The sequence below is a fragment of the Streptomyces thermocarboxydovorans genome, assembly GCF_039524635.1.
GTDB classification, from domain to species: domain Bacteria; phylum Actinomycetota; class Actinomycetes; order Streptomycetales; family Streptomycetaceae; genus Streptomyces; species Streptomyces thermocarboxydovorans.
The window spans coordinates 1-57,671 of record NZ_BAAAGU010000001.1; the positions used below are offsets into that span (position 1 = coordinate 1).

General features: G+C 71.4%; 46 protein-coding genes and 3 pseudogenes (1 of these 49 running past the window's edge). 26 read left to right on the plus strand and 23 right to left on the minus strand.

Features of this window, described 5'->3' with window-relative positions:
- Positions 1-95: 95 nt before the first annotated feature.
- The 3 genes from ABD198_RS00005 to ABD198_RS00015 all read left to right on the plus strand — a co-directional run bounded on the left by ABD198_RS00005 (position 96) and on the right by ABD198_RS00015 (position 5,628).
- Positions 96-1,484 carry a GmrSD restriction endonuclease domain-containing protein gene (locus tag ABD198_RS00005; protein WP_343997156.1) on the plus strand — a complete coding sequence of 463 codons (1,389 nt, stop codon included), beginning with the start codon at positions 96-98 and terminating at the stop codon, positions 1,482-1,484.
- 37 nt (positions 1,485-1,521) lie between these two features.
- On the plus strand, positions 1,522-2,079 hold the full coding sequence (locus tag ABD198_RS00010; RefSeq protein ID WP_343997157.1) for a hypothetical protein: 558 nt from the start codon (positions 1,522-1,524) through the stop codon (positions 2,077-2,079).
- 363 nt (positions 2,080-2,442) lie between these two features.
- Positions 2,443-5,628, plus strand: coding sequence for a type ISP restriction/modification enzyme (locus tag ABD198_RS00015; RefSeq protein ID WP_343997158.1), 3,186 nt, complete (start codon positions 2,443-2,445; stop codon positions 5,626-5,628).
- On the opposite strand, the gene ABD198_RS00020 is transcribed toward ABD198_RS00015, so the two are convergent.
- Positions 5,623-6,045, minus strand: a complete 423-nt coding sequence (locus ABD198_RS00020) for a hypothetical protein (protein ID WP_343997159.1) — start codon at positions 6,043-6,045, stop codon at positions 5,623-5,625. The genes ABD198_RS00015 and ABD198_RS00020 overlap by 6 nt on opposite strands.
- Positions 6,046-6,166: 121 nt before the next feature.
- Positions 6,167-6,616, minus strand: a complete 450-nt coding sequence (locus tag ABD198_RS00025) for an EcsC family protein (protein WP_343997161.1) — start codon at positions 6,614-6,616, stop codon at positions 6,167-6,169.
- Positions 6,617-6,907: 291 nt separating this feature from the next.
- Between ABD198_RS00025 and ABD198_RS00030 the strand changes: the two genes are divergently transcribed.
- A complete protein-coding gene (locus ABD198_RS00030) occupies positions 6,908-7,063 on the plus strand; it encodes a hypothetical protein (RefSeq protein WP_343997162.1) in 156 nt (51 codons plus the stop codon).
- A gap of 20 nt (positions 7,064-7,083) precedes the next feature.
- Here the strand turns inward: ABD198_RS00030 and ABD198_RS00035 are convergent, their stop codons facing one another.
- Complete coding sequence (locus ABD198_RS00035) at positions 7,084-7,524, minus strand: ATP-binding protein (RefSeq protein ID WP_343997333.1); 441 nt, start codon at positions 7,522-7,524, stop codon at positions 7,084-7,086.
- A gap of 259 nt (positions 7,525-7,783) precedes the next feature.
- On the opposite strand from ABD198_RS00035, the gene ABD198_RS00040 reads away from it, so the two are divergent.
- Positions 7,784-8,641 carry a helix-turn-helix domain-containing protein gene (locus ABD198_RS00040; protein ID WP_343997334.1) on the plus strand — a complete coding sequence of 286 codons (858 nt, stop codon included), beginning with the start codon at positions 7,784-7,786 and terminating at the stop codon, positions 8,639-8,641.
- A complete protein-coding gene (locus ABD198_RS00045; RefSeq protein WP_343997163.1) occupies positions 8,638-8,844 on the plus strand; it encodes a DUF397 domain-containing protein in 207 nt (68 codons plus the stop codon). The genes ABD198_RS00040 and ABD198_RS00045 overlap by 4 nt, the downstream gene beginning before the upstream one ends.
- An 83-nt stretch (positions 8,845-8,927) precedes the next feature.
- On the opposite strand, the gene ABD198_RS00050 is transcribed toward ABD198_RS00045, so the two are convergent.
- From ABD198_RS00050 to ABD198_RS00065, 4 genes are all read right to left on the minus strand, one after another.
- Positions 8,928-13,199, minus strand: a complete 4,272-nt coding sequence (locus ABD198_RS00050; RefSeq protein WP_343997164.1) for an Eco57I restriction-modification methylase domain-containing protein — start codon at positions 13,197-13,199, stop codon at positions 8,928-8,930.
- A complete protein-coding gene (drmD, locus tag ABD198_RS00055) occupies positions 13,196-16,438 on the minus strand; it encodes a DISARM system SNF2-like helicase DrmD (RefSeq protein WP_343997165.1) in 3,243 nt (1,080 codons plus the stop codon). The genes ABD198_RS00050 and drmD overlap by 4 nt, the downstream gene beginning before the upstream one ends.
- A 136-nt stretch (positions 16,439-16,574) precedes the next feature.
- Positions 16,575-17,837: a serine/threonine-protein kinase gene (locus tag ABD198_RS00060; RefSeq protein ID WP_343997166.1), complete on the minus strand. Its 1,263-nt coding sequence runs from the start codon at positions 17,835-17,837 to the stop codon at positions 16,575-16,577.
- A gap of 180 nt (positions 17,838-18,017) precedes the next feature.
- Complete coding sequence (locus tag ABD198_RS00065; protein WP_343997167.1) at positions 18,018-18,959, minus strand: serine/threonine-protein kinase; 942 nt, start codon at positions 18,957-18,959, stop codon at positions 18,018-18,020.
- Positions 18,960-19,101: 142 nt separating this feature from the next.
- On the opposite strand from ABD198_RS00065, the gene ABD198_RS00070 reads away from it, so the two are divergent.
- The 4 genes and pseudogenes from ABD198_RS00070 to ABD198_RS00085 form a co-directional block, all read left to right on the plus strand.
- Positions 19,102-21,087, plus strand: a complete 1,986-nt coding sequence (locus ABD198_RS00070; protein ID WP_343997168.1) for an N-6 DNA methylase — start codon at positions 19,102-19,104, stop codon at positions 21,085-21,087.
- Positions 21,088-21,270: 183 nt separating this feature from the next.
- Positions 21,271-22,632 (plus strand): MFS transporter, encoded by a 1,362-nt coding sequence (locus ABD198_RS00075; protein WP_343997169.1) that lies wholly within the window; start codon positions 21,271-21,273, stop codon positions 22,630-22,632.
- Positions 22,633-23,171: 539 nt separating this feature from the next.
- On the plus strand, positions 23,172-23,366 hold the full coding sequence (locus ABD198_RS00080) for a hypothetical protein (protein WP_343997343.1): 195 nt from the start codon (positions 23,172-23,174) through the stop codon (positions 23,364-23,366).
- Positions 23,327-23,497 (plus strand): annotated as a pseudogene (locus ABD198_RS00085) (DUF1929 domain-containing protein); the annotation flags it as partial. The gene ABD198_RS00080 and the pseudogene ABD198_RS00085, both read left to right, overlap by 40 nt.
- Before the next feature lie 226 nt (positions 23,498-23,723).
- Here the strand turns inward: ABD198_RS00085 and ABD198_RS00090 are convergent.
- Both ABD198_RS00090 and ctaD read right to left on the minus strand, forming a co-directional pair.
- Complete coding sequence (locus ABD198_RS00090) at positions 23,724-24,284, minus strand: hypothetical protein (RefSeq protein WP_343997170.1); 561 nt, start codon at positions 24,282-24,284, stop codon at positions 23,724-23,726.
- 3 nt (positions 24,285-24,287) lie between these two features.
- Positions 24,288-26,015 carry an aa3-type cytochrome oxidase subunit I gene (gene ctaD / locus ABD198_RS00095; RefSeq protein WP_343997171.1) on the minus strand — a complete coding sequence of 576 codons (1,728 nt, stop codon included), beginning with the start codon at positions 26,013-26,015 and terminating at the stop codon, positions 24,288-24,290.
- Positions 26,016-26,256: 241 nt separating this feature from the next.
- Here ctaD and ABD198_RS00100 point away from each other — a divergent pair, with 241 nt between their 5' ends.
- Positions 26,257-26,613 (plus strand): hypothetical protein, encoded by a 357-nt coding sequence (locus tag ABD198_RS00100; protein WP_343997172.1) that lies wholly within the window; start codon positions 26,257-26,259, stop codon positions 26,611-26,613.
- Between the two features lie 93 nt (positions 26,614-26,706).
- Here the strand turns inward: ABD198_RS00100 and ABD198_RS00105 are convergent.
- The 3 genes and pseudogenes from ABD198_RS00105 to ABD198_RS00115 all read right to left on the minus strand — a co-directional run.
- A pseudogene (locus tag ABD198_RS00105) lies at positions 26,707-27,165 on the minus strand (ATP-binding cassette domain-containing protein); the annotation flags it as partial.
- 104 nt (positions 27,166-27,269) lie between these two features.
- Positions 27,270-30,836 carry a sodium/proline symporter PutP gene (gene putP / locus ABD198_RS00110; protein ID WP_343997173.1) on the minus strand — a complete coding sequence of 1,189 codons (3,567 nt, stop codon included), beginning with the start codon at positions 30,834-30,836 and terminating at the stop codon, positions 27,270-27,272.
- A 574-nt stretch (positions 30,837-31,410) separates the two neighbouring features.
- Positions 31,411-33,312, minus strand: coding sequence for an NAD-binding protein (locus tag ABD198_RS00115; RefSeq protein ID WP_343997335.1), 1,902 nt, complete (start codon positions 33,310-33,312; stop codon positions 31,411-31,413).
- 505 nt (positions 33,313-33,817) lie between these two features.
- On the opposite strand from ABD198_RS00115, the gene ABD198_RS00120 reads away from it, so the two are divergent.
- Together ABD198_RS00120 and ABD198_RS00125 are read left to right on the plus strand one after the other, a co-directional pair.
- The gene (locus ABD198_RS00120; protein ID WP_343997175.1) at positions 33,818-33,973 is read left to right on the plus strand and encodes a hypothetical protein; all 156 of its coding nucleotides are present in this window, start codon (positions 33,818-33,820) and stop codon (positions 33,971-33,973) included.
- 222 nt (positions 33,974-34,195) lie between these two features.
- A pseudogene (locus ABD198_RS00125) lies at positions 34,196-34,504 on the plus strand (hypothetical protein); the annotation flags it as partial.
- An 81-nt stretch (positions 34,505-34,585) separates the two neighbouring features.
- Here the strand turns inward: ABD198_RS00125 and ABD198_RS00130 are convergent.
- Positions 34,586-35,680 (minus strand): SPFH domain-containing protein, encoded by a 1,095-nt coding sequence (locus tag ABD198_RS00130; RefSeq protein WP_343997176.1) that lies wholly within the window; start codon positions 35,678-35,680, stop codon positions 34,586-34,588.
- 29 nt (positions 35,681-35,709) lie between these two features.
- A complete protein-coding gene (locus ABD198_RS00135) occupies positions 35,710-36,147 on the minus strand; it encodes an NfeD family protein (protein ID WP_343997177.1) in 438 nt (145 codons plus the stop codon).
- Between the two features lie 352 nt (positions 36,148-36,499).
- Between ABD198_RS00135 and dhaK the strand changes: the two genes are divergently transcribed.
- The 3 genes from dhaK to dhaM are packed head-to-tail and all read left to right on the plus strand — an operon-like array spanning position 36,500 to position 38,560.
- The gene (dhaK, locus tag ABD198_RS00140) at positions 36,500-37,492 is read left to right on the plus strand and encodes a dihydroxyacetone kinase subunit DhaK (RefSeq protein WP_343997178.1); all 993 of its coding nucleotides are present in this window, start codon (positions 36,500-36,502) and stop codon (positions 37,490-37,492) included.
- Positions 37,493-37,548: 56 nt separating this feature from the next.
- Positions 37,549-38,157, plus strand: coding sequence for a dihydroxyacetone kinase subunit DhaL (dhaL, locus tag ABD198_RS00145; RefSeq protein WP_343997179.1), 609 nt, complete (start codon positions 37,549-37,551; stop codon positions 38,155-38,157).
- Positions 38,150-38,560, plus strand: coding sequence for a dihydroxyacetone kinase phosphoryl donor subunit DhaM (gene dhaM, locus ABD198_RS00150; RefSeq protein WP_343997181.1), 411 nt, complete (start codon positions 38,150-38,152; stop codon positions 38,558-38,560). Before dhaL ends, dhaM begins: the two co-directional genes overlap by 8 nt.
- Positions 38,561-38,650: 90 nt before the next feature.
- On the opposite strand, the gene ABD198_RS00155 is transcribed toward dhaM, so the two are convergent.
- Complete coding sequence (locus ABD198_RS00155; RefSeq protein ID WP_343997182.1) at positions 38,651-39,358, minus strand: glycoside hydrolase family 75 protein; 708 nt, start codon at positions 39,356-39,358, stop codon at positions 38,651-38,653.
- A 374-nt stretch (positions 39,359-39,732) separates the two neighbouring features.
- Here ABD198_RS00155 and ABD198_RS00160 point away from each other — a divergent pair, with 374 nt between their 5' ends.
- On the plus strand, positions 39,733-40,734 hold the full coding sequence (locus tag ABD198_RS00160; protein WP_343997183.1) for a fibronectin type III domain-containing protein: 1,002 nt from the start codon (positions 39,733-39,735) through the stop codon (positions 40,732-40,734).
- A gap of 376 nt (positions 40,735-41,110) precedes the next feature.
- On the plus strand, positions 41,111-41,641 hold the full coding sequence (locus ABD198_RS00165) for a hypothetical protein (RefSeq protein WP_343997184.1): 531 nt from the start codon (positions 41,111-41,113) through the stop codon (positions 41,639-41,641).
- A gap of 51 nt (positions 41,642-41,692) precedes the next feature.
- On the opposite strand, the gene ABD198_RS00170 is transcribed toward ABD198_RS00165, so the two are convergent.
- The 3 genes from ABD198_RS00170 to ABD198_RS00180 form a co-directional block, all read right to left on the minus strand.
- Positions 41,693-42,298 (minus strand): PadR family transcriptional regulator, encoded by a 606-nt coding sequence (locus ABD198_RS00170; protein ID WP_343997185.1) that lies wholly within the window; start codon positions 42,296-42,298, stop codon positions 41,693-41,695.
- 87 nt (positions 42,299-42,385) lie between these two features.
- Positions 42,386-44,401: an FAD-dependent oxidoreductase gene (locus tag ABD198_RS00175; protein ID WP_343997186.1), complete on the minus strand. Its 2,016-nt coding sequence runs from the start codon at positions 44,399-44,401 to the stop codon at positions 42,386-42,388.
- Between the two features lie 125 nt (positions 44,402-44,526).
- Entirely contained in the window at positions 44,527-44,901 is a 375-nt protein-coding gene (locus ABD198_RS00180) for a hypothetical protein (RefSeq protein WP_343997187.1), read from the minus strand.
- A gap of 287 nt (positions 44,902-45,188) precedes the next feature.
- On the opposite strand from ABD198_RS00180, the gene ABD198_RS00185 reads away from it, so the two are divergent.
- On the plus strand, positions 45,189-47,267 hold the full coding sequence (locus ABD198_RS00185; RefSeq protein WP_343997188.1) for a SpoIIE family protein phosphatase: 2,079 nt from the start codon (positions 45,189-45,191) through the stop codon (positions 47,265-47,267).
- 84 nt (positions 47,268-47,351) lie between these two features.
- Here ABD198_RS00185 and ABD198_RS00190 read toward each other — a convergent pair whose 3' ends face one another.
- Complete coding sequence (locus ABD198_RS00190; protein WP_343997189.1) at positions 47,352-48,149, minus strand: putative protein N(5)-glutamine methyltransferase; 798 nt, start codon at positions 48,147-48,149, stop codon at positions 47,352-47,354.
- A gap of 342 nt (positions 48,150-48,491) precedes the next feature.
- Between ABD198_RS00190 and ABD198_RS00195 the strand changes: the two genes are divergently transcribed.
- From ABD198_RS00195 to ABD198_RS00215, 5 genes are all read left to right on the plus strand, one after another.
- The gene (locus ABD198_RS00195; protein ID WP_343997190.1) at positions 48,492-49,097 is read left to right on the plus strand and encodes a sulfite oxidase-like oxidoreductase; all 606 of its coding nucleotides are present in this window, start codon (positions 48,492-48,494) and stop codon (positions 49,095-49,097) included.
- A gap of 73 nt (positions 49,098-49,170) precedes the next feature.
- Entirely contained in the window at positions 49,171-49,890 is a 720-nt protein-coding gene (locus tag ABD198_RS00200; protein ID WP_343997336.1) for a ferredoxin reductase, read from the plus strand.
- 186 nt (positions 49,891-50,076) lie between these two features.
- Positions 50,077-50,655 carry an Rv1733c family protein gene (locus ABD198_RS00205; RefSeq protein WP_343997191.1) on the plus strand — a complete coding sequence of 193 codons (579 nt, stop codon included), beginning with the start codon at positions 50,077-50,079 and terminating at the stop codon, positions 50,653-50,655.
- 81 nt (positions 50,656-50,736) lie between these two features.
- Positions 50,737-51,705 carry an acetylxylan esterase gene (locus tag ABD198_RS00210; RefSeq protein ID WP_343997192.1) on the plus strand — a complete coding sequence of 323 codons (969 nt, stop codon included), beginning with the start codon at positions 50,737-50,739 and terminating at the stop codon, positions 51,703-51,705.
- Positions 51,706-51,852: 147 nt separating this feature from the next.
- The gene (locus ABD198_RS00215; RefSeq protein WP_343997193.1) at positions 51,853-52,596 is read left to right on the plus strand and encodes a GntR family transcriptional regulator; all 744 of its coding nucleotides are present in this window, start codon (positions 51,853-51,855) and stop codon (positions 52,594-52,596) included.
- 51 nt (positions 52,597-52,647) lie between these two features.
- On the opposite strand, the gene ABD198_RS00220 is transcribed toward ABD198_RS00215, so the two are convergent.
- Both ABD198_RS00220 and ABD198_RS00225 read right to left on the minus strand, forming a co-directional pair.
- A complete protein-coding gene (locus ABD198_RS00220) occupies positions 52,648-53,379 on the minus strand; it encodes a class I SAM-dependent methyltransferase (protein WP_343997194.1) in 732 nt (243 codons plus the stop codon).
- Between the two features lie 4 nt (positions 53,380-53,383).
- A complete protein-coding gene (locus ABD198_RS00225; RefSeq protein WP_343997195.1) occupies positions 53,384-53,947 on the minus strand; it encodes a PadR family transcriptional regulator in 564 nt (187 codons plus the stop codon).
- A 69-nt stretch (positions 53,948-54,016) separates the two neighbouring features.
- On the opposite strand from ABD198_RS00225, the gene ABD198_RS00230 reads away from it, so the two are divergent.
- On the plus strand, positions 54,017-54,415 hold the full coding sequence (locus ABD198_RS00230) for a nuclear transport factor 2 family protein (RefSeq protein WP_343997196.1): 399 nt from the start codon (positions 54,017-54,019) through the stop codon (positions 54,413-54,415).
- Between the two features lie 100 nt (positions 54,416-54,515).
- A complete protein-coding gene (locus ABD198_RS00235; RefSeq protein ID WP_343997197.1) occupies positions 54,516-55,697 on the plus strand; it encodes a D-alanyl-D-alanine carboxypeptidase family protein in 1,182 nt (393 codons plus the stop codon).
- Between the two features lie 37 nt (positions 55,698-55,734).
- Here ABD198_RS00235 and ABD198_RS00240 read toward each other — a convergent pair whose 3' ends face one another.
- A complete protein-coding gene (locus ABD198_RS00240) occupies positions 55,735-56,661 on the minus strand; it encodes a glutaminase (RefSeq protein ID WP_425580387.1) in 927 nt (308 codons plus the stop codon).
- Between the two features lie 88 nt (positions 56,662-56,749).
- Positions 56,750-57,671, minus strand: the 3' portion of a protein-coding gene (locus ABD198_RS00245; protein ID WP_343997198.1) for an asparaginase. The gene runs 95 nt beyond the window's last position; 922 of the gene's 1,017 nt are visible here — the last part of the coding sequence; its start codon lies beyond the right edge, outside the window; its stop codon occupies positions 56,750-56,752.

Consider the following 57,671-nt stretch of genomic DNA (forward strand, 5'->3'; position numbering starts at 1 on the left):
CACCGACAACGGCGGAATCTTCGGACCCGGACGACTCATACCGAACCAACGACGAATCTCCGACTCAGGTCACTAGCAACCTCAACCGGATCTTCATGGAGGCTCCGAAGGAGCTTGAGACCGACCGGCCCGCCGCCGAGGCGGTGCGGCGGTTCCTCTCCGGCAGGCGTCGTCGCTGGCCGAGCGACGAGGAGCTGCGCGAGGCGATCCGCTCCAAGCCCTTCTACTGGAGCGGCCGTCCTCCGCAGCGCGCCTTCATCCTGCGCCGTCTGGAGGAGAGTTACGACGCCTCCGAGCCCGTCGACTTCGCCAAGGCGGCCCTCACTGTGGAGCACATCCTCCCGCAGCGCCCCGCTCCCGAGTGGTTCGCCCTCCTCGCTGAGGAGACGGAGGAAAACCAGACGCCGCAGGAGCTGCACGACCTGCTGGTGCACACACTGGGCAATCTGACACTGACGGGTGACAACGCCAAGTTGTCCAATCACCCCTTCGAGCGCAAGCAACAGATCTTCGACTCCAGTGCCCTGCGCATGAACCTGGAGATCGCCTCGGCGCAGCGCTGGGGCAAGGCGGAGATCCTGGCGCGGGCCGACCGGCTGGCCGAACGCGCGATCAAGCTGTGGCCCGGACCTATCGGCGGGGTCAAGCCGGCCGGTGAGGACTCTCCGGGCTGGGCCGAACTGCGTGCCGCGCTCGTCGCGATGCCGAGCGGGACGTGGACCACGTACGGCGATGTCGCCGAGCTGATCGGCAGCCACCCCGTGGCCGTGGGCGCCTACCTGGGCTCCAACCCGACGGTGTTCGGCGCTTACCGGGTCCTCACGGCGGAGGGCAGGATCTCGCCCTCCTTCCGCTGGGCGGAGGGCGAGGACCGGCCGGCACCGCAGGACCTGCTGACGAGCGAGGGAGTGCGCTTCGACTCCTGGGGCCGGGCACATCGTTCACAACGCCTGAACGCCGCCGAGCTCGCCACCTTGCTGGGCAAGGACGTCGCACAGCAGGTGTCGTACGACCCTCTCCCCGAGGGTGAGGACTCGGCGGCGGCCGAACGCTTCCGATCGCAATTGAAACAGCACTGGCCGGAGGCGTACCCCGGCGTCCTCGCGGCCCTCGACTTCTGGCGCCGCCAGGGCGGTTACGTCACCTACGGCCGTTACGAGGAGACCAGCTGCTTCCCGATGCTGGACACCGGGACGAGCCGCAGCCCGCAGGTGCTCTGGCCGTTCGGGATCTACCCGGTGAGCGGTTCGGTCGAGGTGGTCTTCCAGTACCTGAAGTCCCGCACGCCCTTCGACGACACGGAACAGCGCCGGGAGCTGCTGAACCGTCTGAACAAGATCGACGGCATCGACCTGCCCGAGGCGAAGCTGGAGCTGCGCCCGTCCTTCCCGGTCACCGTTTTCGCCCAGCACAGTGAGCGGATCTGCGAGGTGCTGGACTGGTTCGTGGGTGCGGCGGCGCTGGAGCTGGCACGACGGGCCTGAACGCGGCCGGACATGCCGGAACTGGGGGGAGATGAACATGGAACTCTTGACCGACCTTGTACTGGTTCGCAACGACGGGATCCGCAGAGACAAGACAGGGACCACGTGCTCCGGCGAAATCTCCCGGGCCAGCACCGTCGAGTGGGAACTAAGGATCCCCGGCCGCCCCACGCTGACGATCCACGACAGCCGTTGGCTGAACGGCGAGCGGGATCTGGTGCTCTACAAGCCCACGGTGGTCCCCGAAATGCCCGCCACCCTCTCGAATCTGCACAACAGGCTGCGTTCGGGCATCTCCGGCACCGAAAAGCGCGGGGAACTGCGGATCATGGTGTTCCCCACCTACGTGGACAAGCAGGGCAGGCCACGGATCTGGAAGTCGCTGACGACAGCCGGCCTGGCGAACCATGTGGGACTGCGCCATCTCAGAACGCTGACCGCCCGAAAGGGAGTCTGGCTGGACAGAGCGTACGACCGGCCCGGTCTGCCTCCGGTCAACCTGAAGAACCCACAGGACGTGAAGCCTCTTCACGTCTGCTTCCGAGTGGCGCCTGTGCTGCGGCACATCCGCTGGCTGTCTCCGGACGATGACTGAGGGATGGGGGAGACCCTCCGCAGGGCGGTGACCAGGGCCAGGACGACAGCGCCGCCCATCGGCGCTTCCTCCTGGACGGCTGCCGAGGGCCCGCCACGACATGGCGGGCCCTGTCGGCGCTCATGGCCGTGCCACGGACGCGCCCCCTTGAACTCCTGCGTGCGCCCTCCCGTTTGACATGTCTCCGTCCCATACTGCGCGCAGTGGGCACGGCCCTTTCGTCGCAGGGCCGGGGGGCTTGGGGGGATGGCCATGGGTGACGCACGTCTTCAGTGGCTGCGGGAAGCCATTTCCGCCTTCGGCGCCGCATGCAAGCGGAACCTCACGGGCCCCGGTGACCGCGAGGCGGCCATCCGTGGCCCTATGGAGCAACTGTTCCACAGCATCGCCGCGCACCACGCGATGGTCGAGGTCACGTGGCACCCGGAGACCCGCATCGCCCACCTCGGGGTGCGCCCCGACTACGCCGTACGCATCGACGAGAACGTGACGGGCTACATCGAGGTCAAGCGGCCCGGCAAGAGCATCGACCCCGAGACCTTCACCGGTCACGACAAAAGACAGTGGGAACGGCTGCGCGACCTTCCGAACCTTCTCTACACCAACGGCACCCACTGGCGGCTCTTTCAGTACGGCACGCCGGTCGGCGAGGAGGTCGTGCTGTCGGGTGTCCTGAAGAGCGCCGGGGAGAAGCTGAGAGCCGGTGACGTCGCCGCCTTCGACGCTCTCGCCCAGGCCGTCCTCTGCTGGAAACCGCCGAAGATCAGGCGCGTCCCGGTGCTCGTCCAGCACATCGCCCCGCTGTGCCGCCTGTTGCGGGAAGCCGTACGGGAACAGCTGCGGGCCGAGGCCGGGTTCGACGCGGACCACGCCGAGCGCCCCTTCACCGGCCTCAGAAGCGACTGGCGCCGGCTCCTGTTCCCCACCGCCGACGACGCCACCTTCGCCGACGGCTACGCCCAGACGGTCACCTTCGCCCTGCTGCTGGCCCGTACGGAGAACATCCCGGTCACCGGCACCAGCTTCCACGAGATCGGCCGCCGCCTCAACGCCGGCCACGCCCTGATGGGCAAGGCCCTCCAGCTCCTCACCGACAACGTCAACGAACGGTTCGAGGTGACCTTGAACCTCCTCGCCCATACCGTCGACGCGGTCGAGTGGGACATCATCCGCCAGGACAACCGGGACGCCTACCTCCACCTGTACGAATCGTTCCTCTCCGTCTACGACGACACACTCCGGCAGCGCAGCGGTTCCTACTACACCCCGCACCAGGTGGTGGAGGAGATGGTCCGCCTGGCCGAGGAGGTGCTCCGCACCCGCCTGGGCAAGGCGCGCGGCTATGGCGACGAGACCGTGCACATCGTCGATCCCGCCATGGGCACCGGAACGTACCTTCACACCATCATCGACCGGGTGGCCCGGCAGGCGGCCGAGCGCTACGGCGAGGCCATGGCACCGGACGCCATCGGTGGGCTCACCGAGCGCCTGTATGGCTTCGAACTCCAGATGGGCCCCTTCGCCGTCGCCGAACTCCGCACGGCCGACCTGCTGAAGAAGTACGGGGCCGAGCTCCCGCCCGGCGGCCTCAACCTGCACGTCACGGACACGCTCGACGACCCGTACGTCCAGGAGGAGCAGCTCGCCTCGACCTACGCGGCGCTGTCGGTGTCACGTGCCCGCGCCAACCACGTCAAGGCCAACGTGCCCGTCACCGTGGTCATCTCGAACCCTCCGTACGACGACAAGGCGGAGAACCGGGGAGGTTGGATCGAGAAGCGGGTGAAGGGCCAGGGCCGCCCGCCCCTGGACGACTTCCGGTACCCGGGCAACGGCCGCTATGAGCACGCGCTGAAGAACATGTACGTCTATTTCTGGCGCTGGGCCACGTGGAAGGTGTTCGACGCCCACGCGGACGAGCGGCACGGCGTCGTCTGCTTCATCACCCCGTCAGCATTCGCCACCGGGCCCGCCGGGCGGGGTATGCGGGACTACCTGCGCCGCACCTGCGACGAGGGCTGGGTCATCAACCTCTCGCCGGAGGGACATCGTTCGGACGTGGCCACCCGGGTGTTCCCGCACGTCGCCCAGCCGTTGTCCATCGGCGTCTTCGTACGGCGCGCGGATCACAACCCCGACGTGCCCGCGCGCATCCATTACCGGGCGCTGCACGGGAGGCGGGCGGAGAAATTCGAGCAGCTTCGGCAGGTGCGGCTGGATGACGGGGGGTGGAAGGATGGGCACACCCAGGGGGCGCGGCCTTTCACGCCGGCGACTTTGTCGGGGTGGGATGAGTATCCGGCGCTGCAGGACTTGTTTCCCTGGGGCAGTCTTGGCATCACGACCAACCGGTCGTGGGTGGCTTCCCCTTCGGCGGGCGTGCTGCGGCGCCGGTGGGCAAGGCTGGTCGGTGAGCCGGGCCTCGAGGAAAAGGCCATCCTCTTCAAAGAGACCGACAGCCGCAGTCTTGGATCACGGCCTCCAAGTCTTCCCGGATTCCCACACCCCGACCGGGACATGCACAACGAGCCGCACAGCAGCCCACCGTTATTGCGGATCGGCCTGCGCAGCTTCGACCGCCAATGGCTCATCGCGGACAACCGGGTCATCGACCGACCGCGCACAGATCTGTGGGAAGCGCTACAGCCCGGGCAGTTATTCCTCAACCAGCAGAGCAGCCACGAGATCAGCAGCGGTCCCGCTCTGGTCGCGACCGCGTTGCTGCCCGACACCCACCACTTCAACGGCCGTGGCGGACGAGTGCACCCCGTTCTCCATCCGGACGGCAGCGCCAATGTCCCCAGCGGATTGCTCAGCTATCTAGCCGGCGTCCTGGATCTGTCCGGGGTGACCGTGCACGACCTCGCGGCCTACGCGGTGGCCGTCGCCGGGCACGGCGCCTTCACGGAGCACTTCGCCGAGGATCTCCTCACCCCGGGAGTCCGGCTCCCCCTCACCCGCGACCCGGACCTCTGGAAGGAGGCAGTCCGCCTCGGGCACGAGTTCTTGTGGGCGGCGACCTACGGTGAGCACAGCCCGCCCGGCGGAGCGCCGGCTCCTGAAGAGGACGGCGTCCGCTTTCCCCAGGGCGATCCACGGCAGGTGCGCTACGTGACCGGGATAGGCACCGAGATGCCCGACACCTTGGCGTACGAGGAGGCGACGACCACGCTGCGGGTGGGCCGGGGCGCCTTCACGGGCGTGCCGCCGACCGTGTGGACCTACGACGTCGGTGGCATGCCCGTCGTGAGGAAGTGGTTCGGCTACCGGAAGGCCTCCCCCACCAGCAGGAGGACCAGCCCGCTCGACGACATGCACGAACCGTCCTGGCCCCGGGAGTGGACGGAGGAGCTGATCGACCTGTTGTCCGTCCTCCGCTGGCTGGTCGACCTGGCACCCGCGCAGCAGGCCCTCACCGCGAAGATCGTGAGTTCTCCGGTCGTCACCGTCCAGGACCTCACCTCAGCGGGCGTTCTTCCTCCTCAGCCCGGGGCGAGCCGTGCACGGCGTCGTGTCGTCCTCGACTTCGGCCAGTCGGACGAGTCATGACGGGCCGGTGCCACCCGCTTCCCCTGTGCGGACGTAGGACTGCGCCTGCTCCAAGGTCCACGTTCCTTCGGCGAGCCTTTTCAGCGCGTGCCCGGCCAGCCGTGGCGCCGCGCCCCGGGACACAGTGTCGGCGAAGGAGGCCACCGCGCTCAGACGGGCCGTCAGCTCGTCGCACTCCGCCTCGCGCAGGACCGCGGCGCCGAGGGGCGTGAGCCGGAGGGCGCCGCGGTCGCCCCCGCGTTGTTCGACCAGCCCGGCCCACAGCAGCGTCGGCAAGGCGTCGCGGACCTCGGCCGTGTCGAGGTCCCGGGCGGCGTAGGACTCGGGTGACCTCTCGGGAGCCGGGAGGTCACACAGATCCAGTTCCCGCAACAGGTGTTGCTGAAGCGGCGACAGCTGGATGGTGGGGACGAGCATGACCCCAGTATGGCGCGCGGCGGGCCCCGTCACCGGCAGAGCCCGTACGGCGTTCCTGGACGGTTTCGCCGCCCTGCCCCCGCGTACTCCCCGCCGGACTCAGCCGTCCAGGCCGCCGCCCTCAGGGTCCTCGGCCTCGGGAGACGCGGACGTCCGCAACGCTCCCTCCTCGCGGAGCAGTCCCATGACGTCGATGGTGTCCTCGTCGTCGGGGCGTCTGGTCACCGTATGCCTGGTCGAGGTCCGCGGTCAGGTCGCCGCCCGACTTCTCGATCAGGAAACGCTCGCGGTACGCGTCCCGCGCCGCGACGGCCATCCGGTCGATGAGCAGGTAGCTCAGGCCCGCACCGACCGCCATGCCGGCGATGGGGACCACCTGACCGAGCTTCTTCTTCGTCAGCTGCTGGGCGAACTTCGCCGCGAAGGACTGGGTGATCCTGGTGAGTACCTTCTCGTTCAGCTTGGCCCACGGCGCGTTCCGTACCAGCAGCTGGGTCAGCTGGGACAGTTCGGCGTAAGCGGCTCCCTTGGCCGATGTGCCGGTGGACATGCCGAGAGCGATCACGGACATGACGAAGATTTCCTCTTCGGGATCGCTCGGGTCGTAACCGTAGGAGAGAGCGGATATGGCGCACAGCGCCGTGTGTCTCGAAGCGGAAGCGGAGCAGGTAGCCGTACTCGTCGTACAGCTCCTCCATGGTCTCCGGCTGGGCGGTGCCCGGACCGAAGACTCAGTCAAGGGTGGCCGCTTCGTTGGAGAGCCGCTGGCTGCCCGCTGCCATTCGGCGTGCGCGAGCCTGCTGAACTGGAAACGGACGTGCTGCCGTCGGGCGGTGCCGAAAGCCCGGACGGATCGCTGCCCTTGCTGTCGGCCCTCGTGGTGCTGAAGGACACCGGCTGGCCGTCCACCGGCTTCTTCAAGCTGGCCCGGCGCGCGCCCTACAAGCGGCAGGGTGACGACGTAGTGCTGTGGACCAGGGAGATCGAGAAGCTGGCGGAGCACTACGCCACTCGTTGACCGTTTCTCGACTGTTTCCTTCAGCCCGCGGGGTGGGTCTGCACCTCCGCCCAGACCGTCTTGGTGAACGCGTCGCGGACCGTCCATCCCCAGCGTGCGGCGTAGGCCTCGACGAGGAGCAGTCCCCTGCCCGACGTCTCGTCGACGGGTTGCGGCGCCGGCGGGCGGGTCGGCAGGCGGTCGGGGCGGCTGTCGGTCACCTCGATGCGGAGGGTGTGCGGCAGGAGGAGCAGGGCCAGGCGGAAGTCACGGCCGGGGAGCTTGCCGTGGCGGACGGCGTTGGCCGCGAGTTCGGCCGTGACGAGAGCGACGGTTCGGGCCGCTTCGGAGTCGTGCGGGAGGCCCGTCCACTCCGTGAACTGCTGGACGGCGAGCTGTCGGGCCAGGCGGGCGCCGCGTCTGGTGCTGCTGAATCGCAGGGTCAGGTGGTGGTGGGTGGGATCGGGTGCGGGAGTGGGCACCGACTGCGCCGTCTCGCCGGTGAGCTGATGTTGTGTCACGGGGGCAGGTTGGGGCGGCGAGTGATCCGCTGACCAGGTACCTCGGCCGTACGTCGGTGTCGTCGTACGGGGTGGGCGGCCGGTGCGCGGCTTTGCTGTACGGGTCTTGTACGGGTGCTGTACGCGTTGTGCTCGTGTCCCCTTCGCGGCAGGCCGCGTTGAACATGACCCAGTGGGTGGATGTCGCAGCGGGTGCACTTCGGGGCGGAAGGGCGTGAGCGTGAAGGCGGTACAGGACGGGCGCAACGGGCGGGCATCGAGGACGAGGGAAGAGGCGCCGGATCGGCCTGGGGTGTGGTCGGCGTACGGCGCACTCCTCCAGCATCTGCGGAAGCGGGCCGGGTTGAACCAGCAGCAGCTCGGGGACGCCATCGGCTACTCGATGGAGCAGGTCGCCTCGGTCGAGCAGGGGCGGCGGCCGGCGAAGGCGGCGTTCACGACGGCGGCGGACCGGGTGTTGGACGGGGGTGGTGTTCTGGAGGTCCTCCAGGATGAGGTGGACCGAGCGAAACTGCCGCGGTTCTTCAGGAACTTCGCGCTCATCGAGGCGGAGGTCGTCAACCGCTTCTCCTACGATCCGCTGCTGGTGCCGGGGCTGTTGCAGACGGAGGCGTACGCCCGCGCGGTGTTCGCCGGGCACTGCCCGCCGCTCAGCGAGGAGATCATCGACCAGCACACGGAGGCCCGGCTGAGCCGGCAGAAGCTGCTGACGCGGGTGCCGATGGCTGAGCTGTCGTTCGTCGTGAGTGAGGAGGCGCTGCGCGATCCGGTGGGCAGCCCTGATGTCATGCGTGAGCAGTGGCGACACCTGCTGGAGGTCAGCGCGCTGCGCAACGTGGAGGTACAGGTCATGCCCGCCGGCCGCGGGTTCCACCCGGGCAAGAACGGCCCGTTCGTGGTGGTTGAGTCACACGAACACAAGCTCCTCGGGTACTTCGAGTCCCAGGGGGTCGGGTGCGTTGTCACCAATCCTGCCGAGGTCAGTGCATTCTCCATGCGATATGGCAAGCTGCGATCGCAGGCCCTGAACGTCGAGGAGTCTGCACGGCTCATCGAGCGGATGTTGGGAGAGACGTGAGCGTGGAGCAGGTGACCGACAACGTGGACGGGCTGCACTGGTTCAAGAGCAGCTACAGCGGATCGGATGGCGGCGACTGCGTCGAGGTCGCCGCTGGCCTGGACGCCGTGTACGTACGGGACTCCAAGGCAGTCAGCGACGGGCCTGTGCTGCGGGTCGGCAGGGACGAGTGGGCGGCGTTCGTGGCGCTCGCGACGGAGTAGGCCGGTACGGGCCCTCGAGCTGAACGGCGGGCTCGCGCACGTCTCTTGCGGAGACCTGCGCGGGCCCGTGTCATGCCGTCGGCTCAGAACAGGGCGCCCTCGGCGCCCTCACCGAAATCCACACCACCTCGCGCGGCAAGCTGCTCCTTGCGCTTCCGCACCGCTTCGGGCGACGGCGGCGGCAGGTCGGGGTGCTTCTCCCGCGCCTTCTTGTCCGTCACGCCCTTGTGCAGCCCGAGGTGAACCTCGTCGGCATAAATTTGATGGTTCTTTTCCAGAAGTCTGCTCAAGACTTCCTCTCGTACCTCTGGGGAGAACGTGTAGCGCGCACCATGCCGACCTACACGACAGGCGTGGCCCAAACCCGACGCGATCAGGTCTTCCCACCCATAAAGCCTAACGACGCATTCGTCGATCCTCTTTTGCAGATTCCGAATGCCCAGCACATCAGAATCATTGCAAGTAACATCACCGATGAGCTGATAGAGGCTGGTCAGACCAATATTCCGCTCTTTCAGAGACTGCTTCACCTCACAGTCCAGAGCGGCACCTAGCTCCCTGAGCCCCTGCGACAATTCCGGCCGAGGGAAGGTATCAAATACGTCTGACGAGTTATACCTTGGATCCCCCTTGATAGTAGACCCATGCTTGATCGCCCACCAATAATGGACCGAACTACACAGGAGTGCGAACAGAGCTTCATCATCCTCCGCAATGACCACTACAGCATCGCTAAAGACCTGCCTAGCCGGAACTCGCACAGGAGTCAGAGTCTCACTGTGCCGGACTACAGCCATCACGGTTTCGAAGGGTTCAATCGCACGATAAAGATCGAGCGTCGGCCGCTTATACTGCCACCAAAATGTCCTCAGACGTTTGTCAGAGTGACCAATCCTGGAGGGCTTCACATCACGGACGACTTGCCGGAATGGCGCTTCGTAGGTCGCCGCCTCTTCCTCGCTCCAATCTCTGAAGTTGATTACGTAGCGATCCGCATCCAAAGATGGGCGCTGATTCAGCTCGCCGCCGAGATAAGGGAATAGAACGCGCTCGTTACGCGGATCAGCTTCCACCATCGACTGCGCGACGTCACGACTCAACGTGAATCCCATGCTATGAATGTACGTCCCATAGTAGGAAAGCCTGCCACTTTGCACGAGCGGAAATGGGTTACCCGCAACTCTACCCGCTGGATCCAGCGAAGCAGAAATCTCTTCCACTCGCACCCCGTCAGCAATCCGAGCCGCATCACTATTGACATCACCACAGGAGGTCCACACCACACAGTTCTCGACAGCAGCAGACTTGGTGATCCATTTCATACTCTTAATCGAGCGGCGAATAACAACTCCCCGGCTAACGATTTGATCGAGGCTCACCAGTCGCGTGCGTCCCTGGCTCAGTGTGTTGGTCGCGATTACGCCACTCTGCCCGCAAGAATTCAGCAAATGGTGCAACCTCAGAACAAAATATCCCACGAGGTCGCTGTTCCCAGTAACACCTCCGGCCACATAAGGAACAAGATATTCTCGGTAAGCACTCCCGTTGGCGCCGCTAATATCGGATCCCGCCAGGAAGGGTGGATTTCCCACAATCGCATCGAATCCACCCTTGAGTGAAAAGACCTCTGGGAAAACCAAAGGCCAATGCACCGGCCGTCGTTCCAGCGCCCCCTCCGGCAGCTCGACCTGCAGCCACTCCTCCGCCGTAGCCCGAGCCTTCCGCACCACCTCGGAGTCGTCCTCAACCCCATCCGCAACGATCTGCTGCACGATCCACGCAGCCCGTGGAAACAGATCTCGGACCCGCTCCCCGCCATCCTCCTCATACCAAGGCACCCGCCCCGAAGCACAAGTGGCCAGCGCAGCGCCCGCAATCAAATCCCCCACCAACCGCAGCCGCCGCGAGTGCCGGTTGACCTCCTCCAACCGCTCCCGCTTCTCCTGCAGCGCCGGCAGGTCCACGCCCTTGATCGCGGTGATCGCCAGTCGCTCCCGCGTGAGCTGGTCCACCAACTCCCGTGCCTGCTCGGCCAGGATGTCGGCCTGCTGCCCCGGCTTCATATGCACCGACTGGATCTGCTCCATGCTGCGCACGCCCAGCAACGAGTCCCCGCACACCAACCGGTCGTCGAGGAACGTAAAGGGCCGCCCCGGGTCCATCGACACCAACCACAGCGACAGCTTGGCCATCTCCACGGCCATGGGGTTGATGTCGACGCCGTACAGGCAGTGCTCGATGACCTGGCGCCGTGCCTCGATGACCACCGGGTCCTGCTCCGCGTCTGCCGCGGTCACCGCGTCCACGGCACGGCCCGCGCGGTAGGCCATCGCATCCGCGCGGCCCTCGGCCTCCCACGCCTCGATCAGACGGTCCGCCAGGTAGCGGCAGGCCGCCACGAGGAACGCCGCCGAACCCATCGCGATGTCCGCGACCTTGAGGTCCAGGATCTGGTCTGCCGACTTCAGACGCCACTGGTTCGTGTCCGCCGTCTGCAGCGGACCCGGCTCGTACACCAGGGGCTCCAGCGCGTGCAGGACGACTTCCTCCGCCAGGAAGCGGGGCGTGTAGTGCGTACCCGTGTTCTTGCGGAGGGACGACTCCGTCACGTACAGCGCGCCGTTGGGGATGACCATCGGCAGGCCGCGCAGGTCCTCCCGCAGGATGCCGATGAACGGCAGCAGTCGCTCGGTGAGTGCCGGGTCCTTCGTCACCGCGTTCAGCCGGCGGCGGGCCTCAGCGGCATCCTCCGCTGCCAGCGGGGCGAGCTTCTTCTCCAGCTGGCCGACCGTTGCCGGAGGCTTCGGGTCCTTCCACTTGTCGTGGATGGACTTCGCCAGCGTCTTCAGCGAGCCGCCCGCCTTCGCCGCCAGGGACTCCAGCTCGCGCAGCGGGACCTCGTGTTCCAGGCCGTCCGGGCCGATCAGGCCCACCATGTGCTCGGTGGCCCGGCGCCCGTCGAACGACAGCAGGCCCTCGTACACGTACCCGATCTGCTCGACGTCCAGCGCGCGGAAGCTGAGCATGCGCACCTCGCGCTGCTTGCCCTTGCCGACCCGGACTTCCTGCACGGCCTGGAGCATGTGCAGGACGGTGCGGTCGTCGATGGGGAGGAGCGGGGTGGTGCGCTCCAGCCACGGGTACTTGTCCGGGTCGAAGATGGAACCGTCGTAGGCGGGGAGGTGGAAGCCCGAGCGCGGGTGGTCCACTCCCCCGTGCACCGCGTGGAAGAGGGCGATCAGGCGGTGCCAGGCCGACGTCGTGTGCTCCAGCGACGTCTCGCCCTCCTCGTCCGCCCTCGCCTTGAGTTCGTCGCGCAGGAAGCGGGCCGAGTAGGACCGCGCGTACACCTCGTTGTCGGCGGGCAGCAGGCCCCGTTCCTCCGCGAACAGGAGGAAGACGATGCGCATCATGACCGCGACGGCGCCCCGGTAGACCTCGCCCGCCGGCACGCCGGAGGCGTGCAGGCCTGGTGCCCCGTTCTCGATGGCCCGGACGTCGGCCCGCCCGATGGCGTCCACCAGCAGCTCGACCGCCTGCCGGACCTGGATGCCCAGCGCCTCGGTGACGTCCTCGCCCGCCGCCAGGCTGGCCTTGAGCAATCCGACCAAGGTCTCGGCCTCGTCGTACTCGAAGAACCGGCGGCGGCGCAGCAGGGAGTGGAACGCGCGGACGACGTTCCGCTCCGCGGCCTCGTTCCAGCCGATGGCGTCGAAGACGGCCGTGGTCGTGACGCCGCCGACCGGAGCCCAGACCAGGCACCACCAGCGGCCGTCGGTGACCAGGCCCAGCGGTACGCCGTGGTGGCGCAGGAGGCGGGCCAGTCGGTCGGCGGGGGCGGCGGACCAGTCGCCGCCACCGCCGGCGCGGGCCGTGGGCGCCGTACCGGCGGGGAGCCTCATGCCAAGGAGTCGTACCCGCTTGGCGGCCGACTCGACGTCCGGCTCGGTCGCCAGGTCCGCGCCGGGTTCGACCAGCGCGAAGTCGGGGCGGACCTCGGTGTTGTGCTCCGCGACGCGCAGGGTGAGGCGGTCCAGGCCGAAGTGCTCCGAGTCGCCCGCACGGAACACCAGCGCGTCGTCCCACTCCAGCAGGCGGCCGAGGATGTACGCCACCCACTCGTCGCGGCCGGCGGTCGGGTCCGTCTGCCAGTCGGCGTGGCGGGCGCGCAGCCTCGCCCGCTCGTCCTTCTCCAGGGCGTCCAGCTGGGGCCAGGCGCGCAGCAGGACCGGCATGGTCAGGAAGGGGCCGGAGACCTCGGTCAGGTCCAGCCACTCCTGGTGCTGGCGGCGGCCGTCGGTGGCCTGGGCCTTGGCTGCGGCTGCTCCACGGCTCATGGTGCGGCGGGGGCTCATCGGCGGGCTTCCTTTGCGGGGATCACGAAGACGACGGCGGCGGGGAAGAGGTGGGAGCGGGGCTCGCGGTAGCGGGCGGCGATGGCGGCGAGTTCGCGTTCGCGTTCGGCGGGGAGGCCGTCGAGGCGTTCCTGCCAGCGGCGGCGGTCGTCCTCGAACTGGCGGCGCTCGTGGCCGGTCAGCTCGTGGGTCGACAGCAGGGCCAGCTGCTCGCCCTCCTCCTCGCCCTCTTCCTTGAGCTTGGCGCGCAGGGTGGCCTCGAAGCGGTCCAGGGTGGCCGTGATGCGGCGTTCCTCCTCCGCCCGGCGGTCGGCGAGCCTGCTCTCCAGCTGGCGGCCGCGTTCACCGGCCCTGGCCTCCAGGGCGCGGTAGAGGGGGTCGCGGAGTCTCGGCCAGGCCTGCGTCAGCTCCTTGCGGAGGTGCGGGGCCGCCTCGATGCCCTCGGTGAGCGCCTGGGACAGGACCCTGCCCTGTTCGCCGACGGACTCCCAGCGGCGGAAGCGGCCGGTGTCGCCGAACCAGCCGCCCGCGTAGAGGACTTCCTCGTGCAGACGGGTGCCGTCGGTGCCGACGAGGACGTAGCGCGCGTACGCGGAGACCAGGGTGGTCGTCACGGCCGGGTCGTCCGAGACGACCGCGGTGACGCGGCTGAGGCCGATCGAGTCGGCGTTCCACACGGCTGCCGTCAGCAGTCGTGTGGAGAGGGCAACCAGGGGGTGCTTGAGGTGGGCGAGGACCACGTCGTCCTTGGCCTGCGCGGCCACCGCCGGGGAGAAGGTGAGGGGGCGCTGTTCGCCCTCGCGGAGCTTGTGCGCGAGGCCGCGGGTCGCCCGCTCCCAGCTGCCCGACAGGGGCTGGACCTCGAACAGGTCGCCCGGCTCGAAGTCCTCGGCCCGGTAGTCGGACGGCAGGAGCGGAGGCTGGTGGTCCAGGGCCAGGGCGGTGTCGACGACGCGCTTGATGTTCGCCGGCGTCAGACCGAGCGCGGTCACGGTCTCTTCGTACTGGTCGGCGAGCCGCTTCGTCTGCGCGGTGACGTTCTGCTCGGGCGCCACCTCGCCGCCGGTGCGGCGGCCCTTGATCGGCTTGGGCCTGGCGTGCTCGATGTCGACCGGTGCGGTGTCGCCCGTCATGCGGCGCTGGACGGCGTCGGCGAGGACGGCGTTGACGGAGCCGAGGTCGTGCTCCATGCGCGCGACCTTCTTGGCCACGCGGGAGAGGAACTCCAGGTCGGCCTCGTAGGAGCCGGCCTGGGCCTGCTGCCAGCCGGCGCCGATGAAGTGGGTGATCTCGGGGTCGTTCTTCTGGCCCCAGCGGTCGATGCGGCCGATGCGCTGTTCGAGCTTGTTGGGGTTGAAGGGGATGTCGTAGTTGATCAGGCGGTGGCAGTGGTTCTGGAGGTCGATGCCCTCGCCGGCGGCGTCGGTGGCCAGGAGGATGCGGACCCTGCCCTCCTCGCGGGACGGGTCGGCCTGGAAGCCGAGGCGGATGCGCTCGCGGTCCGCGGCCGACAGGCCGCCGTGCAGGCGCTCGACCCGGCCGCCGTCGGTGAGCTGCTCCTGCTGGAGGAGGTCGTGCAGCCACTCCTGTGTGTCGCGGTACTCGGTGAACACCACGACGCGTTCGTTGGTCCACCGCTTGCCGTCGGGGCGGCAGATGGCCTTGAGCTCGCGGATCAGGGCCTCCGCCTTGGAGTCGGGTGCCGCCTCGTGGGTGAGGGCCCAGCGCTCCATCTGCTGGAGCAGGCCCAGTTCCCGGCCGTCCTCCGCCGGCGTGAGCGAGGTGGAGCGGGTCAGCGCGTCGTCCTCGGCATCGACCAGGCCGGTGTCGTCGAGGTCGGCGACAAGGTCGGCGAACTCCTCCAGCCACTCGGGGACTTCGGCCGCGGCCGAGCGGCCCCGTGCGGGGCCGGTGTCCTCCAGGTGGGACAGGTAGACCTGGACGGTGTGCAGGAAGGCCGCCGGGGAGGAGAACAGACGCTTCTTCAGCAGCAGGGTCACCAGGTCGGCGGCGCGGCGCCCGCCCCGGGCCTGAGGCGTCAGCTTCTTGCGGCGCAGCTCGGCGAACTCGCCGAGCAGACCGTGGATCTCGCGCTCCTGCGGGGTGTACTCGACCGGGAGTTCGCGGGTCCTGCGGGTACGGAAGCGGGGCGTGCCGTCCGCGTTGGTCACCGTCGACTTCAGGCGGCGTACGACGGTGTCCTTGAGCGCTTCCTTGTCGGGGTCGACTCCGCGTGCGAACCGCTGGTCGTCGATCAGTTCCAGGAGCGCCGTGTAGGACTCGGGGTAGCCGTTGTGCGGGGTGGCCGAGAGGAACAGGCGGTGCTCGAAGTGCGGGACGAGCCGCCGGATCAGCTTGGTCTGCTGGGAGTCGACGGCGTACACCTGCTTGGGCGCGGCGGGCGCCACGTGGTGGGCCTCGTCGAGGACGAGCAGGTCGAAGAAGCGCTTGTGCTCGCCGTCGGGGCTCTCCTCGGGGGCGCCGATGACCTCGTCGAGGAGGCGCTGGGCCTTCTGGCCGCGCAGCCAGGGCAGGGAGACGATGGTGAGCGGGTGGACGCGGAAGGGGTTCGCCGCCGTGCCGTGGGTGCGGCGCAGGCGGGCGCAGTGCTCGGAGTCGACGATGGTGAACTCCAGGCCGAACTTCTCGGCCATCTCGTCACGCCACTTGAGGGTGAGGCCGGCCGGGCAGACGACCATGACGCGGCGGGCCCGTCCGCGCAGCAGCAGCTCCTGGACGACGAGGCCGGCCTCGATGGTCTTGCCGAGGCCGACGTCGTCGGCGAGGAGGAGGTTGACGCGGGGTGCGCCCACGGCGCGGGAGACCGGCTCCAGCTGGTACGGCTCGACGGCGACGCCGGAGCGGAAGGGGGCCTGGAGCGTTTTCGCGTCAGCGGAGGCCACGGCGGACCAGCGCACGGCGTCGAGGAACGCGGCCAGGCGGTTCGGGGGGTCGTAGGTGCCGGTGGAGGCGTCGGGGAGCGAGCCGGCGGGCAGCACCCGGCGGCCGGGCTCGACCTCCCAGATCACGGAGAGGGTGTCACCGAAGCGGCCGTCCGCCACGGACTGGAGGTGGACCAGGGTGGCCGGGCGGCGGTTGTCGTGGCCGTCTGGGGCGGGCGGGGACGGCTCGACACGGGCGACCACCCAGGACTGCCCGCGCACCTCGACCAGGTTGCCTTCTTCGGGGAGTCTCTCCGTTCCGGTCCGCTTGGTCTCGCGCTGCGCTGCTGGCGTCATGGGTGCTGTTCCCCTCGCTGTTCTCCGCCGCCGTCCGTAGACAGTTTCCTGTCTCCCCTCCGGAACGACGTGACCGCAGGCTAACACGACGTGTTCACTGTGAACAGAGATTACAAAAGTTCGCTCGGGCGCCGGCTCAGGCCATACGGCGCAGCCGCTCCAGAAGTGCCCGGCTGCGCCCTGGCCCGCCGTCCCTGGCGGACAGGACGCGGTCCTCTTCGTCTGCGAGGCGACGCAGCAGCTCCTCGGCGGCATGCCGCTCGCCGGTGCGAACCAGCAGAACGGCTATCTCATAGCGGGTATCGATCACCGCGGGGTGTCCCGGCCCGAGCAGGCTGCGCTGCTCCGCGAGGACCGACCTCAGTTCGTCCAGGGCCTCACGGGTGCGTCCGAGCGCGCCGATGCACAGGGCGGCTCCGGCCCGGGCGGTGAGGGCGCTCGCGCGGTCGAGGCCGCCGTTGGCCAACAGCTCCTGGTACTCCTCCAGGGCGCGGGCCGGACGGCCCGCTCGGCGCAGGGCCTCGATCTCGGACAGCCGGGGATGGGCGGGGATCTCCTCGGCGACGGGAGCCGGCCCGGGCGCCCATGCGGCGAGCAGGGCGGCCACTTCCGCGGCGGAGGCGGGCCGGTCCTCGGGCTTCTTCTCCAGCAGCCGCTCGACCAGCGCCCGCAGGCCGTCCGGGACATTGGGGCGGCGGTCGGTGAGCGGCGGGACGGGCTCGTTGGCGTGCCGGTGGTACAGCATGAAAGGGCTGCCGTCGGTGAACGGCGGTGCTCCGGTGAGCAACTCGTACAGGACACAGCCCAGCGAATAGAGGTCACTGGCGGGCACGGTCCGGCCGACGGCCTGTTCGGGCGCCATATAGACGACGGTGCCGGGGGTGGCGTTGGAGGCGGTGAAGCGGGTTTCCCCGGGGTGGGGCTCCAGCGCGGCGGCGACTCCGAAGTCGAGGACCTTGATCGCACCTTCAGGCGTGATCATCAGGTTGGACGGTTTGAGGTCACGGTGCACCACGCCCTGGCCGTGGGCGTAGGACAGCACCTCGGCCGTGCGGCGGGCGACGTCCGCGGCCTGCTCGACGGGGAGCGGGCCGCCGTTCTTGAGGACCAGGTCCAGTGCGCGCCCCGGAACCAGGTCCATGACCAGGTACAGCTCGCCCTCATGGGTGCCGTGGTCGTGAACAGCGGGGATACCGGCGTGGCGCAGGCGGCTGGTCAGGCGGACCTCACGCAGGAAACGGCGTTCCAGTGTGGTGAGTTCGGGCCCGCGGTCGCGGCGTGCGAGTACCTTGACGGCGACCTCTCGATGGTGGTCGCGGTCATGGGCCGCCCAGACGACCCCCATGCCGCCCCGGCCCAGCTCGCGCGTGAGCTCGTACCGTCCAAGGCTTCGCCGCATCGCGCCCCGCCCCCACTTCCAGCGCCCGCCGCGCCCGCCACCTCATGACGGCCGGGAACGCACGCCGCCCGGCCGACGAGAGCATTTTGTCACCGGCGCGGCACGCCTGTGCCCCATGTGGCCAGAAAGGTGGGTGTTGCAAGCACCTCTCAGCTCCGCCCCGGATCGCACCGGAGGGCTTCACAGGGGCAACGGCCCTTGCGGGACGAGGAAGGGGCGACAGGGGTCCTCGGGCACAGTACGCCTGACTGCCAGCTCGGGGCGCGAGTGCGGCAGGTGGGGCGCCAGGGCCGCGTACACCTCTGCCGCGGAGGAGGGGCGGTAGTCCGGCTGCTTGGCGAGCAGGGCCGTGATCAGGTCCTGGAGGTCGTCGGGCACCTCGACCCCCGCGTCGGCGACGAGAGGCGGGGGTGTGGCGAGATGGTGTGACGCGAGGAGCGCCGGCTGATGGGTCGGGAAGGGAGGCGTCCCTGTGAGCATGTGGTGCAGCAGGCATCCCACGGCGTACAGGTCACTGCGGCCGTCGAGCCGGCCCCGGCCCTCCAGGAGCTCGGGAGAGGCACAGAAGAGGTTGCCGACTCCCTCGCCGGTCGCCGTGAGACGCGGGTCCGCGTCACTGAGCAGCTTGACGAGCCCGAAGTCCAGGATCTTCACGATCCCGTCGCGCCGGATCATGATGTTCTGCGTCTTCAGGTCCCGGTGGACGAAACCGGCCTCATGGACCGCGGACAGTCCCGCGCAGATCTGTGCGCCGACGGAGGCCGCGGAGGGGACGTCGAACCGCCCGTCGTCGTACTGGTCGAAGAGGTACTCGAGGGTGGTGCCCTCGATCAGTTCCATCACCAGGCAATAGGTGTCGTCCGTGAGCGACGCGTCGAAAACGGTGGCGACGTTGGCATGGTTCAGCCGTGCGGCCGCCCTCGTCTCACGGTGGAAGCGCGCCAGGGCCGCGTCGCGGCCGCTCGGCACGGCCAGCAGCTCGGTGGCGACGGTCTTCACCGCGACGGGCCGGTCGAGGGGCAGGTCGACACCCCGCCACACCTGCCCCATCACACCTCGGCCCAGGACCGACTCCAGCCGATAACGGTCGCAGAGCACCATTCCCGGCGCTGGAGTCGGCATCTTCCTTGACCTCCACATTCTCTGCACATCACGGCGGAACGAGGACTCTGTGAACAAAGTCAATAAGCGTAGTAGCCTCTCATTACTACGGCAGCTGGGACGCCGACCTGCCCAGCCGGCCAAGTACCTCGGAGACTGATCGATGACTAGCCCGGACGTCGTACCCGTCAGCCTGGCCGAGATCGCCCGGATCGCCGGCGTCGGGCGAGCCGCAGTGAGCAACTGGCGGCGCCGCCACGATTCCTTCCCCGCCCGTATCGGGGGCACCGACGTCAGCCCGCAGTTCTCCCTCGCCGAGGTCGAGCAGTGGCTTCGGGACAACGGCAAGCTCGACGACATCGGCCGCAAGGAGCTCATCTGGCCGCGTTTCGAGGCACTCGGCAGCCGTAACGAATCGGGGCTGGCCGTGGCCGAGGCGGCCCGCCGTATGCGTTCCCCCGGGGCCCGGATCACTCATCCGGAACTGTCCGCGCAGGCTCGTGAACTGGTGTCCGAGGCGGGGAGGCTGGGACGGGAGGAGGGTCCGCGCGAGACCTTCGAGTTCTTGCTGCAACGGTGGCTGGAGACCCATGTCCGGCAGCTCAGCACCACGCCACCGCCCCTCGCCGCACTGATGGTCCGGATCGCCCTCGCAGTCCGTCTCGGTTCCGAGGACGGCGGACTGACAGTCCTCGATCCGGCCTGCGGCACGGGACACCTGGCTGCCGCGGCCGCGCAGGAGTACGACGGCACGGGACTCGAACTGCTCGCGTGCGAGCGGGACGAGGCACTTGCCGCGCTGGCCTCCGCCCGGCTCGGCTTCCTCACGGCGGACCGTGACATCCGTACGCGGATCGTCATGGCCGACTCGCTGCGCGACGACCCCTTCGGCGGCACGCAAGCAGACATCGCGGTGTGCAATCCGCCCTTCAACGAGCGGGACTGGGGATACGAGGAACTCGCCACCGACCAGCGCTGGACCCATGGGCTCCCTCCCCGGACCGAGCCCGAGCTCGCCTGGGTGCAGCACCTCCTCGCTCACCTCAGGCCCGGCGGTGCCGCCGTGGTCCTCCTTCCCCCGGCCGTCGCGTCACGCAAGGCGGGCCGCCGCATCCGGGGCTCCCTGCTGCGTACCGGGGCGCTACGGGCCGTTGTGTCGCTGCCCCCGGGCAGCGCGCAGCCGCACAGCGTGTCCCTGCAGTTGTGGATCCTCAGAGCGGCGGCGGACGGCCCGACGGCCGCTCCCCCGAGCCAGGACGCGCTCCTGGTGGACGCCACACGCTTCGCACGGCCGGGGACACGCGAGCCGAGCCCGGACTGGGATGCTCTCGGTTCGTTCGTCCTCGCCGCACTGGCGACCCTCGACGACCCCGACAAGGAGCCCCCGGAGGGAGCCGCTCGTGTTCCCCTGCTCGACCTCCTGGACGACGTGGTGGATGTCACCCCGGGGCGTCATACCGCCTCCATGCCGGAGTCGTGCCCGAAGAAACTCGCGGCGCGATGGGGTGAGTTCACATCGCTGCTGACCGATCTCGCGGATCAGGCACGGCATCTGTCCGCTCTCGACGTCGAGACCGGCACCCAGCAGGCCATGACGACCCTTGGAGACCTGGTCAAGGCGGGCGCGCTGACGCTGCGGGCCGGCCAGCAGCCCCCGGAGTCGACGGCGCCGATCCGTGGCGCCACCGTGCCGTTCCTCACCGTCGCCGACCTCCTGCACGACGGCACGCCGGGCCAGGTCCTGCCCACCGAATCGGCGCAGGCCGTCGCCGAGGAAGGTGACGTCGTGGTCGCCGGAGTGATCCGGGCGTTCCGGGCCTGGGTGCACCAGGGGCCGCCGATGGCCGTCGGCCCGCAGCTCTACGTCCTGCGGGTGGACCCGGAGAAGCTGGACGCCCACTTCCTCGCCGGTTGCCTGCGCGCGCCGGCCAACGGGCGCCAGGCGGGCACCCATGCTTCCAGCTCGTCCCGGGTCGACATCCGGCGTCTCCAAGTCCTCCAGCTTCCCCTGGAGAAGCAGGTGGCGTATGCGGAGACGTTCCGCCGCCTCAGCGCATTCGAGGCACTGCTCACCACGGCCGACGGTCTGGGCAAGGCACTGGCGGGCGACGTGAACGACCATGTGGCAGCCGGAGGCCTGACCGCCTGACGTGGCGGTGTTCAGCCGCAGATCGAGACTGCAGCGCTCACCGGACGCGTTCGCCGCTTGTGCGATCGGGGCAGTCACGGGCCGCGACGCTCGAACAACGGCATCGCCGACGCGGTGCGCCGACTCCATGGTCACTTATCGTGCATACCGTCGCATTCATCACCGAAGCAGACGGGAGCGGTCGTGGCAGCCGAGCGACGGTCCTTGGCACCGCTGCTCGCGGTGTGCGCCGGGTACTTCATGGTGATCCTGGATGTGACGATCATCAATGTCGCCGTGCCGGTGATCGGCAGCGAGCTGTCGGCCTCGCTCACCGGCATCCAGTGGATCACCGACGGGTACACCCTGGTGTTCGCCGGCTTCCTGCTCACCGGGGGCGTGCTGGGCGACCGGTGGGGCAACCGGCGGGTCTTCTGTGCGGGCGTGGCGGTGTTCACGGTGTCGTCGGCCGCGTGCGCGCTCGCGCCGGACGCCCCCGTCCTGGTGGTGGCCCGGCTGGTGGAGGGGTTCGGCGCGGCGCTGATCGTGCCGGGTTCCCTGGCCCTCCTCCAGCAGACCTATCCGGAGCGGGACGAACGCTCCCGGGCCTTCGGGGTGTGGGGTTCGATGGCGGGCATCGCGGCCTCCGCCGGACCCCTGCTGGGCGGCGTTCTCGTCTCCACGCTGGGCTGGCGCTGGGTGTTCCTCATCAACCTGCCCGTCGGTGCCGCCTGTCTGATGCTGACGATGCGATACGTGGAGCGCTCGCCCCGGCTGCCCGGCCGGCGCCTGGACTGGCCGGCGCAGTGTGCGGTCGTGGCGGCGGTGGCGCTGCTGGTCTCGGCGCTCAACGAGGCCGGACGCCGTGGCTGGGCCGATGAGGCGGTCCTGGCCGGCCTGGGCCTCGCCGCTGTGGCGACCGCCGCGTTCGCGGTGCGTGAGCGGCTGGCCCGGTCCCCCGTCCTTCCGCTGAGCCTGCTGCGCTCGCGTGCGATGAGCGGCGGAGCCGCCATCGGGTTGCTGTTCAACTTCGCGTTCTACGGCATGGTGTTCGCCGCCAGCCTCGACTTCCAGCATCAGCGGGGGTACAGCGCCCTGAGCACCGGGCTGGCGCTGTTCCCGGCGGTGGCGATGACGATGTTCGCCTCGGTCCTGTCCGGGCGGTTGAGCCGGCGAACCGGGGACCGGCCGCTGGTGGTCTCCGGCATGCTGCTCGCCTTCCTGGGACTGGCCGTCTGGGCGGCAGGCGGATCCACGCTGGCGTATCCGCTGCTGGTGGCTCCGATGATGGCGGCGGGCTTCGGTACGTCCTTCGCCCTCACCGGCTCGACCGCCACGGTGATGGGCGCCGCGCCCGGCAGCCGCTCCGGAACCGCCTCCGCCTTCTTCAACACCACCCGGCAGGTCGGCAGTGCCATGGGCGTCGCGGTCGGTGGCAGCCTGCTCGCCTCCGCCACCGTCTACGACACCGGGCTGCGCACCGCCATGGCCGCCTTCGCCCTCGCCTATCTCACCGCCGCGGGCCTCTCATGGCTGTGCGTGCCGGTGAAGGCCGAACGGACGTAGGTGCCGGGGGCGAGACGTCATGGCTGGATACAGACATCTGGATGCAGACATCTGGATGCAGACATGACGTCTCGATAAGAGTCGCCGCCTGCCGGTCAGAGACCCCGCTCTGTCGCAAAGTTCACCGGAAGTGCGGTCAGGCCCCGGGCCCGGACGCTGCGCCTCCAGTGCGGTGTCTCGTCGGCCGACTCGAGCAAGGTGAAGCGTTCCGTCACGCCGCCGATCGTCACGTCCTCGGTGGGGAACCGGCGGATCACAGCAGGGCCGGGCCCTCGAAGCGGGCCAGTTCCTCAGGTCCCGTCGGACCCCATCGGTGCTGGTGGCCCGGTTTCCGGTAGGGCCGATCGGCCTGCATTTCGGGGGCCGTTCGGCCCTGGGTCTCGACCCCGTCGGCCCGTGTGCGTCCGTGCCGGGCCCGGGCATGATCATGCACGCTCGTGGACGGCCCGTCCTCACCGGCAAGTGCCGTCCGCGGGAAGGTGCGGCGCGCTGCCGGGGGGGGACCGCCCGAGGGCGACGGGGAGAAAGGACGGCCGGGAGTGATCGCTGTTGTGGGACATCCCGATCTCACCGTGTCGACGCTCGCATTGCTGGAGCAGGAGCTGTGCTCCCGGCTGGCCGGCTTCGCCGAGGCGGGGCGGAAGGGACTGGTCCGCGTCGGCAAGGGGCTGCCCGTGGCGTTCGGCAGGGCTACTTCACCGACGTCGACCAGCGGTCCATCGCGCTGGACCTGAAGAGGACGAAGGACGGCGTGACCGTCACCGTCCCGAAGAACCGTAATCTGGTCCACTCCGGCTGGTACATGCTGTTCGTGGTGGACGACAAGGGGACACCGAGCAAGGCGCAGTGGGTCAAGGTGCCCTGAGGCACGGCCCCACGGACGAAAGGGGAGGTTCCGGTTGCCGGGGCCTCCCCTGTCTTGTCGGACGGGTGATCAGTATGCGCGGTGCGGATCGCTGCATCAGGATGAGTGTGTGAACAGCCCCACGGAACACGTGGCCGCCGTGGGCCGGTTGTGGTGCGGGCCGTCGATCGAGGGGCCCTGCTACTCGTCGGAGGGCGGTCCGCGGGCCGCCGGGTGAGTCGGTCTGCTACCGCGGGCGGCGCGTATCGTCGGCTGCACCACGGCCGGCCGTGCGCGTGTGCGCGATCGCGAGGGTGAGGAACAGGCCCACGACCGCGGCGGGAACGGCGGCGGCCGCCAGCCAGTCCGTGCCGTTCCCGGGCCCGGCGGCCACCCTGAGGATCGCGGTGGCCGAACCGGCGGCCAGTCCGGCGCCGAGGAGGACGGCGACGACGGTCCGGGAGGGACGCGCGCCGGGCCGGGGCACCTGCCGGCTCAGCTCTGCCCAGTGGCGGGCGGCCTCGCGCATCTCGCGTCGCCGCTGCACGGCTGCACCCACCCGGAGGGCGGCCGTGAGGGCGGCGCCGGCGACGGCCGCGGCGGACGGTATCCACCACGCCTCGGCCACCAGCAGCAGCACGGCGACGATCCCGGCCGTGCTCCAGCCGCTGAGGCAGGCGGCCGCGGCGGCGCGGCGGGAGACCGGGCGGTCGGCCCTCGCGCGCAGGTCGGCGAGGGCCGGCACGTACCAGACGCAGCCGGATGCGGTCACCGCCGCGAGTCCCAGGGCGACGACGGCTTGGGACATGGCCTACCTCGCCGCCTCGAGCTGAGCGATCTCAGGGTGGTGCAGGTCGAAGGCCGGGGACTCGGAGCGGATGCGGGGCAGGCTGGTGAAGTTGTGCCGCGGCGGCGGGCAGGAGGTCGCCCACTCCAGGGAGCGGCCGTAGCCCCACGGGTCGTCCACGCCGACCGGCTTGCCGTACTTGGCCGTCTTCCAGACGTTGTAGAAGAACGGCAGCAGCGACATGCCGAGCAGGAACGAACCGATGGAGGAGAGGGTGTTGAGGGCCGTGAAGCCGTCGGCGGCGAGGTAGTCGGCGTACCGGCGGGGCATGCCCTCGGCGCCGAGCCAGTGCTGGACCAGGAAGGTGAGGTGGAAGCCCGCCGTGAGCGTCCAGAAGGTGATCCTGCCGAGGCGCTCGTCGAGCATCTTGCCGGTGAACTTGGGCCACCAGAAGTGGAATCCGGCGAACATCGCGTACACGACCGTGCCGAAGAGCGTGTAGTGGAAGTGCGCCACCACGAAGTAGGTGTCGGAGACGTGGAAGTCGAGCGGCGGGGAGGCCAGGATGACGCCGGTGAGGCCGCCGAAGGTGAAGGTGATGAGGAAGCCGGTCGCCCACAGCATCGGCGTCTCGAAGGAGAGGCTGCCCTTCCACATGGTGCCGATCCAGTTGAAGAACTTCACGCCGGTCGGGACCGCGATCAGGAAGGTCATGAAGGAGAAGAACGGCAGCAGCACACCGCCGGTGACGTACATGTGGTGGGCCCACACCGTCACGGACAGGCCCGCGATCGCGATGGTCGCGCCGATCAGGCCCATGTAGCCGAACATCGGCTTGCGCGAGAAGACCGGGACGACCTCGCTGATGATGCCGAAGAACGGCAGGGCCAGGATGTACACCTCGGGGTGGCCGAAGAACCAGAACAGGTGCTGCCACAGCAGCGCTCCGCCGTTGGCCGAGTCGAAGATGTGCGAGCCGAACCTGCGGTCCGCCTCCAGCGCGAAGAGCGCGGCGGCCAGCACGGGGAACACCATGAGCACCAGCAGGGCGGTCAGCAGCACGTTCCAGGTGAAGATCGGCATGCGGAACATCGTCATGCCCGGCGCGCGCATGCAGATGATCGTGGTGATGAAGTTGACCGCACCGGCGATCGACCCGAAGCCGGAGAGCGCCACGCCCATGATCCACAGGTCGGCGCCGACGCCGGGCGAGTAGACGGAGTTGGACAGCGGTGTGTACAGGAACCAGCCGAAGTCGGCGGCCCCGCCCGGCGTGAGGAAGCCGGCCGCCGCGATCAGCGAGCCGAACAGGAACAGCCAGAAGGCGAGCATGTTCAGCCGCGGGAAGGCCACGTCGGGCGCGCCGATCTGCAGCGGCATCAGCCAGTTGGCGAAACCGGTGAACAGTGGCATGGCGAACAGCAGCAGCATGACCGAGCCGTGCATGGTGAAGGCCTGGTTGAACTGCTCGTTCGACATGATCTGTGTACCCGGGCGGGCCAGTTCGGCACGCATCATCAGCGCCATCACGCCGCCGATGATGAAGAAGACGAAGGCCGAGACCAGGTACATCGTCCCGATCTTCTTGTGGTCGGTGGTGGTCAGCCAGTCCACCCACGACGGCCTGGCCGCCGTGTGCTCCGTCCGTGGGGCCGGCTCCCCGGCCGCCGGGTCCACCGCCTTCGTCCGCGGGGTACCCACCTGTTGTATCCGTGCCTCGTCCACCGGACGGCGTCCTCCCTGTGTGCTCATGTCGCTGAGAGCCGGGAAGAGCCGGGAACGTGGGAGACCCGGACGGGGGGCCTTCCCGGCCCGCCACATGATCGGCGCAGGGGTACCCGGTCCCGATAGGGTCGAACGGTCCCTGTCAGGGCCCGGTGGGCAGGACCAACGGCCCCTTTTCGCGCGGCGGTCGCTCCGGTGCCGGTCCTTAAGGCGGCGGACGTCGGCCGATTGCTGGGCCACCGGCGCCACGGCGGCCGCGGCGGGATGCGTGCTCCTCGGGGTCCTGCTGGGCATGGCGAAGCTCACCGACGGCTTCCCCGTCGTCGGTGAGGAGAGGCAACAGGCGGGCGGGGCCGCCTCGTCCACCGCCCCGCCGGCTCAGGGGCCGGGGCAGGAGACGCCCGCCGCGCCCAGCTCGCCGCCGGCGGCCGCCGCGCCCTCCCCGCCGGCCGAGCCGACGCCGTCCGAGTCGGGCGGCGCCCTGCCGGAGCCGTCGAGGACCGGCGGCGCCCTGCCGGAGCAGAGCGCCGGGTACGCCGACGACGACCCCTATGACGACGAGGAAGAGGACGATGACGATGACGACGGCAGGGACCGCGATGAGGAGGAGGGCGACAAGTACTAGGAGCCGGGGCGTCGGTCCTGCCGCTCCCCTGCCCGCCGGCGCCCGGTCGCCTCACACGGTGAGACCGGTTGCCTCACACGGTTACAGGTGCCCTCACCCGGTGAGATCGGGCTCCCGGTCGACGACGTCCTCCGGTTCGGGGTCGGCGTTCTCGCCGAGGAAGCCGCCGGACTGGTGCTGCCACAGCCGGGCGTAGGTGCCGTGCGCGGCGAGGAGTTCCTCGTGGGGGCCCTGTTCGACGACCTTGCCGCGGTCCAGGACGACCAGGCGGTCCATGCCGGCGACGGTGCTCAGCCGGTGGGCGACGACGAGCGCGGTGCGCCCCTCCATCAGCCGCCACAGGGCGTCCTGTACCAGGATCTCGCTCTCCGAGTCCAGCGCACTGGTCGCCTCGTCGAGCAGCAGGATCGGGGCGTCGCGCAGCACCGCCCGGGCGAGGGCCACGCGTTGGCGCTGGCCGCCGGAGAGCTTCACGCCCCGCTCCCCCACCAGGGTGGCGAAGCCGTCGGGGAGCTGGTCGGCGAACTCGGTGACATGGGCGGCGGCTGCCGACAGTCCAGGCATTTACCGTGGACTGCGGATATCAGGACATCCCAGGTGTGCGATTCGTCAACTTCCGTGCCGCGTACGGACGTTCGGCGAGCCCGCCCTGCGGGCTACACCTCCGGCGTCAGGCTCTGCTCCGCCCAGATGACCTTGCCGGTCGAGGTGTACCGGGTGCCCCAGCGGCGGGAGAGCTGGGCCACGATGAGCAGGCCGCGCCCTCCCTCGTCGGTGGTGCGTGCGTGCCGCAGCCGGGGTGAGGTGCTGCTGGCGTCGGACACCTCGACGATCAGGCTGCGGTCGCGGATCAGGCGCAGCGAGCCCGGCATGGCCGCGTGCCGGATGGCGTTGGTGACCAGTTCGCTGACGATGAGTTCCGTGGTGAACGCCAGATGGTCCAGGCCCCAGTCCGCCAGCTGCCGCACGGCGGCGTTGCGGGCGTCGGCGACCCCGGCCGGGTCGTCGGGCAGTTCCCAGGAGACGACCTGATCGGGTGTCAGGACGCGGGTGCGGGCGAGCAGCAGCGCGGCGTCGTCGGGCGGCGGCGCAGGCAGCAGTGCGTCGACGACGCCGCGGCCGATCTCCTCCAGGGTGGGGCGGGGCACGGCGAGCGCCTCGCCGAGGCGGGCGATCCCGGCGTCGATGTCGCGGTCGAAGGTCTCCACCAGGCCGTCGGTGTAGAAGGCGATGAGGCTGCCCTCGGCCAGCTCCACCTCGGCGGACTCGAAGGGCAGGTAGCCGAGGCCGAGCGGCGGACCGGCCGGCAGGTCCAGGACCTCGGGGCGTCCGTCGGCGCCGACGACCACCGGTGGCAGGTGCCCGGCCCGCGCCAGGGTGCACCGGCCGCTGACCGGGTCGTACACGGCGTACAGGCAGGTGGCGCCGAGGAAGGCGGCGCCGGTGGCGATCTCCTCGGTGGCCGTCTGTTCCCGGTCGCCGTCGGGGTGCATCAGGCCGATGACCAGGTCGTCGAGGTGGGCGAGGAGTTCGTCCGGGGAGAGGTCCAGGTTGGCGAGGGTGCGTACCGCGGTGCGCAGCCGGCCCATGGTGGCGGCGGCGTTCATGCCGTGGCCGACGACGTCGCCGACCACCAGGGCGACCCGGGCGCCGGACAGCGGGATCACGTCGAACCAGTCGCCGCCGACCCCGCTGGGCGCGTCGGCCGGCTGGTACCAGGAGGCGACCTGCAGGGCGGAGCCGCCCGCCAGCGCCTGCGGCAGCAGAGCGCGCTGCATGGCGCGGGCGGCGGTGCGCTCCCGGGTGTAGCGGCGGGCGTTGTCGACGCAGAGCGCGGCGCGGGAGACGATCTCCTCGGCGAGCCGCACATCGTCGTCGCCGAAGGGGCCGAGGCGCGCGTAGCGGGCGAAGGTGGCGACGCCCAGGGTGACGCCGCGCGCCCGCAGCGGGACCACCATCAGCGAGCGGAAGTCGGAGCGCAGGATGGAGGCGCCCAGCGACTCGTCCTCGGTCACCCACGGGCTGACGGAGCGGTCCAGGGTGCGCTCCACCAGGGTTCTGCTCTCCCGCAGGCACAGGGTCACCGGCGAGGAGGGGGCCCGCCAGACCGCCTCCCCCACCTCCAGGCTCGCCTCGGGGCAGCCCGGGCGCACCGACTGCTGCCCCGCCCGGCGGATGACCGGGGCCAGGCCGACCGGGCCGGGGGCGGGCTCCTCGCCGCGCATCACGGAGTCCAGCAGGTCGACGGCGACGAAGTCAGCCATGCGCGGCACGGCGACCTCGGCCAGTTCCTGGGCGGTCCGGGTGACGTCCAGGGTGCTGCCGATGCGGGCGCCGGCGTCGTTGAGCAGGGCCAGACGTTCCTGGGCGCGTCGGCGCTCGGTGACGTCGAGGACCATGTACAGGATGCCGACAGTGCGGCCGCGGCGGTCCTTCATCCCGAAGAACGACACCGAGAGCGCCCGCCCGGGGCCGGGGCTGTTCTCGGTGCTGCGGAACTCGTAGTCCATCACCGGTTCGCCGGTGCGCAGGACCGTGCGCATCCGTTCCTCGAAGGGCTCGGCCTCCTCCGGCGGCAGCACCTCCCGCACCGCCCGGCCGAGCCGCTGCTCGCGGGGGATCGTGCGGTCCAGCGGCTCGTTCACCCAGACGTAGCGCAGGTCGGTGTCGAGGACGGCCATGCCCACCGGGGCGTGGGTGAGGAACGGGGTGACCATCAGCTGGCCACCGCCCGGCATCTGCCAGAAGGCACGTTTCGGCGGCCGGCCCACGTACCGGCCGAAGAGCAGGGCGGCGCCGGTGGCCATCAGCACCCCCGGCACCATCTCGTAGATGCCGGACTCCAGCGGCCCGAGCAGCGGGTTGATCCACTTCCAGGTCAGCACCGTGGTGGCACCGGCCACTATCCCGGCGATCGCGCCCGCCCAGGTCATGCGCGGCCAGTAGAGGGACAGCACGACGACCGGCCCGAAGGCGGCGCCGAACCCGGCCCAGGCGTAGGCGACGATGCTGAGGATCCCGTCGCCGCGCAGCGCGATCGCCAGGGCCACCGCGATCACCGCGACGACGGCGGCGCGCCCGATCCACACCAGCGCGGTGTCGGAGGCGCGCCGGTTGAGGAACGCCCGGTAGAAGTCCTCGGTGAGGGCGACGGACGACACGAGCAGCTGGCTGTCCGCGGTGGAGATGATGGCGGCGAGGACGGCGATCAGCATGATCCCGGCGACCCAGGGGTCGAGCAGGGCATGCGTCAGCGCGATGTAGACGGTCTCGGGGTCGGACAGGGGTGTGCCGATCTCCCCGATGCCGGCGAGGCCCACGATGGTGGCGCCCACGAGGACGACGATCACCCAGCCGGTGCCGATCCGGCGGGCGGCGGGGACGTCCTGGCTGCTGCGGATGCCCATGAAGCGGGCCAGGATGTGCGGCTGGCCGAAGTAGCCGAGCCCCCAGGCGAGCAGCGACACGATCGCCACGGCGCCGAGGCTCCCGCTGGACATCCACTCGCCGCCCTCGTAGATCACCAGGTTGCCGGGCTCGCGCAGGCCCCGGTTCTTGCTGTCCAGGATGTCGCCCAGGGAGGTGAAGCCGCCCAGGGAGGCGAGGGCGACCGCGGGGACCACGACGAGCGCGAGGAACATCAGCGCGGCCTGCATGACGTGGGTCATGCTCACCGCGAGAAAGCCGCCCAGGCCGGAGTAGACGACGATCAGCAGAGCCGTCAGCGTGGCGCCCGCCTCGAAGGGCAGATCGAAGATCGTCTCGAACAGCAATCCGCCCGCCACCAGGCCGGAGCCGACGTAGACGGTGAAGAAGACCAGCGTGACCGCCGCGGAGACCAGCCGGAGCATCCGGGTGCGGTCCTCGAACCGCTCCTCCAGATACGCCGAAAGGCTCACGGCGTCCTCGGCGTGCTCCGTGTAGGTGCGCAGCCGTGGCGCGACGATCAGCCAGTTCAGGTAGGTGCCGATGGCCAGTCCGACGGCGATCCACACGTACCCGATGCCGGCCGCGTAGACGGCTCCGGGGAGGGCCAGGAACAGCCAGCCGGACATGTCGCTGGCCCCGGCGGACAGACCGGCGACGAGCGGGCGGAGCTTGCGCCCGCCGAGCGCGAAGTCGGTGAAGCGGCGCGTGCGGGTGTACGCCCAGACACCTGTGGCGACCAAGGCGACCGCGTACAGGACGAACGTGGTCACGATGGGCGCGCTCAACTCGAACATATGGTCCTCGCCCGCGAGGGTCGCGTTCAGCGTGGCGGCAGCCGGCCGCCCGACAGCGTCACGCCTTGGCGACAAATGTACAGATTGCAGGCGAGTGTTTCGCGTGCTGAGCACATCTGTGCGCTCCCCCGCGCCTGCGGCGCGCTACGCCGCGCGACGCGGATGTGGGCGGTGTGTCTGGGGCCTGCGGCGGACCGGCCAGTCGGCGGGCGGGTGCAGTGGGAACGGGCCATGGCGGAGCGCTTGGCAGGCGCCAGCGGGCTGCGGCGGATGGACCGGGGTGGCGGCAGCGGGCTGCGGCGGACGGAGGGGGGCGGCGGCAGCGGGACACGGCGGAGCCATGCGCGGGCGGCAGCGGTCCCGGGCGGATAGGCGGATAGACGGCGACAGCGGGCCTCCGGAAGCGGCCCGAGCGCTGGAAGGCCGAAGACTCGGGGCCGCGGCAGCGCCCGCCCGCGGCAGCGGTCCGCCGCGACAGCGGGTCCGCCGCGCCGTGCGTGCGGCAGCGATCGCCCGCGCAATGCGTGCCGCCGGGCCGCCGAGTCAGGGGCCCGAGGGTGGTGAAGCGCGGCGGCTACGAGCCCGGCGTGGCCGATCGGGTGTGTGGGGCCGTGCCGAGGAGTTCGGCCAGGCCCTGGCGGGTGGCGGCTATCAGGACGCGGTCCTGGGCGTGCAGGACATAGCCGGGGTGTGGGTTCCAGATGAGGCCGCCGGTGTTGTCGGCGTCGTCGTCGGCCGGGGTGGCGGCGAGGTCGGCGCGGCGTTCGTCGGGGTCGGCCGGGTCGAGGGCCAGGACGCGCCAGGAGCCGGGGCGGAACGTCTCGGCGATGGTGCGGCCCGCCAGCTGCGGGGTGTCCGAGACCTCCAGGGCGGCGAAGACCAGCACGCGCCGTTCGACCGGGATGGCGCCCAGGATGCGGCGGCCCATCATCGCCCCGGCGAAGGCGGGCGCGGCCAGGGTGGAGACGCTGCGGCTGCGGGTGAGCGCCCCGGGGTGGGCGGCGCGCAGGGTGCGGTAGACGGCGGTGGCGAAGGCGTCGTCGTACAGGCGCAGCGACACCCGCAGGCCGGGCTGCACCGAACGGGCGTAGAGCACCGCCTCCAGGTTGGTGGTGTCGCTGCTGGTGACGGCGAGCAGCGCCCGCGCCCGGTGGATCTTGGCCGCCTCCAGGACGCCTTCCTGAGTGACGTCCCCGATGACGGTGGGCACCCGCTCACGGCGGGCCAGCGGGATACCGCGGGCCTCCGGATCCTCCTCGACGCAGACGACGGGGATGCCGAGCTCGCACAGCCGGGCGAGGACCCGGGTGCCGATCTTGCCCAGGCCGAGCAGGACGACATGCCCGGACAGCCCGCGCGGCGGACGGCGGAGGGCGGAGGCGGTGCGGAAGGTGCCGAGCCCTTCCAGGACGGCGGCCAGCAGCACCGGCATCAGGAGCAGTCCGGCGACGCCGGTGAGCAGTTGCAGGAGCTGGCGGGCGGTCGGGGCTCCGGTGGCCGGGTCGCTCATGGCGAGGAGGTCGAGCAGGGTGAGGTAGGCGGCGTGCAGTGGGTGGTCGCCGGTGGTCAGCCAGGAGACCACCGCCAGGGTCAGTACGACGAGCAGGAGGCCGGCCAGGGACCAGCGCAGCCGCCGGGAGAAGAAGGAGCCGATCGGCAGGCCGCGTCCGCTGAGCCGCCCCGTCGGCGCGGGCCCGTCGTGGGTGACGGCCTCCAGGACCACGGTGCCGCGCCGGTCGGCGGCGGCCACCGTGTCGTCGTCGGGCAGCAGCAGGGGCCCCTCGGCGCCGCTGGCGTCGGAGCCCTCGGAGCCGGCCGGGTCGCTGGCGGTGGAGGAGAGCAGGGCGAGGGTGCACAGACCGGGGTCGGCGACCTCGCCGGGCCTCGGCGGCGTGCGCTCCACGGCCCGCAGCAGCAGGCCGTCCGCCTGGACGATCTTGCTGGTGCCGGCGACCGCGGTGGCCACCAGCGCGGGCGCCGCGGTGTCGGCGTCCGACAGGACGGTGCTGGAGGTGTCCAGCGCGGCCGGGTCCAGTCCGGGCGAGGCGACCGCCGCGGCCTGGTCCAGCAGATCGGCGAGGTGCTGGCCGAGCTTGCGGTCGTAGAGCCGGATCACCAGCCGCAGCCGGGGGTTGAGGCGGCGGGCGGCCAGGGCGCCGCGGATGTTGGTCTCGTCGTCGCTGTGCACCAGGGCGAGCGCGGCGGCCCGCTCCACTCCGGTCTCGGCCAGGGTGTCCTCGTCCAGGTCGGCCACTTGCATCACGCGGACCTCCGGGGTGGTACCGGAGCCGGCCGCGCGGTTCATCATGCTCTGCATCCGCGCCAGCAGGGCGGAGGCACGGGCCCGCCCGGCGGTGGGGTGCGCCCGGTCGGCGCCGGGCAGGGAGGGGACGACGACGGTGACCCGCATGCGGTAGAGCTCGCGCAGTTCGGCCGCGAGCCGTTCGGCGAGGGCGTCCTCACCGAACACCACCATGTGACCGGCGTCCGGCTGCTGCCCCTGGTCGGGGAGGAAGAATCCGCGCCTCACCCGGCGGCCCTCCGTCCGTCCCGGGCCGCCTCACGGCTCGTCCCCACGCCGTGTGCCTGTCGGCGCACCTGTGCTCCTTCCACTCCGTGAAGTCCGGCCGTCCGCCGTGGTCCGACAACCGTTTCCTCGCCCTTTGCCTGACGGTTCATCATTCGTCAGGACCGATTGCCGTCCCGCTGCCGTCTCCTGACATACCGTCAATCACCGACACTCGATCGTCGATCATCCGCCCGAACGCTACGTCCATGACGCCGCGAAATGCCACCACCCACGCGACCAACCCCCGGACGCCATCCGTCGATGACGCATCGCGTCGGCACCGCCCGAAGACGCCACCTGTGCCACGTGCGCCACCTGCTGACAGATTCCGAGGTTTACCCATGGATGCCACCACCGTGGGCATCGGCGTGACCGCCGCCGCTGTCCTGCTCGTCACGATCGTCGAGCCGATGTGCAGAACCTGACCGTCTCCGCCCTGCTGGCAAAGCTGATGCGGGCCCAGGGCGGCGAGGCCGGCGCACCGGGAGGTGAGCTGCTCGACACGGCGGGCGCACCGCGTGAGGACCACTCCGCGCTCGGCTCGCTGAACGGCAGCGCCACGGTCTGACCCGGCTCGTGCTCCAAAGCCGCCGCACGAGGGGACGGCGGCTCCGGAGCACGTACGACGCTCTTCGAGAGGGACACCATGACCACCGGCCTGGACACCGGTACCTACGAACTGCTGCGGGACCGGATCACCGCGCAGGCCGCCGAACTCGCCCGGCCGGCCGAGGCGCTGAACACCCGCCGCGTCGAGGAGTTCGGCTCCCAGGGCCTCACCCTGTCCGGCAGTGCCGCCCAGTCCGAGGCCACGCGGACCGAGCCGCCGTTCCGGCTGCAGGGCTCGTACCTCACCATGAACCGGATCGCCCAGCGCATCCGCCCGGCGATGGACGACTCCGAGCTGGCGACCGTCGTCCAGGACCACTACGCCGCCGAGGCGCAGACCCTGACGACCGGTGCGGAGGCGAACCTGGTCAAGCCGGCCGAGCTGCGCGGCACCCTCACCGGGGCGCAGGCGGCGCGCTGGGCCGAGGTGAAGTCCGCGTACGGCGGCGGCGACCGCGACGGCGCTCCGGAGGCCGGGCGGGTGGCCTGAGCGGACCCCGGTCGGGGGTGAACGACCGCTACGGTGCCGACGCCGGCTCAGCCGTCCGCTGCGGACCCCGCCCGGGAGGGCTCAGCCGCCCGGTGCCGCACGTCGGGGCGACTCTGCGGCCTGGGCCTCCGCCTTGGCGTCGTTCACCGCCGCCGCGGCCTGTTTCACGGCCTCGTCGGCGGCCGCGGCTGTCTCGGCCGGCATCGGGGCGTGCCTCGCCTCGAGCGCCGGTGTGCCGCCGTCGTCGGCCGCGCCCTCGGCCTCGGTCTGCTCCTCGCGCTGTGCGGAGCGGGCGGCCTCGTCGGCCGGCTGCTCGCCGAAGGCGCGGGTGACGGTGCGCACCGCCTCGGTCAGCTCGCCGGGGATCACCCAGAAGGTGTTGTTGTCGCTGCTCGCCAGGTGCGGGAGCGTCTCGAGGTACTTGTAGGCGAGGACCTTGGGGTCGGCGTTGTTGCGGTGGACGGCCTGGAAGACGAGCTCCACCGCCTTGGCCTCGCCGTCCGCCCGGAGGATCATGGCCTGCTGCGCTCCCTGGGCCTCCAGGATGTCCTTCTGTTTGGTGCCCTCCGCGGTGAGGATCTTGGCCTGGCGCTCGCCCTCGGCGTGCAGGATGGCCGCGCGCTTGTCGCGTTCGGCCCGCATCTGCTTCTCCATGGCCTCCTTGATGGTGGAGGGCGGGTCGATGGCCTTGATCTCCACCCGGTTGACCCGGATGCCCCACTTGCCGGTGGCGTCGTCGAGCACGGCACGCAGCCGGGAGTTGATCTCCTCGCGGGAGGTGAGCGTCTCCTCCAGGTCCATGCTGCCGATGACGTTGCGCAGGGTGGTCACGGTGAGCTGGTCGATCGCCTGGAGGTAGTCGGCGACCTCGTAGGCCGCCGCCCGCGGGTCGGTGATCTGGTAGTAGAGCACGGTGTCGATGTTCACCACGAGGTTGTCCTCGGTGATCACCGGCCGCGGGTCGGACGAGTAGACCTGCTCGCGCACGTCGAGCCGGGTGTTGACGCGGTCCGCCACCGGCACCACGAAGTTCAGGCCGGGTTGCAGCGTGCGGCGGTAGCGGCCGAACCGCTCGATGTTGTAGCGGCGCGCCTGCGGCACGATCCGCACGGTGGAGGCCACGAGGAACACGACCACGAGGGCCGCCACGAGAAGAAGGATGACAAGCGGGTCCACAGTGCCTCCGTTGCTGTGTGTTCAGCCGTTCACGGGAGGAGTTCGCGGGGATAGACGACGGCGGTGGCGCCGTCGATCTCCATGACGTCCACGAGCGCGCCCACCGGGATCACCAGGCTCTCGTCGAATGCGCGGGCCGACCACTCCTCGCCGCCGACCTTGATCAGTCCGCGGGTCGCGGTGACCTCCTGCACGACCTCGGCGCGCCGGCCGATCAGCGCGTCGCTGCCCTCGCGGAAGACGGGCTGCTGCCGCATCTGCCTCAGGGCGACCGGGCGGACGACGAGCAGGCCGGCCGCCGCTGCCGCGATGAAGGCCAGAAGCTGCCCCAGAAGGCCGATACCCACACCGGCGACCACGGCCGCCACCAGCGCGGCGCCCGCCAGCAGCCCGAAGACCAGCGTGAGGGTGAAGAACTCCGCGGCACCCAGTGCCGCGGCGGCGAGCAGCCAGAAGATCCACGGCATGGAATCGCCCTCCTTAAGGGGCCTTCCTCACCCAAGCTACCTCTCGGACAGCACGGCAGACAGATGACGGAAGCACATGGAGGCCGGCCGTCCGCCGGGCCGAGCCCGGAGACCGCCCGCGCCGGGCCGGTGGTCCTGGCCGCGGAAGGCCGCGGCCCCTCGTCCCCGGAATGCCGCGCCCCCGTTTCAGGGGTACCGCCGCGGCAGGCCGTACCGGCTGCGTGACCTCGGCCGCCGCAGGGCAGATACTGCCGTCAGTGTCAGTCGCCGTCGTCCGGGAACCGGCCCCCTGAGCTCCGGTCCCCGCGAAGGCGGGGTTCAGGACTCGCCCGGTCGATCACAGGAGGTACTCGTGAAGATGCTCATCAACGTCCCGGAAACCGTGGTGGCGGACGCGCTGCGCGGGATGGCGGCGGCCCATCCGGAGCTGACGGTGGACGTGGAGAACCGGGTGGTGGTGCGGCGGGACGCGCCGGTGGCCGGGAAGGTGGCGCTGGTGTCCGGCGGGGGCTCCGGGCACGAGCCGCTGCACGGCGGGTTCGTCGGTCCGGGCATGCTGTCGGCGGCCTGTCCGGGTGAGGTGTTCACCTCCCCCGTGCCCGACCAGATGGTGCGGGCGGCGGCGGCCGTGGACGGCGGAGCCGGGGTGCTGTTCATCGTGAAGAACTACACCGGTGACGTGCTGAACTTCGACATGGCCGCGGAACTCGCCGAGGACGAGGGCATCCGGGTGGCCAAGGTGCTGGTCAACGACGACGTGGCGGTGACCGACAGCCTCTACACCGCGGGCCGGCGCGGCACGGGCGCCACGCTGTTCGTGGAGAAGATCGCGGGCGCCGCCGCGGAGGAGGGCGCGCCGCTGGAGCGGGTGGAGGCGCTCGCCCGGCAGGTGAACGAGAAGTCCCGCAGCTTCGGTGTGGCGCTGAGCGCCTGCACCACTCCCGCCAAGGGCACCCCCACTTTCGAGCTGCCGCCCGGCGAGCTGGAGCTGGGCATCGGCATCCACGGCGAGCCCGGCCGGGAACGGCGGCCGATGATGACCTCGGGCGAGATCGCCGAGGTGGCCGTGCAGGCGATCCTGGACGACATCACCCCGCGCAATCCGGTGCTGGTCCTGGTCAACGGCATGGGTGCGACGCCGCTGCTGGAGCTGTACGGCTTCAACGCCGAGGTGCAGCGGGTGCTCTCCGAGCGGGGCGTCCCGGTCGCCCGGGTCCTGGTCGGCAACTACGTCACCTCCCTGGACATGGCGGGCGCCTCGGTCACGCTGTGCGAGGTCGACGAGGAACTGCTGCGGCTGTGGGACGCGCCGGTGAGTACGCCGGGGCTGCGCTGGGGCATGTGAACAGGGTCCGGAGCACCGGACCGGATCACCGTCAAACGACCATGCGAGGAGTACCCGTGCTCGACGCCGACTTCTTCCGCCGCTGGATGCTGGCGGCCGCCGCGTCCGTGGACCGCGAGGCGGAACGGCTCACCGCGCTCGACTCACCCATCGGCGACGCCGATCACGGCACCAACCTCCAGCGCGGGTTCGCCGCGGTCCGCGAGGCGCTGGAGAAGGAGCCGCCCGCCACGCCGGGTGCGGTGCTGACCCAGTCCGGGCGTCTGCTGATCTCGAGGGTGGGCGGCGCCTCGGGCCCGCTGTACGGGACGCTGCTGCGCCGCACCGGCAAGGCGCTCGGGGACGCCGCCGAGGTGAGCGAGGAGCAGCTGGCCGACGCGCTGCGCGCCGCGGTGGACGCGGTGCGGCAGCTGGGCGGTGCGGCGCCGGGTGACAAGACCATGGTGGACGCGCTGGTGCCCGCGGTGGACGCGCTCGGTGACTCCTTCGCGGCGGCGCGCCGGGCCGCCGAGGAGGGTGCCGTCGCCACCACGCCGCTGCAGGCGCGCAAGGGCCGGGCGAGCTATCTGGGGGAACGCAGCATCGGGCATCAGGATCCAGGGGCCACCTCGTCGGCGCTGCTGATCGCCGCCCTGGCCGAGACCGCGGAGGCCGGCGGTGAGTGACGACAAGCTCGTCGGGATCGTGCTGGTGTCGCACAGCGCCGAGGTCGCTTCGTCGGTGGCGGAGCTGGCCAAGGGACTCGCGGGCGCCGGCGCGGCCGTGCCCGTGGCACCGGCGGGCGGCACCGAGTCCGGTGAACTCGGCACCAGCGCCGAGCTGATCGGCGCGGCGGCCGCCTCCGTCGACCGGGGAGCGGGAGTGGCCGTGCTGACCGACCTGGGCAGCGCGGTGCTCACCGTGAAGACCCTGCTCGCCGAGGGGGACGAACTGCCCGAGAACACCCGCCTGGTGGACGCCCCCTTCGTGGAGGGCGCGGTGGCGGCGGTGGTGACGGCGGCGACCGGAGCCGACCTCGATGCGGTGGCGGCCGCGGCTCAGGAGGCGTACGCCTACCGGAAGGTGTGAGCCGGGCCGGCCGAAGGACGGGCGGCTCATCCGTCGTTGACGACGGCTCACTCGTCGCTGACGGCAGCTCACTTCGTCGTTGACGGCAGCTCAGTCGCCGCTGACGAAGGCCTGAGCGAGCCGCTCGCCGGCCGCCTCCGCGGCGGCGCTGTCCTCGATCGGGCTCACCCGGCTGTTCTTGAACACGATGTAGGTGACCCCGCTTGGCACCCCGCCGCGCTGGGGGTGCGGGTCGATACCGAGGCCCTTCGCCGTCGCGTAGGACGCCTCGCCGATGATGCCGGTCGGCCCGGTGTCGCCGACGACGGCGTACTGCACCCGGCCGCCGTGGATCACGGCCGCCACGGAGCCGCCGCGGACGCCGTGGGCGCGGTGGTCCCACAGGGTGCTGGGCGCGGGCACCACGATGAACGGCGTCTGCTCCGAGCTGAGCGGGCGTCCGTCGGACTGGGCGAAGGCGGTGGCGGCCGAGAAGTGCGGGTCGGTGCGGACGTTGCAGTAGGTGCCCGGGCGCCCGTCGCAGTCGATGTCCATGTCGGCCTTCCAGAAGACCGCCTCATCGGTTCCGCACACGGGGACGGTGGCGGCCTTGCCCTGGTCGGTGCGGTAGAGGCCCGTGCTGATCCGGGTGCAGTCGCGCACCTCGGCCAGCAGCTCGGAGGCGGTCACACCGTCCGCCGCGGCTGCGGCCGCGGTGCGGGACTCGGATGCGGTGGCGGGGCTGCTGTGCAGGGCCGCGGGGGCGAGCAGGGCGGCGGCACCGGCCAGGGCCAGGGTGATCGTCGGGACGGGGGACACGTGGAAGGCCTCTCGCTGGGGGACAGGACGGCGCAATCAGGGCCAATCTCATCCCGAAGCGGCGGCGTGGCCACCGCAACACGGCCGGACGAAGCACTCGGAGCGCAGCGCGGCCGGCGGCCGGGGGCCAGAGTCGGTACCGGCTCCGGCCACCCGGCCACCCCATCGGCGCGGGATCGGCGACGACAGCGGTGTCCGCGCCGCGGGCATGAACTCCCCGGTGCCCGGGAGCAGTTCAGCCGTGACCCCGTCAGCATACGGAATGCCGCCGGGAGCACCCATGACCCGCCTCTTGATGTGACCGCGTCACGCACGCCATATTGGTCCGGACCATTGCCGGACCGTTCCCGTGTGCTGCCCCGGGAGGCTGAATCGTGCGAGGAGTCCCCCGTGCCGTCCTCCGGCTCCGCCGGCTCGCGCCGTTCGGGGTGCTGCTGCTGGTCGCCTCCTGCGGCTGGGGCGGGCCGGGGAGTGCGGACGACGGCCGTGCGCCGGGTGCGCCGACGGGGGTCACGGCCCAGGCGGGCAGCGCCACCAGCGTGCATGTGATGTGGAACGCGGTCGCCGGGTCCGGGGCCGAGGTGAGCCGGTACGAGGTGTACCGGGGCCGTACCAAGGTCGAGGAGGTGCCCGGCTCCGAGCACATGGTGGACGTCACCAGGCTCCGCCCGTCCACCACCTATGTCTTCTTCGTGTGGGTCCGGGACGCCGAGGGGCGGGTGGGCCCGCGCAGCCGTGCGGTCCGGGCGACGACGCCCCCGGCCACGGCGGCCGACCGCTCGGCCCCCACCCGGCCCGGGCGGCTGCGCGGGCGGGCTGCCGGCGCCAGGGCCGTCCAGCTGTCCTGGTCCGCGGCGAAGGACGACCGGGGCGTGGTCTCGTACGAGATCCACCAGGGCGGGACGAAGGTGCACAGCGTGGGCGGCGGTCAGACGGCCGCCGTCGTCACGGGGCTGCGGCCTGGCACGCGGTACGCGTTCACCGTGCGGGCCCGGGACGCCGCCGACAACCTCTCCCCCGCCGGCCCCGCGGTCCGCATCACCACACCAGGGCGCGACGACGGCGCCTCCACCGCACCCACCCGGTTCCGCGCCCGGACCCACCGCGCGGACGACGGGGCGTACTACATCGACCTGAGCTGGGTGCCGCCACGGGTGGACGGGGTGATCACCGAGTACGAGATCCAGCTGGACGGCCGCACCGCGACCTCGCTCGTCTTCGGCGGTGACGCACCGCGCGACCGGGCGAAGCACAGCTTCTACGCCGGCCGGGAGCCGGGCACGAGTCACCGGGTGCGGATCCGGGCGATGCTGCCCGACGGCACCTGGGGCGGCTTCTCCGCCGAGCGCACGGTGCGCACCGGCTCGCCCCGCTGACCTTCCGTCATCGGCCTTCCGCCATCGGCCTTCCGTCGTCGGTCTTTCATCGTCGGCCTTCCGTCATCGTCCTTCCGTCGTCGGCCTTCCGTCATCGTCCTTCCGTCGTCGGCCTTCCGTCATCGGCCTTCCGTCGTCGGTCTTTCATCGTCGGCCTTCCGTCATCGTCCTTCCGTCGTCGGCCTTCCGTCGTCGGTCTTCCGTCGCCGGCCTTCGGCCATCGGCCGGAGGGCGGACTTCGTCACCTGCCCGGCGGCAGCCGGAGTGCGTCGGTCGCGGGCTGCGCATTGGCTGGCCCCGTGGCAGCACGGGCGTTTCCCCGACCTCGGCGGCGCAAGGGATGTACCGCCAGCCGTGCCGCCGGAAGGCAGTCGACATGCGCTTTGCGAAGCCTCTGATCCGCACCGGTCCGACCGCGGCAGCCGCCGCCGCGCTGGCTCTCTCCCTCGCCCCGCCCGCCGCGGCGGCGGGCATCTCGGTCAGCACCTCCGGATCGACCGTGTCGGTCACCACGACCGCGTGCACCCAGATCAACGGCAGCTGGGGCACCGCCTCGCTGCTCACCGGCAGCCAGGCGACCTTCTCGCAGGGCCGTCAAGTGGCCCTCTCGGGCACCTCGGCGGGCCAGTCCGCGGCCTGGTCGAACGTCAGCCGGGGCACCTACACGGTCATCGTCATGTGCTCCAACGGCAATACGGCGGGCACCCAGTCGGTGGTCGTCTCCTCCGCGCCCACCTCCTCCCCCAGCCCGACCGCCTCACCGTCGCGCGGGGTGATGGGCGGCGTGGGCGGCAGCTCGACCGACTACGGCACGGTGACGCTGGTGGCGGGCGGCGCGCTGGTCGGCACCGGCATCGTCGGCGCCGCCTGGTACCTGCGCCGGCGCACCCGGCCGCGCCGCCTGTGACCCGGTGCCGGCCGCCCTGCTCCGATGCGCTCCGGTGGGCCGCCGGCGTCGTCATGCCCCTTCCGCGTGCCGGGACTCGGCGGGCGGGGCATCGGCAGAACCTGCGTCGGCGGACTCCGCTCCGGGCAGCTGCTCGAACTCGGCGAGTGCGTGGTCGAGCCACCGGGTCCAGAAGGTCTCCAGGTCGATGCCGGCCCGGAGCACCAGGTGCCGCAGCCGGTCCTCCGGGGCGTTGCGCTCCGGCGGGAAGTCGCGCCGCTCGATCTCCTGGTACTCGGCCAACTGCCGTGCGTGCAGCTCGCGGTGCCGGCGCAGGTCGGCCTCGATGCCGCCGGTGCCGACCACGGCCGCCGCGCGCAGCCGGAGCAGCAGCGGGTCCCGGTGCGGCTTCGGGTCCTGGGGTGCGGCGGTCCAGCGGGCCAGCTCGGCGCGGCCGGCCGGCAGCACCTCGTAGGACTTCTTCTGCCCGCGGGCGGGCTGTTCGGCGGGCAGCGCCCTGATCAGCCCGTCGGCCTCCAGTTTCCCCAGCTCACGATAGATCTGCTGATGCGTCGCCGACCAGAAGTAGCCGATCGACCGGTCGAACCGGCGGGTCAGCTCCAGCCCCGACGACGGCTTCTCGAGCAGGGCGGTGAGGATCGCGTGCGGGAGTGACATGGGCTCATCCTAGGTACGGGCCGGGGCGCCGCCCCGGCCCGTACCTTCCCCTCCGCGGCCCACCAGGCCGTGGCCTTGCCGCCCCCCCTACAGCGCCGCCGCCAGTTCGGTGCCCTGCTTGATGGCGCGCTTGGCGTCCAGTTCGGCGGCGACGTCGGCCCCGCCGATCAGATGGACCGGCCGTCCGGCGGCGGCCAGCTGCTCGTACAGGTCCCGGCGCGGCTCCTGGCCGGTGCACAGCACGATGGTGTCGGCCTCCAGGACGGTGCTCTCGCCGTCGATGGTCAGGTGCAGGCCGGCGTCGTCGATCCGGTCGTAGCGCACGCCCGGGACCATGGTCACCCCGCGGTGCCTGAGCTCGGTGCGGTGGATCCAGCCGGTGGTCTTGCCGAGGCCGGCGCCGACCTTGGTGGTCTTGCGCTGGAGCAGGTGCACGGTGCGCGGCGGCCTGGGCCGCTTCGGCTCGGCGAGCCCGCCGGGGCCGCGGTAGTCGAGGTCGACGCCCCAGTGGCGGAAGTAGGTCTCGGGGTTCTCGTGGGCCTTGTCGCCGGAGTCGGTGAGGAACTCGGCGACGTCGAAGCCGATGCCGCCCGCTCCGAGGATGGCCACGCGCTCGCCCACGGGGGCGTTGTCGCGCAGCACGTCGAGGTAGCCGAGCACGCTCGGATGGTCGACGCCGGGGATGTCGGGGATGCGCGGGGTGACGCCGGTGGCGACGACGATCTCGTCGAAGCCGTCGACGTCGGCGGGCGTGACACGGGTGTCGAGGCGTACGTCGACGGCGAGTTCGGCGAGCCGGGTGCGGAAGTAGCGCAGGGTCTCGTCGAACTCCTGCTTGCCGGGGACCTTGCGGGCGATGTTGAGCTGTCCGCCGATCTCGCTCGCGGCGTCGAACAGGGTGACGTCATGGCCGCGTTCGGCGGCGCTCACCGCGCAGGCGAGTCCGGCGGGGCCGGCGCCGACGACCGCGATGCGCTTGCGGCGGCGGGTCGGCGTGAGCACCAGCTCGGTCTCGTGGCAGGCGCGCGGGTTGACCAGGCAGGAGGTGATCTGCCCGCTGAAGGTGTGGTCGAGGCAGGCCTGGTTGCAGCCGATGCAGGTGTTGATCGCCTCGGGGCGGCCCTCGGCGGCCTTGGCGACGAAGTCGGGGTCGGCGAGCATCGGGCGGGCCATCGACACCATGTCCGCGCAGCCCCCGGCGAGCAACTGCTCGGCCAGCTCGGGGGTGTTGATGCGGTTGGTGGTGACGAGCGGGACCGAGACCTCGCCCATGAGCCGCTTGGTGACCCAGGTGTAGGCGCCGCGCGGCACGGAGGTGGCGATGGTGGGGATGCGGGCCTCGTGCCAGCCGATGCCGGTGTTGATGATGGTCGCCCCGGCGGCCTCGACGGCCCTGGCGAGGGTGATCACCTCGTCGAGGGTGGAGCCACCGGGCACCAGGTCGAGCATGGACAGCCGGTAGACGACGATGAAGTCCTCGCCGACCGCCTCGCGCACCCGGCGGACGATCTCCACGGGGAAGCGCATCCGGTTCTCGTAGGAGCCGCCCCAGCGGTCGGTGCGGTGGTTGGTCTGCCGGGCGATGAACTCGTTGATCAGATAGCCCTCGGAGCCCATGATCTCCACGCCGTCGTAGCCGGCCTCGCGGGCCAGGCGGGCGGTGCGGGCGTAGTCGTCGATGGTGCGCTCGATCTCGGCGTCGGTGAGCTCGCGCGGCACGAAGGGGCTGATGGGCGCCTGCAGGGGGCTCGGGGCGACCAGGTCCTGGTGGTAGGCGTACCGGCCGAAGTGCAGGATCTGCAGGGCGATGCGCCCGCCCTCGCGGTGGACGGCGGCGGTGACGACCCGGTGCTGCTCGGCCTCCTCCCCGGTGGTGAGCTTGGCGCCGCCCTCGTAGGGCCGGCCCTCGTCGTTGGGGGCGATGCCGCCGGTGACGATCAGTCCCACCCCGCCGCGGGCCCGGGCGGCGTAGAACTCGGCCATGCGGGAGAAGCCGCCCTCCGCCTCCTCCAGGCCCACGTGCATCGAGCCCATGAGGACACGGTTGGGCAGGGTGGTGAAGCCCAGGTCGAGGGGCGACAGCAGGTGCGGGTAACGGGTCATCGGGCCCTCCGTGCGCGGGTGTGGTGCCTCCTGTTGTAGAGGACACCCGGCGCTTTATGCAACGAGTTGCATAAAGCGTGACGGAGGGCACAGGGGCCTGCGGCCGGTCCCGGGCGGCGCGCCCGTCAGCGGTGGCTCTCGAGGACCAGATGCAGCTCCTCCTCCTGGTCACCGGAGACCATGCTCAGGTCGTGCACGGTGAACAGGGAGTCCAGGGTCGTGCGGAACCGGTCGATCGCCCAGTAGCCGCCGTGCACATCGGCCTCCACCGTGGACGACAGCCGGGCCGGCTTCGCGCCGCCCTCCCGGGCGTCGGCCACGTCGAACGTGCCGAGCCACACCGTGGGGCGGGTCTCGTGGAACTCCTCGGGAACGTCGTCCTCGCACCGGTCGGACGAGAAGCACGCGCAGAGCGTGTCGAACACGATCCGGGCGTCGTGCTTGCTGCATCCGCTGATCTCGACCGAGACCGGCTCGGGGTGCGGTCGCTCGCTGGTCATCCTGATCGCTCCTCTCCTGCCCCCGCGGCACTGCCCCACCCTCCACCCAGGAAAGCACCACGGGCCACGGGGCACTACCCATGAGCGGGGGTCCTTCCGCGGCACGGGCCGGCGTGGCACGGTGCGGGTACGGAATCGGGGGCCCTTTTCGGGCACGCCCGCCGCGAAGTTGGGAGAAGGTGGAAGGAGACGGCAGGAGCGGCGGAAAATCGCCCCCGCGCACGGTAGAACAGGGGAGGCGGCACCGTGACGGCGGGCCGTGAGGATCGGCGAAGGCGGGGCGTGGGATGAGTGCAGCCGGGTCACCCCAGGTCGAGGGCGACGGGCCTGCGCGCGGGCCGGTGCGCCCCAGCGGGCTGCTCGATGTGCTGGGTGTGGCCTCGGTGGTCCTGGACGCCGAGGGGCGGGTGGTGCTGTGGAGCCCGCAGGCCGAGGAGCTGTTCGGATACAGCGCCCAGGAGGCGCTCGGCCAGTACGCCGCCCGGATCATGGTACACGAGGAGCACCTGAACCTCGTCATCGAGCTCTTCGCCGACGTGATGCGCACCGGCCGCAGCTGGGCGGGCGCGTTCCCCATACGGCGCAAGGACGGCTCCACCCGGCTGGTGGAGTTCCGCAACATGCGGCTGCTGGACGACCGGGGCGACGTCTACGCGCTCGGCCTCGCGGTGGACCAGTCGACCGTGCGCCGGCTGGAGCGGGACGTGGCGCTGTCCACCCGGATCGTCGCCCAGTCCCCCATCGGCCTCGCCGTGCTGGACACCAAGCTGCGGTACGTCTCGGTGAACCCGGCGCTTGAGCAGATCAACGGGGTCCCGGCGGACGATCACCTCGGCCGCACCGTGCGTGAGGTGCTGCCGCTGATGGACGCGGACACCATCGAGTCGGCCGCCCGCCAGGTCCTCGACACCGGCAAGCCGGTGGTGGACCAGCCGACGATCGGCCGCACCCCCGCCGACCCGGACGAGGACCACGCCTGGTCGGTGTCGCTGTACCGGCTGGAGAACGCCCTCGGCAGCGTGCTGGGCGTGGCCGTGTCGGTGGTCGACATCACCGAGCAGTACCGGGCGGGCATCGAGGCCGAGGCCGCCCGGCGCCGCCTGGCGCTGATCGCCGACGCCACCACCCGCATCGGCACCACGCTCGACCTGGACCGCACGGCCAGGGAGCTCGCCGATGTGGCGGTGCCCGAGCTGGCCGACGTGGCGGCGGTGGATCTGCTGGACGCGGTGGTGCGCGGCCGGCGCAGCACGCTGGGCCCCGCGGAGCCCGCGGCGATCCGGGCGCTCGCGGTCCAGGCCGACGACGCCCCGGAGGCGCTGCGGGCGGCCGACCCGCCGGGGCAGGTGGCCCGCTACGGTCCGGACCGCCTGGTCACCCAGTGCGTCCGCACCGCACGCCCGGTGATGGTGCCGCAGGTCAAGGACGAGGATCTGCCCCGGATCGCCCGGTCGCCGGAGGCGGCCGAGCTGCTGGCGCGGGCCGGGGTGCACTCCTATCTGGCCGTTCCGCTGATCGCACGGGGCGAGGTGCTGGGCGCCCTCGACCTCAAGCGCACCCGCAATCCGCTGCCGTTCGACGAGGACGATCTGCTGCTGGCCCGGGAGCTCGCGTCACGGGCCGCCGTGCAGATCGACAACGCCCGCTGGTACCAGAACGCCCGGGACGCCGCGCTCACCCTCCAGCGCAGTCTGCTGCCCAGCCACCCGCCGGTCACCGGCGGCCTGGAGGTGGCCTCCCGCTATCAGCCGGCCGGCGCCACCAGCGAGGTGGGCGGCGACTGGTTCGACGTCATCCAGCTAGACGACGGCAAGACGGCCCTGGTGGTCGGCGACGTCATGGGCAGCGGCATCACGGCGGCGGCCACCATGGGCCGGCTGCGCACCGCGACCAACACCCTGGCCTCCCTCGATCTGGACCCGGCGGTGCTCCTGGAGCATCTGGACCGGATCACCGGCGGCCTCGACCAGGCCATCGCCACCTGCCTGTACGTGGTGCACGACCCCCGCGAGGGACGCTGCCTGATCGCCAACGCCGGGCACCTGCCGCCGGTGCGGGTCCGGGCCGGGCAGGAACCGGAGCTGCTGGAGCTGCCCACCGGCGTGCCGCTGGGCGTGGGCGGCGTCGGCTTCTCCACCACCGCCGTGGAGCTGGGGCCGGGCGACCGGCTGGTGCTGTACACCGACGGCCTCGTGGAGACCCGGCACCACCCGCTCGACGAATGCCTCGACCGCCTCCTCAGCCTGCTGGACTGCCCCGGCCGCCCGCTGGAGGAGGTCTGCGACCTGCTGCTGCGCACGCTGCACGAGCCCGACAACTTCGACGACGTGGCCCTGCTGATCGCCCACGCGCGGGGGGAGGACTGACGGGGGCCTCGGCAACCGGTGGCGCTCCGGCCGTGCGCGGCTGGAAGTCGGTCACGGCCGGTGGGACGGTCACTGGAGGATCTGTCACGGCCGGACGCCGATCACCACATGGGCGTGGTGCTCCTCCGAGGCGGCGAGGCGGGCCCGCAGGCCCGCGTCGGTGAACGCGGCGACCGCGGCGGGAGCCTGGTGACGTCCGGTCTCCGCCAGGAGGCAGCCCCCCGGAGCGAGCCAGTCCGGCGCCCCCGCGGCCACCCGGCGGAGCACGTCGAGCCCGTCGGATCCGCCGTCGAGCGCGGTCAGGGGTTCGTGATCGCGGGCCTCGGCGGGCAGCAGGGCGATCTCGCCGCTGGGGACGTACGGGACGTTCGCGGCGAGGATGTCGACGCGGCCGCGCAGGGCGGCGGGCAGGGCGTCGAAGAGGTCGCCCCGGTGCACCCGCCCGCCGAGCCCGGCGACATTGCGGCGGGCGCAGCGCACGGCGGCCGGGTCGATGTCGGCGGCGTGCAGTTCGACCTCGCCCGCGCCGAGGCCTCGGGCGAGGGCCGCGCCCACGGCGCCCGAGCCGCAGCACAGGTCGACGACCACCCGCGCCCGCGGAGCCTGGGCGAGCGCCTGGTCCACCAGGAACTCGGTGCGGCGCCGGGGCACGAACACGCCCGGCGTCAGCGCGATGCGCAGGCCGTGGAACTCGGCCCAGCCGACGACGAGTTCGAGCGGCAGACCGGAGACCCGGCGCTCCACCATCGCGGCGACCTCCTGCGGGGCGGAGGCTGCGGTGAGGATCAGATCGGCCTCGTCCTCCGCGAAGACACAGCCGGCGGCGCGCAGCGCGGCCACGACGGAGTCACGCGGGGCGGGTGAGGGTGCGGATGACGGCATGGGCGGCGGATGCCTTTCGGGAGCGGGCCAGGGGCGCTCCCCGCGGTCACCGGTGTCCGGTGGTCCGCGTGGCTTCGGTGAGGGAGCACCCGAGCCGGTACGGCAGTACAGGGGTGATGGGGCTCACCTCCTCGTATCCCGTGGCCGGGCCCGTCCGCGGCCGGACGGCCACCCTACTAGAGCGTCTCCCACGGGGTCGAGCATGATCATTGTGCGGGCACCGGCGGTCACCCCGTACGGTTGACCGCGGAACATTTCCCGCCCGCGCGGGCTTCATACCAGTCGTAGTCCTCAGCAGTCCTCAGCAGTCCTCAGCAGTCGTCGTAACGGAACACCGATCACGTGAACATCACCCGAGGCTTCACCGGCCGCCCCCGTGTGGACAATCCCGGTCTGCCGCCCGGCCAGTACGACGCGGGTGACGCCTGGCCCGTGCTGTCCGCCGAGGTCACCCCGGACATCGCGCCCGCCGACTGGACCTTCCGCATCGACGGACTGGTGGCCGAGCCCCGCACCTGGGACTGGGAGCAGGCGCACCAGCTGCCGGCCTCGGCGTACGAAGGCGCCATCCACTGCGTGACGAGCTGGTCGAAGTTCGGTGTGCGGTTCGGCGGGGTGTCCCTGGACGCCTTCCTGGACCAGGTGCGCCCCCTGGAGTCGGCCACCCATGTCGTCGCCTACTCGCACACCGGTTACACCACCAACCTCCCGCTCGCGGACGTCACCGGCGGGCGGGCCTGGATCGCCTGGGAGTACGACGGCCGGCCGCTGCCCGCGGAGCACGGCGGGCCGGCGCGGCTGCTGGTGCCGCATCTGTACTTCTGGAAGAGCGCCAAGTGGATCGCGGGTCTGCGGCTGCTGGACCATGACGAGCCGGGGTTCTGGGAGAGCAACGGCTATCACGAGCGCGGCAATCCGTGGAAGGAGCAGCGGTACTCCGGTGACTGACAGCCTGATCCGGCCGACGGGCACGTCGAAGAAGTTCGGGACGGGACGTTTCGTGCCGCCCGTGCGGTTCGCGGTGCCCGGACGGATCGGGGTGAGCGAGCAGGAAGCCTCGGTGTGGCGTACGGCCACCCTGACCGAGATCCGGCGCGAGACCCCGCGGGTGGCCACGTTCCGGTTCGCGGTGCCCGGGTGGCCCGGACATGTGCCCGGCCAGCATCTGATGCTGCGGCTGACCGCCGCGGACGGCTATGTGGCCCAGCGCCACTACTCGATCGCCTCCGCGCCGGACGACTCCGGGCACATCGAGCTGACCCTGGATCATGTGGCCGACGGCGAGGTCTCGGGCTGGTTCCACACCGTGGCCAGGGTCGGTGACCAGGTCGAACTGCGGGGCCCGCTCAGCGGCTTCTTCGCCTGGCCGGGCGACCGGCCCGCCCTGCTGATCGGGGCGGGGTCCGGTGTGGTCCCCCTGATGTCGATGGTCCGGCACCACCGGGCCCGGGGCCTGTCCCTTCCGCTGCGGATGCTGGTCTCGGCCCGCAGTCCCGAGGACCTCATCTACGCACGGGAGTTGGGCCCGGAGACCACGGCCGTCTTCACCCGGAGCGCTCCCCCGGGCGTGCCGGTGGGCCGGATGACGTCCGCCCATGTCGAGCCGCTGCTCGCCGAGCAGCCTCCCGGCGGGTGGGAGGCCTATGTGTGCGGCTCCAACTCCTTCGCCGAGCACGCCTCGAGGCTGCTGGTCGAAGCCGGGCAGCCCGTGGACCGCATCCGCATCGAGCGCTTCGGCTGACCTTCCGCTCGGCCGGCCTCGTACGCCCTGCCACGCTCCGAGGAGCCTCGTAAGCCCTCCCCCGCTCCGGTCTCGTACGCCTCTCCCTCGCTCGGCGTCGTACGCCCTTCCCGCCAGGGCCCCGTTTCGTCGGCGCGCGTCGGGGCACCCCGCACCGGGGAACGTGCGACGGCGAGGGAGGGCCAGATGCGACCCCCGGTGCGCAACCGGCAGGTGTGGAGCAGTCCGCTGCGGCGCCGCTCGGACGTGGCGGAGGCCTGGACGGTACTGGCCGTGGCGGTCCTGCTGTGCGTGGGAGCGCCCCTGGCGGGCCTCGCCGCGGGCTGGTGGGCGTACGAGGACACGCGGGCGGCGGTGACGGAGCAGCAGGCCGAGCGGCACCGGGTCCGTGCCGAGGTGGTGGGCGGACCCGCCACGTTCCGATCGCAGGGCAGCGGGCAGCAGGCGTTCCGGGCCACCGTGCGCTGGACCGAACCGGCACAGGGACCGCGCACCACCACCGCCCGGGTCGCGCCCGGAGTGCGGGAGGGCGACCGGGTCGTGATCTGGGTGGACACCCGGGGTCGCGCCGTGCCGCCGCCCGCCGGCAACGCCTCGGTCTGGCAGCACACCGTAGGCATCGGCGGCTGGGCCGCGGGGGCCACGGCCGCCGCCGTCCTCCTGGCGCAGCGCGCCGTACGGGGCGTCGCGATGCGCCGGCGGCTCGCGGAGTGGGAGCGGGACTGGGCGCTCACGGAGCCGCGCTGGACGCAGCGCGAAGCATGATCGCCGACCCCCTGGAGGCGCCTCGGACGCCTCACGTACGGTGAGGCCGCCGGACACTTCCTCCTCACAAGGCGGTCCCGTATGGCTCTGTTCGACCTTCCCCTCGACGAACTGCGCGAGTACCGCAGCGCGTCCACGGTCCCCGACGACTTCGACGCCTTCTGGGCCAAGACGCTGGCGGAGGCGCGCGAGTACGACCTGGACGCCCGTTTCGAGCCGGTCGACACGGGTCTGTCCACGGTGGAGGTCTTCGATGTGACGTTCGCCGGCTTCGGCGGCCACCCCGTCAAGGGCTGGCTGACGCTGCCCGCCGGGGCTGACGCCCCGCTGGCGCTGGTGGTGGAGTTCATCGGCTACGGCGGCGGCCGTGGATTGCCGCACGAGCATCTGCTGTGGGCGTCCACGGGGCGGGCGCACTTCGTGATGGACACCCGCGGGCAGGGCAGCGAATGGGGCGCGGGAGGCAGCACCGCCGATCCGGTGGGCGGGGCTCCCGCCTACCCCGGCTTCATGACCCGCGGGATCGACGCACCGCAGAACTACTACTACCGCCGGGTGTTCACGGACGCCGTGCGGGCGGTGGAGGCGGCCCGTTCGCACCCGCTGACCGACGCGTCACGCACGGTGGCGATCGGCAGCAGCCAGGGCGGCGGCATCGCGCTGGCGGTGGGCGGGCTCATCCCGGATCTGGCGGGCGTGGCCCCTGACGTGCCGTTCCTGTGCGACTTCCCGCGCGCCACGACCCTGACGGACCGTCAACCGTACCGGGAGATCGGCCTCTACCTCCGCACGCACCGAGGGCGTACGGAGGAGACGATGCGCACGCTGTCCTACTTCGACGGTGTGCACTTCGCCGCCCGCGGCCGGGCGCCCGCGCTGTTCTCGGCCGCACTGGAGGACGAGACCTGCCCGCCCTCGACGGTGTTCGCGGCCTTCAACGCCTGGGCCCACGAGGACAAGAGGATCGAGGTGTACGAGTTCAACGACCACGAGGGCGGCGGGCCGTACCAGGAGGCGGTGAAGCTGCGCTGGATGAGCGCCTGCGCCTGAGCCACCCGCCGACTGCCCGAGAGCTGCCAGGGTCCTGTTTCGGCCGAACTGCCCGACCACCCTTCCCTGTTGGTTTAGACCACTGGTAGTTGTGGTGGCGCAATGAGCCCGCACGGCTACGGAACGTCACCACACAGGAGGCGCGGCATGGCCCGCTCCACCCCGCACGTCTCAGCGCTCACCGATGGGGAGCCCCGCTATCTGCGGATCGCGAGCAGGCTGCTGGGCGAACTGCGCGACGGCACGGTTCCGCCAGGCGAACGGCTACCAGGTGAACGGCAGTTGGCCGAGCACTTCGGGGTCAGCCGGGAGACGGTACGGCAGGCCCTCGAGGTACTGCGCCGCGAGGGCCTGGTCGCCACGGACCGGCGGGGCAGTCACGCCACCCTGCCGGGGCTGCCGGTGGAGACACCGGCCTCGCTCACCTTCCCCGTCGGGGCGCGCAGCGCCGACCGGGGCGCTATCGCCCGGGCGACCCTGGTGTGGGAGCCTCCCCCGGCCGGCCATGCGGAGCCCCTGGGACTGGCGCCGGACCGTCCGACACTGGTGCACCGCTACTGGTCGGCCTCGGCCGACGGGCGGGAGGTGCGTATGGCCGTGTCGTCGTTCTCGGCCGTGGCGCTGTCCGAGGTGGAGGAGCTGGCCCGCTACCGGGACCGGGCCGACGGCAGGTCCGCCGCGGAGCTGCGCCGCGCCTACGACTGGATGCGGCGCGCGGGCCTGACCCTGCATCACCGGGACACCATCACCCGGATCGCCGACGCACCTTCGGTCCGGGTCATGCGGCGGGTGCACGACCAGTACGACCGCCCGCTGGAGCTGACCGAGCTGATCGTCGACGCCCAGCAGGACGCTCTCGTCTACGAGTTCACTCTGCCGGCTGCGGTCTGAACCCGAGGCGTCCGGCGGCCCCCGGGTCCTCCTCCAGTCCCTCTCCGGGGTTCAACGGTCCTGCGGGCGGGTGGCCACGACCAGGCGCACCCTGGGACTGCCGTCCGCCCGCCGGCCGAACTCCGGCAGCGGCTGGAGCCGCACCCGGAAGCCGGCCCCGGACAGTTCCCGGCCGAGGGCGCTGAAGGGCATCGTCCGGTAGTACATGACGAAAGGCGGCCGCCACACGGCGTTGCGCACCCGCATCACCGCGTCGAAGCCGAGCAGCATCCAGTACGCCGCCGAGCCCGGCCGGGCGGGGGCGGCCACCGGGAAGACGAAGCGGCCGCCCGGCCGCAGCACCGAGCGGACCTGGGCGAACAGCTGCGGCCGCTCGCTGGGCAGGAAGTGGCCGAACGCGCCGAAGCTGACCACGAGGTCGAAGGCGGGGCCGAACGGCAGGGCGCGGGCGTCCGCCCGTACCAGGTCGACCGGCGGCCCCGCGCCCCGGACGCGCCGCCGTGCGACCGCGAGCATCCCGGCACTGAAGTCGGCACCGGTGACCCGCTCCCGGCACACGCGTCGCAGCACTCCGATGCCCGCCCCGGTGCCGCAGCACAGGTCGAGGCCGGTGCCGAACGGCCCCATCCGGTGCAGCGCGGACGCGGTGGCGTCCAGCACGGTTTCGGGCGTGCGGAAGGGGGTGGCGTCGAACTTGGGGGCGAGCAGGTCGTAGCCGCGCTCGACGGAGGACAGGGCCTGGACGGCGAGCTCACGCAGGCTGGGGCCTTCGGGGCTGAACATCCCGTCAGCTTAGAGCGGCGCGGCTGCGCAGCACCGAGAGCACCCGCTCGCACCAGCGCAGGTTCTCCTCCTCGAAGGCGATGCCGCCCATCAGCGTGAGATACGGCCCGATCCGGTCGGCCTGGCGCAGATACTCCTCCTCGGTGCGCCCGCCCAGCAGGCGCTCCCGCACCCGGGCGTAGCGGTCGAGCTTGGCGCGCGCCCAGGTCGCGCGCTCCTCGACGAGGGCCCGGGTCGCCTCGGGGTCGACACCGTCCATGGCCTGGATCTTGATCATGAGTTCGTCGCGGATGGCGGTGGGCCTCTTCGGCGGTGCCGCGGCGAAGGTCTCCAGGTCCCTGCGGCCGGTCTCGGTCAAGGAGAACATCCGCTTGTCGGGCCGCCGCTCCTGCCGTACCACGCGCGCCTGGACCAGACCGTCCCGCTCCAGCCGTTCCAGCTCGCGGTAGAGCTGCTGCGGGGTGGAGGCCCAGAAGTTGGCGAACGAGACGTCGAAGAGCTTGGACAGCTCGTAGCCCGAGGCCTCGCCCTCCAGCAGGGCGGCGAGGACGGCGTACTTGAGGGACATGTGGACACGGTAGCAGCGGGCGACTATTCTCATCCGCACCTATTCAATTTGTTGACTATGGGAGCCGCGATGAAGGCATTCCGAGAGGCCATCGAGGCACGCGACCTGGACGCCGCCGAGGCGCTGCTGGCCGAGGACGTCGTCTTCACCAGCCCCGTCGTGTTCAAGCCGTACACCGGCAAGGCGATGACCGCGGCGATCCTGCGCGGGGTGGCCCGGGTGTTCGAGGACTTCCGCTACGTCCGGGAGATCAACGACGCCTCGGGCCGCGACTACGCCCTCGTCTTCACCGCCCGCGTGGGCGACCGCACCGTCGAGGGCTGCGACTTCCTCCACCTCGGCGAGAACGGCCTCATCGACGAGTTCACCGTGATGGTGCGCCCCCTGTCGGGAGCCCAGGCACTCGCGGAGGCCATGGGCGCCCAGTTCGAGCGCATCGCCAACGAGGCACGGGAACGCTCGGCCTGACACCTCCCCACTCGCGCCGGAGTGTGGCATCCGGGTGCTCGCGGGACGCGTTCGGCCGGGGCAGCGGGCTGTCTCGGGGGGCCGTTTCTACGTTTGCGGTATGACTATCGGACTTGCTTCGCGGGCTGCCGTGTCCACCTGTGTGCTGTGCACGGCGGGCCTGCTGGTGCTCGCGCCCGCCGCGGCGAGTACGGCCGCGGACTCCGGGCCGTCACCGGGCTCCGCCCCGCGGGCCACGAAGGCGGCGCCCGCCAAGCTGCTGTACCGGCGCGGAACGCAGGTGCGCCCGCACCGCAAGGCGCCCGAGCTTCCCGAACTGTCGGCCAGGGCATGGCTGGTGGCCGACGCCCGCAGCGGCGATGTGCTCGCCGCGCGCAACGCCCACCGCAAGCTGCCGCCCGCCAGCACGCTGAAGACGCTGTTCGCCCTCACCGTGCTGCCGTCCCTGCCGGCCGGCATCCGGCACACCGTCAGCGAGAAGGAGCTGCGCGGCATCGGACCGGGCAGCAGCCTGGTCGGCGTGGCGGAGGATCGCACGTATCGGGTGGCCGACCTCTGGAACGGGGTGTTCCTGAACTCCGGCAACGACGCCGTGCATGTGCTGGCCGCGCTCAACGGCGGTTGGCGGGTCACGGCCGAGCGGATGGAGGCCAAGGCCCGTGCGCTGGGCGCCCGCGACACCTGGGTGAAGTCACCGGACGGGTACGACACGCCCGGTCAGGTGTCCTCCGCCTTCGACCTGGCGGTGTTCGGCCGGGCGGGGCTGAAGAACCCCGAATTCGCCCGCTACTGCAAGAAGCGCTTCGCCCTCTTCCCGGCCCGCGACGGCAGCAGCAGCTACCCCATCCGCAACACCAACCGGCTGCTCACCGGCGCGGACGACGTGGAGCCCTACAAGGGGCTGATCGGCATCAAGAACGGCTACACCAGCCACGCCGGGCACACCCTGGTGGCGGCGGCACGCCGGGACGGGCGCACCCTCGTGGCGACCGTGATGAACCCTCAGGAGGGCGGGGCGCACGCCGTGTATGAGGAGGCCAGGGAGCTGCTGGACTGGGGCTTCGCGGCGGCGGGGCGGGTCGATCCGGTGGGGTCGCTGGACGCGCTGCGCGACAAGCCGCTGACGGGACCCGAGGCGGGGCCCGGTCCGGCTCGGGCGGGCGCCCTGGACGACGGGGGGCGCGTCGGGGCGGCCTGGGCCGTGGCGGGCGCCGCGCTGCTCGGCGGGGCGGTGGTGGGGGTGTCCCTGCGGCTCGCCTGGGGGCCGGTGCCGTCGGACTGACGACGCGACAAATGCTCACATGACCAGAAGGGCGGGGTCAGAACACCGACAGGCCCGTCAGGGTGGTGAAGCGGTCCAGGGCCGCCACCCCGGCAACGGAGTTGCCCCGCTCGTCCAGGCCCGGGCTCCACACGCACAGCGTGCACCGGCCGGGGACGACGGCGATGATGCCGCCGCCGACGCCGCTCTTGCCGGGCAGGCCCACCCGGTAGGCGAAGTCTCCGGCCGCGTCGTAGGTGCCGCAGGTCAGCATGATGGCGTTGACCTGCTTGGCCTGGCTGCGGGTGAGCAGCCGGGTGCCGTCGGCGCGGATGCCGTGCCGGGCGAGGAAGGATGCGGCCAGCGCCAGGTCGGCGCAGGAGGCGGCGACGGAGCACTGCCGGAAGTACTGCTCGAGCAGGACCGGCACCGGGTTGTCGATGTTGCCGTAGGACGCCATGAAGTGGGCCAGGGCGGCGTTCCGGTCCCCGTGCGCGGACTCGGAGGCGGCGACCTCCTCGTCGAAGCCGAGCTGCGGGTTGCCGCTCTCGGCGCGCAGGAAGGCGAGCAGTTCGCCGGCCGCGTCGCCACTGCGGGTGTGCAGCCGGTCGGTGACGACGAGCGCGCCGGCGTTGATGAACGGGTTGCGCGGGATGCCGTCCTCGTACTCCAGCTGCACCAGGGAGTTGAAGCGGTTGCCGGAGGGCTCGCGGCCCACGTGCTCCCACAGATCGTCGCCCTCTCGGGCCAGGTCCAGGGCGAGGGTGAACACCTTGGTGACGGACTGCGCCGAGAACGGCTCCCGCCAGTCCCCCACCCCGTACACGGTGCCGTCCAGTTCGGCGACGGTCATGCCGAAGCTGCGCGGGTCGCGGGCGGCGAGCGCGGGGATGTAGTCGGCGGGCCGGCCGCGGCCGGGGGTCCGCTCGATCTCCTCGGCGATGCGCTCCAGGACCGGCCCGAAGCTCGTCGACGACATCGTCATGACGGCTGTTCTCCGTTCCGGCCCGCCGGGCCCGGTGGCCCTTGGGCGGCATGCGGGGGGCGTACTCAGATGAGGCTCGGACGCGGGCTCAGACGTGGGCGGCTGCCGGTGGGGAGAGCGCGGGCACCGGACGAATGGCGCCGACCGGGCGGCCCCCGCCGAGCAAGGGCTGCCCCGCGAAGGCGGCGAGCGAGTCCGGGTCCACCCCGGCGCGGACCAGCGCGGCGGCGGCGACGGGGACGCGGGCCCGGTCGGCGCCGTCGGCTATCTTCACGGCGACCGCGCGGCCGTCGGGCAGGGCGGCCACCTGCACGCCCTCGAAGCCGTCCTTGGCGAGCAGCCCGGGCACGGCCCGCATCAGCGCGGCCACGTCCCGCCCGGCGCCGGAGGCCATCTCCGGGTGCTGCCGCATCGCGTCGGCGACCCGGGCCTCGGGGGTGCCGGGCGCGGCGGTGGCGATCCGCGCTGCGGCGCGGGCGAGTCCGTGCAGGGAGACGGAGAACAGCGGCGCCCCGCAGCCGTCGACGGTCACCTGGGCGATGCGCTGCCCGGTGAGGTCCTCGACGGTCTCGGCCACCATCTGCTGGAGCGGGTGCGCGGGGTCGAGGTAGTCGTCCAGGGGCCAGCCGTTGAGGACGCAGGTGTGGAGCATGGCCGCGTGCTTGCCGGAGCAGTTCTGGGCGAGCCGGGAGGGCGCCCGGCCCTCGCGGACCCAGGTGTCCCGCACGTCCGCGCCGAACGGCAGGTCCGGCACGTTGCGCAGGTGCCGCTCGGTGAGCCCGGCGGCCACCAGGATGCGCCGCGTTCCCGCGAGGTGGCGTTCCTCGCCGGAGTGGCTGGCGGCGGCGAGGGACAGCAGCTCGCCGTCGAGCGGGAGGCCGGCCCGCACCATCGCCGCGGCCTGCAGCGGCTTGACCGCCGACCGCGGATGGAAGGCGGCCTCGGGGTCGCCCAGCCGGAACTGCGGCTCGCCGTCGGGGCCGAGGACGACGACGGAGCCGTAGTGGACG

Bases quoted from the DNA above. Each gene is read 5' to 3' on its own strand.
- ABD198_RS00005 (WP_343997156.1), top strand. From the start codon at position 96: ATGGAGGCTCCGAAGGAGCTTGAGACCGACCGGCCCGCCGCCGAGGCG.
- ABD198_RS00010 (WP_343997157.1), top strand. From the start codon at position 1,522: ATGGAACTCTTGACCGACCTTGTACTGGTTCGCAACGACGGGATCCGC.
- ABD198_RS00015 (WP_343997158.1), top strand. From the start codon at position 2,443: ATGGAGCAACTGTTCCACAGCATCGCCGCGCACCACGCGATGGTCGAG.
- ABD198_RS00020 (WP_343997159.1), bottom strand. From the start codon at position 6,045: ATGCTCGTCCCCACCATCCAGCTGTCGCCGCTTCAGCAACACCTGTTG.
- ABD198_RS00025 (WP_343997161.1), bottom strand. From the start codon at position 6,616: ATGTCCGTGATCGCTCTCGGCATGTCCACCGGCACATCGGCCAAGGGA.
- ABD198_RS00050 (WP_343997164.1), bottom strand. From the start codon at position 13,199: ATGAGCCCCCGCCGCACCATGAGCCGTGGAGCAGCCGCAGCCAAGGCC.
- drmD (WP_343997165.1), bottom strand. From the start codon at position 16,438: ATGACGCCAGCAGCGCAGCGCGAGACCAAGCGGACCGGAACGGAGAGA.
- ABD198_RS00060 (WP_343997166.1), bottom strand. From the start codon at position 17,837: ATGCGGCGAAGCCTTGGACGGTACGAGCTCACGCGCGAGCTGGGCCGG.
- ABD198_RS00065 (WP_343997167.1), bottom strand. From the start codon at position 18,959: ATGCCGACTCCAGCGCCGGGAATGGTGCTCTGCGACCGTTATCGGCTG.
- ABD198_RS00070 (WP_343997168.1), top strand. From the start codon at position 19,102: ATGACTAGCCCGGACGTCGTACCCGTCAGCCTGGCCGAGATCGCCCGG.
- ABD198_RS00090 (WP_343997170.1), bottom strand. From the start codon at position 24,284: ATGTCCCAAGCCGTCGTCGCCCTGGGACTCGCGGCGGTGACCGCATCC.
- ctaD (WP_343997171.1), bottom strand. From the start codon at position 26,015: ATGAGCACACAGGGAGGACGCCGTCCGGTGGACGAGGCACGGATACAA.
- putP (WP_343997173.1), bottom strand. From the start codon at position 30,836: ATGTTCGAGTTGAGCGCGCCCATCGTGACCACGTTCGTCCTGTACGCG.
- ABD198_RS00115 (WP_343997335.1), bottom strand. From the start codon at position 33,312: ATGGTGGTGTTCGGTGAGGACGCCCTCGCCGAACGGCTCGCGGCCGAA.
- ABD198_RS00135 (WP_343997177.1), bottom strand. From the start codon at position 36,147: ATGCCGTGGATCTTCTGGCTGCTCGCCGCCGCGGCACTGGGTGCCGCG.
- ABD198_RS00165 (WP_343997184.1), top strand. From the start codon at position 41,111: ATGCGCTTTGCGAAGCCTCTGATCCGCACCGGTCCGACCGCGGCAGCC.
- ABD198_RS00170 (WP_343997185.1), bottom strand. From the start codon at position 42,298: ATGTCACTCCCGCACGCGATCCTCACCGCCCTGCTCGAGAAGCCGTCG.
- ABD198_RS00175 (WP_343997186.1), bottom strand. From the start codon at position 44,401: ATGACCCGTTACCCGCACCTGCTGTCGCCCCTCGACCTGGGCTTCACC.
- ABD198_RS00180 (WP_343997187.1), bottom strand. From the start codon at position 44,901: ATGACCAGCGAGCGACCGCACCCCGAGCCGGTCTCGGTCGAGATCAGC.
- ABD198_RS00185 (WP_343997188.1), top strand. From the start codon at position 45,189: ATGAGTGCAGCCGGGTCACCCCAGGTCGAGGGCGACGGGCCTGCGCGC.
- ABD198_RS00190 (WP_343997189.1), bottom strand. From the start codon at position 48,149: ATGCCGTCATCCGCACCCTCACCCGCCCCGCGTGACTCCGTCGTGGCC.
- ABD198_RS00205 (WP_343997191.1), top strand. From the start codon at position 50,077: ATGCGACCCCCGGTGCGCAACCGGCAGGTGTGGAGCAGTCCGCTGCGG.
- ABD198_RS00210 (WP_343997192.1), top strand. From the start codon at position 50,737: ATGGCTCTGTTCGACCTTCCCCTCGACGAACTGCGCGAGTACCGCAGC.
- ABD198_RS00215 (WP_343997193.1), top strand. From the start codon at position 51,853: ATGGCCCGCTCCACCCCGCACGTCTCAGCGCTCACCGATGGGGAGCCC.
- ABD198_RS00220 (WP_343997194.1), bottom strand. From the start codon at position 53,379: ATGTTCAGCCCCGAAGGCCCCAGCCTGCGTGAGCTCGCCGTCCAGGCC.
- ABD198_RS00225 (WP_343997195.1), bottom strand. From the start codon at position 53,947: ATGTCCCTCAAGTACGCCGTCCTCGCCGCCCTGCTGGAGGGCGAGGCC.
- ABD198_RS00230 (WP_343997196.1), top strand. From the start codon at position 54,017: ATGAAGGCATTCCGAGAGGCCATCGAGGCACGCGACCTGGACGCCGCC.
- ABD198_RS00235 (WP_343997197.1), top strand. From the start codon at position 54,516: ATGACTATCGGACTTGCTTCGCGGGCTGCCGTGTCCACCTGTGTGCTG.
- ABD198_RS00240 (WP_425580387.1), bottom strand. From the start codon at position 56,661: ATGACGATGTCGTCGACGAGCTTCGGGCCGGTCCTGGAGCGCATCGCC.